Here is a 57,671-nt window from a genome sequence, read left to right as displayed (position 1 = left end):
TGAGTAAGGTGGCGAGGTTAGTGAGGCTTTGATAAGCCTGTTCTTCTCTTTCTTGTAATTGCTCTAGGTTATCGCCATTGCCATTTAGTTTGTCCAATTCAAACTTGATATCGGCGGCTAATTGCAGCAATTGCTCAGGTAGTACTTTGTGCTTCCTTGCTGTGTCATAAATCAGCGTTAAACGTGATTCTACTTCCATTAAGCGGCTAGGGTCTTGCTCTAGGGTGTCTTGGTAAGATTGCAAACTGTCGCTGGCTTCTTCCACCTGAATAATGGCTTCGTTCATCAGCTCTATAGAAGTGGCTAATGTTTCAGGTGTCGGTTGTATCTTGGTGGCGCTTTGTAGGGCTTGATGCAACATGCTGCGTACATTGCTTGTGTCATGCTCGCTGAGAATTTGCAGGGCAAGGTAAGACTCTTGCTGAGCTTCAGCTATGTTGGATAAGAATGCTTGTTCTTCTTCTAGTGCTTCAATCTCTTTCTCTTTTAGTGCTAGTTGATCCATTTCTTGCTGCTGATAAGACAATAATTGAATACGAGATTCTTGATCGCTAGAGCGGTTTTGACGCTCGGCTAGCTCTTCTTTTAATGCGCGCCAGTCTTGATAAGCCTGTTTTACTTTTTGGGTAAGTCCTGTGAGTTTGCCAAACTCATCCACTTGTAAGCGTTGGGCAGATTTCTTGAGTAGGGATTGGTGTTCATGCTGACCATGAATATTAATAAGCTGAGAACTGACAAACTTTAGGTCAGTCAAGGAGCAAGGGCGACCATTAATATAAGACTTTGATCGGCCTTCTTTGGTAACAACTCGGCGTAAAATGCAGTGTTGATCGTGATCTGATGCGCCGGTTTCTAAGTCGTGCTCTTCTAACCAGTGGATCACTTCTGGATAGGCTTGAATATCAAATGTGGCGCTGATGTCGGCTTTGTTTTCACCATGTCTAACCACGCGGCTATCTGTGCGAGCACCTAAACAAAGAGAGAGCGCATCCACCATGATGGATTTTCCCGCGCCTGTTTCACCTGAAATAACTGTCATTCCCTGCTTTAGCTCCACCTCTAGAGACTCAACAATGGCAAAATTCTTAATCGCAATACTGGTTAACATGGGTCTCTCCTTGTCTAAAGCGGGTCAGTTAGGTGGCTTTTAGCCTTAAATTTCAAATTTCTGCATTAAATTTGTACAAAGCATGTGTATTTATACAGTAGTTTTTGTTTTTTTGCCAAGAGAAGTAAAAAATTAAAATAAGTTCATTTCTCCCTAAAATTTATACGGTTTTACTATTGAAAGCTTTTTGAACGACCCCATATAGCTTTCAGATTGAAAAAACTTCTGTTATTTGGAAGTGAAGTTAGAGCATTTATTTTAAGTAATTCATCTTTATATACGGAGCAGAACGTGAGCGGTGAAGCAGATAACAAAGCCCAAGAAGGCGTGCTAGAAACAGCAGCAGAATTAGACGAAGTCTTACAAGAAGACCAAGTAGAAAATGTTCAAGAAGAGAATGCTGAACTAGTCGCAGCGTTAGCAAAAGTTGAAGAATATAAAGAAGCAGCATTACGCTCGCATGCAGACGCACAAAATGTTCGCCGTCGTGCTGAGCAAGATGTGCAGAAAGCCCATAAGTTTGGTCTAGAGAAATTTGCAAAAGACATCATTACTGTTGCAGATAACCTAGAGCGTGCTTTGACATCTGCGGATAGCGAAAAAGATGCAATGCGTGAAGGTGTTGAGCTAACACTTAAGTCTCTTCAAGAAACATTGACACGTTTTGAAGTGATCGCGCTTGATCCTCATGGCGAACCTTTCAACCCAGAATTCCACCAAGCAATGACTATGGTGCCGAATCCTGAGATGGAACCAAACACTGTAATGGACGTAATCCAGAAGGGTTATACCTTACATGGGCGCTTAATTCGTCCGGCTATGGTAGTGGTTTCTAGCGCTGCATAAAAAAACCGTCAAAAAAATGACAGTATTTGCTTGAAATGCTCTAAAGCGTACCCAAATACAGAATTAACGACGAACAACTGAATTTTAAAAATTTTACTGGAGAAGACAAACCATGGGCAAAATCATTGGTATCGACTTAGGAACAACAAACTCTTGTGTATCTGTTTTAGATAACGGCACAGCACGTGTAATCGAAAACGCTGAAGGCGATCGTACTACCCCATCAATTGTGGCTTACGCTGAAGACGGCGAAGTATTAGTGGGTCAGTCTGCAAAACGTCAAGCAGTAACAAACCCTACAAACACACTTTTCGCTGTTAAGCGTTTGATCGGTCGTCGTTTTAAAGATGACGTCGTTCAAAAAGACATCTCTATGGTGCCTTACAAAATCCTAGCAGCTGAAAACGGCGATGCTTGGGTTGAAGCGAAAGGCGAAGCGAAAGCGCCACCACAAATCTCTGCTGAAGTTTTGAAAAAAATGAAGAAAACAGCAGAAGACTTCCTAGGTGAAGGCGTATCTGAAGCAGTAATTACTGTTCCTGCTTACTTCAATGACTCTCAGCGTCAAGCAACGAAAGATGCGGGTAAAATCGCTGGTCTAGAAGTTAAACGTATTATCAACGAACCAACTGCTGCAGCTTTGGCTTACGGCCTAGATAAGAGCACAGGTGATTCTACTATCGCTGTATACGACTTAGGTGGTGGTACTTTCGATATCTCTATCATCGAAATCGCTGACGTTGATGGTGAGAAGCAATTCGAAGTATTGGCAACAAATGGTGATACTTTCCTAGGTGGTGAAGATTTCGATATGCGTGTTATCGAGTTCTTGGCAGACGAGTTCAAAAAACAGTCTGGCATCGATCTACACAATGATCCACTAGCGTTACAACGTTTGAAAGAAGCGGGTGAAAAAGCGAAAGTTGAGCTTTCTTCTGCAACTCAAACAGAAGTTAACCTTCCTTACATCACTGCTGATGCAACAGGTCCTAAGCACTTAAACGTTAAGCTAACGCGTTCTAAGCTTGAGTCTCTAGTTGAAGAGCTAGTTGTTAACTCTCTTGCGCCAGTTCGCCAAGCGCTTAAAGATGCTGATCTAGAAGCGTCTGAAATCGACGAAGTTATCTTGGTTGGTGGTCAAACACGTATGCCAATGGTACAAACTCAAGTAACTGAATTCTTCGGTAAAGAGCCACGTAAAGACGTGAACCCTGACGAAGCGGTTGCAATGGGTGCTTCTATCCAAGGTGCGGTACTAGCGGGTGACGTGAAAGACGTTCTACTACTAGACGTAACACCACTATCTTTGGGTATCGAGACTATGGGTGGCGTAATGACTGCTCTAATCGAGAAGAACACCACCATCCCAACGAAAAAATCTCAAGTTTTCTCTACAGCAGAAGACAACCAGAACGCGGTAACTATCCACGCGGTACAGGGTGAGCGTAAACAAGCAGCGCAAAACAAATCTCTAGGTCGTTTTGACTTGGCTGAGATTCCACCAGCACCACGCGGTGTACCTCAAATCGAAGTTAGCTTCGATATCGATGCCAACGGTATCTTGAGTGTATCTGCTAAAGACAAAGCAACAGGTAAAGAACAATCTATCGTCATCAAAGCCTCTTCTGGTCTCAGTGATGAAGAAGTAGAACAAATGGTTCAAGACGCTGAAGCAAATGCTGAAGAAGATCGCAAGTTCGAAGAACTTGTACAGGTTCGCAACACAGCTGACGGCATGATCCACGCAACTCGTAAAACTTTGACTGACGCTGGCGACCAAGCGACTGCAGAAGAAAAAGAAGCAATCGAGAAAGCCATTGCTGATCTTGAAGAAGCTTTAACAGCTAACGACAAAGACGAAATCGAAGCGAAAACAACTGCTTTGACTGAAGTGTCTGGTTCTCTAGCTCAAAAAATGTACGAAAGTGCGCAAGCAAATGAAGCAGCAGCTGGTGCAGCCGGCGCTGGTGCAGAAGAAGCTGCACAGCCTCAAGACGATGCTGTAGACGCTGAATTTGAAGAAGTGAAAGACGAGAAAAAATAAGCCTGATATTAGACCTTTAAACGTCTGAATCTCGCTTTTGCAAAACACGGTCCTGCTACCGTGTTTTGCTGTTTTAACTTCTCTCAAATGTTAATGATTGACCTTACTGCCCAGGAAATCCTGTTATGAGCAAAAGAGACTATTATGAGGTGCTTGGCGTCGAGCGTGGCGCGGATAAGAAAGATATTAAGAAAAAATATCGTTCGCTAGCTAACAAGTACCACCCAGATAAAAACCCAGATAACGAAGAAGCACTCGAAAAATTTAAAGAGATTGCTGAAGCTTATGAAATCCTATCTTCGGAAGAAAAACGTGATGCCTACGACCGTTTCGGTCATGAAGGTGTAAGCGGCCAAGGTGGATTCGGTGGCGGTGGTCAAGGTGGCTTCAGTGATATCTTTGGTGATGTCTTTGGCGACATTTTTGGCGGTCAAGGTGGTGGCGGAAGCCGAGCACGTCGTGGATCTGACTTAAGATACACGCTTGAACTTGATCTTGAACAAGCTGTTTGGGGTTGTGAAGAAAAGATTCGCATCCCTACGCTGGTAGATTGTAAGCCATGTGACGGTACTGGTGCTAAGAAAGGCACTAAACCTAAGACATGTCAGACCTGTCAGGGTCAGGGCCAAGTACGTATGTCTCAGGGGTTCTTTTCTGTACAGCAAACTTGTCCAACATGTCATGGTCAAGGTCAGGTGATTTCTGACCCTTGTACTAGCTGTCGTGGTCAAGGCCGTGTACAAGAGTACAAAACATTATCTGTTAAGATTCCTGCTGGTGTGGATACAGGTGATCGTATTCGTCTATCAGGTGAAGGTGAAGCTGGGGATCATGGTGCACCGTCTGGTGACTTGTTCGTACAGGTATCGGTAAGGCAGCATGCTATCTTTGAACGTGATGGTGCTAACCTGCATTGTGACGTGCCAATTAGCTTTGCTACTGCTGCCTTAGGTGGTGAAATTGATGTTCCTACTTTAGATGGCCGTGTACGCCTTAAAGTAACGCCTGAGTGTCAAACTGGTAAGCTTTTCCGTCTACGTAACAAGGGTGTTAAGCCTGTACGTGGTGGAGCTGTTGGTGATTTGATCTGTCGCGTGACAGTGGAAACGCCAGTTAAACTGACTGAACGTCAAAAAGAATTATTAAAAGAGCTAGAAGAGTCTATGTCTGACGGTGAAGAGCATTCGCACTCACCTAAGCAGAAGTCTTGGTTTGATGGCGTGAAAAACTTCTTTGATGATATCAAGAAGTAAGCATTAAGCTCGCAACAAACAAGCTCTAACAAAACCCGCTCTCTTTTTAGATTGCGGGTTTTTTTATGCCTAAATTTAAAGCTTGAAGGCGAACTAGTGTCAGCTGTTGTATGACGCTTGCCTGCTCATTTGATGAATAGAGATGAGTAGAATTGAACTAAGAATAGTAAGTAATGTAGTGAAGACAAGGGCTATGAAGGTCATGAAGGTTAGGAGAATAGAGGGAGTCACCTAGATAATTTTGATCTGGTGTTTTTCAGGCAATAAAAAAGGAGACCTAAGCCTCCTTTTTTAAAGAGTCATTGCTTACTTGTTATTTTCTAACATGTAGTCAATTGCACTTTGAATTTCATCATCGCTACAGTCAGCACATGTACCACGTGCAGGCATTGCATTAATACCGTTTAATGCGTTGCTAAGTAGAGACGCTTCGCCTTTAGCGATACGAGGAGCCCAGTCTGAAGCAGAACCGAATTTAGGCGCGCCAGCAACACCGATAGAGTGACAAGCTACACAGAATGTACCGTAAAGAGTTTCACCATCACGTGGGCCATTAGAACCACCTGCTGCAGCTGCAGAAGCAACTTCACATTCTTCACCAGCGATACAAACCTGGCCAATAGGGGTAATACGCGTTGCAATTTCGTCTGGACTTTGGCCGTAAGCGCTAACAGTTGAGCTTAAAAGAGCAGAGAAGGTCGCAACACTTAGCAAAGCTAAGACCTTGCGGCTAAGAAAATTGGTTAACAAACTCACAATGGTTTCCCTCAATCAGAAATAGTGTACTTAAGAAATAATGTATTTATAGGTACATAAACGGAGGCAAGTATAGCGATAAATTGATCTGCTTGGAATAAAGCCTGTATTAGATTTGTGCAAAAGAGGTCATATATCAAAGAAAAGTAACTGAATTTTTAGCTATTATTAATGTATAACAGAAATGAGAATCATTCCACCTATTTTATCTTACGTCCTTACCTTTTGTTACAGGTAATTACTTATGAAGAAGCTGGGAGCAGTGTTATAAAAATACTGAACCATGTTTCGTTTTAAGAAGTAGAAAGGCGATATATGTCATCTTTTTTAAATAAATTAAATCAAAAAGTCATATTGGCAGCATTACTCTGTCTTTTACCAAGTTTTTTTATCTCCTTTAATAATGTGTGGAATACCTATAATACACAGTTATCAAAATTAAGAGGCGATACAGACTTTTTTGCTGAACAAATGATGAACCTTCAGCGTCAGCAAATTAATCGCGCTGAAAGTTATTTGAAATCTCTCGCTAATACGCCAGAAATTCTCTCCGGCCATACTCAAACTTGTCAAAATTTTCTAGCACAGCAAGTAGAGCTTAACGATCTATTTTCCAATATAGGATCGCCATTAGTGACAGGCGAATTAACCTGTAATGGTACCCCTTTGAATCGTGTTGTGAACGTTCAAGACAGGCCTTATATTCAAAAAGCGATTCAACAAGCGAGTTTCTCTATCAGTAAATTGATTGAGGACAGAGCAACCCATGCGTTGAGCATTAACCTAGCTCAACCGGTGTTTGATAAAGAGTCAGGTGAGATTATTCGTTTAGTGGTCGGTGTATTACCTTTTGAGTGGTGGCAGACTTTATTAAATGATGCCAACCATGAAAACCTAATAAGTTTTATTACCGACAAAGACGGAAAAGTCATTGCGCGATTTGGTGAGCAGTCACCATTGTTAGGTCGAGCATTTGATCCTGAGTTAGATTTCGATAATAACTTTGTCTTAGTCGAAAAACAGTTTGTACGAGGTAATGCCAATCAGGATTTATCGTTAGCTTTTTGGGTAGCACTACCAAAGCAACAGGCTTTCCAAGAAGCCAAGGCCGAATTTATCAAAAGCTTTTTGATCATAATAATTGGCTTACTCATCTCTGGTCTTATTCTCGTATTGTCAGCCAAGTTTTTGTTTATCCGTCCTGTGACTTCTTTATTAGATGAGTTTGAGACTGGAGCCGACTCTAATTCCTCCGTAATGGGAATAGAAAACCTTGATGAAAGTATTAAAAAAATTGCTTTGAGACAGCAGCAAACTAAACAGAGTTTATCTTCGACAGAGCAAGAGCTTATTCAGGCTTACCACAAGCAAGATATGATTTTAAGAAGTGTCTCTGTAGGGATTGTGGAGCTGAACGAGTCATTAAACATTTTATCTTTTAGCCGACGTTGCCAGTCCTATTATCGGGTTTTGGAAAAAGACTTAAAGAATAGGCACCTAGAAGTGCTAAATGAGTTAACTCACTCTCATCAAGTGAATGACTTCCAATGTATTCATCAAGCGCTCGAAACACAATCGAAAGAGGTTGATGTTATAGAAGTCATCAGTCGTACTGATCGTAAAATGACGCAATACAGTGATGCTCGCACTATGTATTTTAAATGGGCCATTAGTAGAGTGAATTTTGAAGGCTCTGATACTTATTGGGTTGCTGTGGTTGAAGATATGACGGAGCAGCAATTAAAACAGGAAAACTTAACCGAAAGAGCATCGACTGACTGGTTAACCAAACTGCCGAATCGTTATGCCATTATGAAAATGATAGATGACTCTATCAGACGAGATACAGACAATGGCTTTACCCTGGTTTTGTTTGATTTAAATGGATTCAAATTAATAAATGATAGCTTTGGTCATGATGTGGGTGATGCGCTGATCATTGCGTTATCTCAGCGTATGGAAAGCTTATTGCTTGATGATGAGCATATTGGCCGCTTAGGTGGAGACGAGTTTTTACTCTATCTGCCAAGACGACAAGCTATTAATCGAATCCAGCTGTTACAACACTGCTTTTTTGAGCCGATAGAAGTAATGAAACGGACTTTTAATTGTAGCGCGAGTGCAGGTATTTCGGTTTATCCGAAAGATGGAAATGATGCCCTTAGTTTGATTCGCTGTGCCGATTTGGCCATGTACGAAGCGAAACAGAGCTCTAAAAATGACAGTGTTTATTATGATACTGACTTAGAGAATAAAGGCATAAAACGCTATGAGATAGAAAGTGCCATTCGTTATGCCTTATCTCATGATGAATTTGAATTGCACTATCAGCCAGTGGTGAACCCCACTAATAATGAAATATTGAGTGCAGAGGCTTTAATTCGCTGGCACTCATTAAGTCTGGGAACGATTTCCCCCGCTGTTTTTATTCCCATTGCAGAAGAGTCTGGTTATATCAACCTGATTGGACACTTTGTACTAGAGCAAGTTTTGGCAGACCTTGAACGATTGAGAGAGATTTATGGTGAAAAGATCTGCATTAATATGAACCTCTCTCCTCATCAATTAAAAGATGCCATTTTAATTGAAAGATTAACTACTCTAGCTGAGCAAAATGACAAGGTTAGCGCTTTAATTTTAGAAATTACTGAGAGTACCTTGGTAGATGAAGAAGCCGTCCACTGCCTAAAGAAACTAAAATTGTTAGGTTATAAGATTGCTTTAGATGATTTTGGAACGGGCTTTTCAAGTTTGAGTCATATCGCCAAAATGCCGATTCATATTTTAAAAATAGATCAGAGCTTTATTTCTCAATCTAAACACTCTGAACGTGACCTTGTTTTATTAAAAAACATTATTGCCATGGCGCGAGATTTAGAATTAAAAATTATTGCAGAAGGGGTGGAATACAGTGAACAAGCCAATCAACTAATTGAATTTGGCTGTTTTCATATGCAAGGCTACTTATATGCAAGGCCAAAACCGTTGGCAGAGCTTGACTTGGACTGCGTAGAAGAGAAAACAGTTTCTGAGAAAACGGATAAGTTAGGGGAGGTTTGAGGTCAAACAAATAGGCTAAATGCGCTTATATCACCTTTTGGTGATTTATTATTGTTTTAAAGTTGTAGCGACTTTGATAGCTTTGATCATGGTTGAGCCGAGTCGGAACTGGCTTAATTGCATATGGGATATTAATTTTGCTAATGTATTGCTTCTTTAAAGTGGTAGGAGACCCAATAAGTGCAGCTAAACTCTAAGGTAAGTAAAAAAATATTACTCGCATTACTTGTTTGTGTACTACCTGGGGTTATTCTTTCATTCAACAATGTTTGGCGCACTTATCAGTCTCATTTACACAGTCTTAATGGCGATGCCAACTTCTTTGCTGATCAGCTTATCGTGCAGCAAACCGCTAAAATACAGCAAGCTAGGTACTTTTTAACTGAGTTAAGTCAATTTCCCGAAATTCAAAACCCTCATTACTCTGGCTGTAAAGTATTACTCGAAAGACAGCTTCATTTGATCCCTATTTTTACCAGTATTGGTGTGCCTACGCCAACTGGCGAGCTGATATGTAGCGCCAGTTTAGATGGTGATCTTAATTTTTCAGCGAACAAGCCTTATTTTGAAAGTGCTATTCGTTATCGCAATTTAACCATTAGTAATCTGGCTCGTGATACGATTGACCACGAACTGCATATCCATATGGCCTATCCGATTGAAGATAAGAAAAGTAAAGACTTGTTGGGTGTCGCCGTCGGTACTATGTCGTTTTCATGGTGGCAAGCAAGCTTAGCAGAATTTGAAAAAACGAATGGCGAAGTGCTTGCCTTTATAACGGATGAAAACAATAGAGTAATGGCACGTTATGGGGAGATGGCGCCGAGTGAAGGTGATATTTTACCCAAACAGTATCAAGCATCTGAAAAGCAAGATTACGACCTACTTGATAGGACGCTGCAAAGTGTTGATATCGACGATAACCATTATATTTTTGCCCAGCGAAATCTTATTAGAGCAAATGAAAACTCCGAATTATCCCTGACATTTTGGGTCGCCTTACCGAGTGAGAAAGGTTATCAAGCCGCATTGCATGACTTAGTCAGTGATATCACTCTGATCTTGATTGGCCTTATGGTGTCTTGTTTCTTACTTTGGTTATTTGCTCGTTTTATCATAATGAATCCGATGGCGAGCTTATTGGCTGAGTTTTCAAATAAGACCTCAGACAAGGGTAAACAACTTTCAATCCATCAACTTGATGACAGTATTAGGCAGATTCTCAAGCAACAGAAAAATACAGCTAAGCACTTATCTGTCACAGAGCAACAATTGATATTGGCTTATCAAAAGCAAGATCTCATTCTAAATAGTGCTTCAGTGGGCATTATCGAGTTCGATCAAGACATTCAGATTCTGTCTTACTCCCAGCGTTGTCAGGCTTTCTTCCAAGTGACCGAAGAACAAATACAGCATAGTCACTTATCGGCTTTGGCCATGTATGCTGGTAGTCGTCAATGTAATGAGTTTGACCCTCTATTAGAACGCTTTGAAAGCCATGGTGATAAGGACTTCATTTTAGTCACCAAGAGTTTACGGGGCAGGCAGCAAGAACCAGAAGAGCTCTACTTCAAATGGCATTTAACTCGAGTTGAATCCGAGGCGTCACAAACAAAATGGGTGGCAGTGATCGAAGATGCCACAGAGCAAGAGAACGTTAAGCGTTCTTTATCAGAGCGAGCAAGCCATGACTGGCTCACAAAACTCCCTAATCGTTATTCGGCGATGGGCTCAGTGGAAGACTCAATTAAGTCTCCTTATGTAGACCAGTTCTATTTAGTCTTATTTGACCTAAATGGCTTCAAACTCATTAATGATACCTTTGGCCATGATGTGGGTGATGCTCTGTTAATTGGTTTGTCAGAAAGAATGAACTCATTATTAGAACCAACCGAGCGTTTAGCGCGTTTTGGTGGCGATGAGTTCTTGCTATTTATCCCCGGAAATCAATTATTGTCGCGTATTAACTTTTTACATAAAGAGATCTTTGCGTCGATCCGAATTCAAAATCGAGACTTCCATTGTGCGGCCAGCGCCGGTATTGCGGTTTATCCAAAAGATGGCACAGACACAATGACGCTGATTAAGCGTGCTGACCTTGCCATGTATGAAGCTAAGCATAAACAAGCAATTGACTGCGTTTGTTATCGCCCTGAAATGGAAAACCAAGGGGTAGAAAGGTACGAAATGGAAAGCGCATTGCGCTATGCCTATGAACATGATGAATTTAGTCTGAACTATCAGCCCGTAGTGAATCCTGGGCAAAAACGCATTATGAGTGTTGAGGCTTTGATTCGTTGGCAGTCAGCTACCAAAGGCTGGGTCGGTCCTGATAAGTTTATCACTGTGGCTGAAGAGATGGGGTTGATAAACCAAATTGGCTTATGGGTTATCAAGCAAGCGTTATCTGACCTTGAGGAAGTGAAACGTATCTTCGGTGATGAGGTTTGTATTAATGTGAACCTTTCCCCTCACCAGCTTAAAAACTCGGCTCTGACCAATGAACTAGTCGCATTGGCCGAACAAAAACCGAGCCTGATGAATAATCTCATCTTAGAAGTGACAGAGAACGTATTGATTAATGATGCCTCTGTAGATCGTATTTATAAACTTCGAAAAGCGGGTTATCGCATTGCGTTAGATGACTTTGGTACTGGTTTCTCAAGCTTGAGTCACATCGCTCGTATGCCAATAGATATCTTAAAAATTGACCAAAGCTTTATCGCCCGCTTTGATGACAGTGAAAGAGACAGACTGTTGCTTAAAAATATAGTGGCGATGGCGAAGGATTTAGACCTTCACATAGTTGCAGAAGGTATAGAAAGTGAGCATCAAGCTAACCAGTTAGCTGATATGGGTTGCCCGAATATGCAGGGTTACTTCTTCTCGAAACCTAAAGCTTTGCATGACTTTGAAGTGAATTTCACCTTAGGTTATTCACTTGAATCAGCTGAAAACAGTGCATCAGTGACACACGCTAAAAAAGCAGTACAAACGATTGAAGGCGAAGCGGAAGTGGTAGATTAAGGGTGAATAGCTAGTACTTTAATCCAGGCTGGTTTTAGCCTGAGCTTTAAGGTTAAATGGATTCCTTAACCCTTTGTACCTTATTAGACGATAAAATTAATCATGACAGATTCTACACATCTAGTGTGCCAAGCCTGCTTAGCTGTAAACCGTATTCCAAGCACACGTCTTGCTGATTCTCCAAAATGCGGCAAGTGCCAAACTCCTATCTTTAATGCTAAGCCTATTGATTTAACCGCAGCAAACTACCAAAAACACTTACAACGCAATGACCTGCCTGTATTAGTCGATTTCTGGGCGCCTTGGTGTGGCCCTTGTAAAATGATGGGGCCGCAATTTGAACAAGCTGCAGGCCAGTTAGAACCTAAGGTACGCCTTGCTAAAGTCAATACAGAAGCCGAACAACAATTAGGTGCTCAGCTGAATATTCGCAGTATTCCGACCTTGATTATTTTTAAAGGCGGTAAAGAAATCGCTCGCCACTCTGGTGCCATGGGTGCTGCTGACATTATCAAGTGGACTCGAAGTTATACGGGTTAAAAACTGAATGAAATAACAAAATGAAATAACAAAATCAGTCTAAATGAACGGTGCTTTTCATAAGCGGCCACTCATTTGAGAAATGACAGAATAAGTTCTGGTAACTATTAGATATTTCATTAAAATACCCTGCACTTAAGCTCATTCTCATTTAGAGTTTAACTGCACAATGCGCCCGTAGCTCAGCTGGATAGAGCGTCGCCCTCCGGAGGCGAAGGCCGGAGGTTCGAATCCTCTCGGGCGTGCCATCTTTTTTCTGTTACACCTCACCTTATTTATTCTTCTCTTTCAAGGATTCGCTGTAATCTTGGTCGGCTGATTTGTAGTATTTCACACGCCTTTCCCTTGTGGTTATTTACCTGTGAGAGCACCTGTTTTACATGGGTGTATTCTATCTGCTGTAAACTACTATCTTGTGTATCTGGGTGAACTTGATAAGCGTCTTCTTTCGGTTGTTTGACTAACTTATCCTTTAACTCATGTTTGAGCTTTTGCTCTATATCGGTAAATAAATCTTCAGTCAGCAGCTCGCTAGGACACAGGGCAACCGCCTTGATTAGAGTGTTTTCAAGCTCTCTCACATTGCCCGGCCAATGGTAATCTGTGAGTAGATCCATAGCGCTTTTGGTGATCTTACCTATTTTTGTACCTAGCTCTTTATTGGCTCTGTATAGCAGGGCGGGGACAAGCTCTTTTAGGTCTTCTTTGCGCTCTAGAAGCGACGGTAATTCAATTTGAACCACTTGCAAGCGATAGTATAAATCGTCTCTAAAGCGCTTCTCTTTTAAGGCCTGTTCGAAGTTTAAGTTAGTGGCTGAAATGATACGCACATCTGCTTGGTATTCGGTTTTACCACCAAGTGGTGTGTAGGTTTTTTCTTGTAATACTCGCAACAGCTTGGCTTGGATTTGTGCGGAAAGCTCACCCACTTCGTCTAAAAATAAGGTGCCACCTTGGGCAAGCGCAAACTTACCTGCTTGATCAGAGACAGCCCCCGTAAATGCTCCCCGCTTATGGCCGAAGAGCTCAGACTCTAATAAGTTATCCACTAACGCCGCACAATTTAGCGCAACAAACGGAGCGTGCTCTGGCATGCCTGCTTGGTGTATCGCACGGGCGACCATTTCTTTGCCCGTACCAGACTCACCGGTAATTAAAACACTGGCCTTAGTGTGGGCAATTCGACCTATGGTTTTATAGACCTGTTTCATCGCATTAGATGAGCCAACCATGGAGTTGCCAAAATTATCAGGCACGTTCAGAGTTTCAAGGCTGTCTTGATTAAGCTGGGCCAGATGTTGTGCCAAGGCGGTATTAATCGCCTGATCAAACTCATCTAAATCTATGGGCTTATGTAAATACTCATCTGCGCCGTTTTGCATTGCACTAATGGTGCTTTGCATGTCCTGAAAAGCGGTAATCATTATGATGCGACTAGCAGGGCTGACTTGCTTAAAACGAGGGAGAGCCTCAATGCCAGACAAGCCTTGCATGCAAATATCCAAGATGATGACATCCGGTTGATAGTCCTGTGCCAAGCTTATGCCACTGCTGGCATCCGCACGGGTTTCAACCTCATGACCTTGGGATTCTAAATGAAGTTGTAGGGTACGTCGTATGCCCTTGTCGTCATCACATATGAGTAACTTGCTCATCGCTTTCCTGCTTTAAATTTTGTGAATGAAGGGGAGCCATGTGAGTGGGAAGGGTAATAGATACCTCTGTACCTTCTTCGCTCAAATGCTGCTTATTTGAGATAGGGTGTATATTGATCAAGCCTTGGTGTAGGTCAAGAATACCTTTAACAATGGCCAAGCCTAATCCTGTACCACTGGCTTTTGTGGTGAAAAAGGGCTCGAACACTTGATTGATTAAGTCTCCTTCAATGGGCGTACCCGTATTAAAAATGCTCAGCATGAGATAGGCGTGCTTGGCTTGCCCTTGTTGAGTTAAGTCTGAACTCATACTCTTATCAATGACATTCTCATCAAGCTCATACAGAGGTTGGTCCAGTAAAAGTAAGTGGCTCTTAATGCTGACTTGTCTTAACTCTGTGCTGCTTGATGCGGCTTGGATAGCGTTAGTCATTAGATTTTGTATTGCTTGTTTTAACTTAGTGGGATCTGCAAATAGAGTGGGTAGGTTAGAGGTTAATGCTAATTTAATAGCCACCTTATGCTCTCTTGCTAAACGTTCTTGAGTCATGAGCACTTGATTGACTAATTTATTAAAATCTAACCATTGGGCTTGGCGTTTTTCAGGTTTTGAATAAGTTAATAAGTCTGCCAATATGGCTTCCATGTAAGCCACTTGTTGGAGAGATATTTGGCATAACTCATCTTGGTTTTTTCTTTGGTACATTTGCAGCACCATCTTGATAGAACTAAGTGGGTTTCTAAGGTCATGGGCTATCATGCTGACAACCTTACCTATGGCGGCGAGCTTTTCGTGTTGTAGGCGTTGATTTGTTTCATACTCAAGTGCCTGAGAGAGCATCTTTTCTTGGCTAATATCCTGTTTTACGCCCACGTAATAAAGGTTGTGGCCTTGGGCATCTTTGACAGGGGAGATGACTGCTCTTTCCCAAAATAGCGAACCATCCTTTTTCTTATTATGTAACTCCCCACGCCATTCATTACCTGCTAAAAGCGCGTGCCATAGTGCTTCATAGTCAGCTTGATTCATTTCCCCTGACTGTAAAAATTTAGGGCGAATGCCGATGACTTCAGATTCCTGATAGCCTGTTACTTCACAAAAGGTTGGGTTCACATAAATGATCTTGCCGGTTAGGTCTGTGATCATGACGCTATTTTGGCTCTGTTCCACCGCATGGTTGAGCTGCAATAGTTGGGCTTGAGCTTGTTCTTGTTGGGTAATGTCTTCTCCCACTAAGGTGAGAATGCCCAAGGGGGCTTGAGTGAAGGATTGGGAAGACGCCTGTTCTTGCTGTTCTCGTTTCTGTAAAAAGGTTGAGGTCCAAGATAAGAGATGTACTTGCCCATACTTATCTTGAATCACATCTTTAAAACTGGCTTGATGATGACCTGATGCAAGAGTGTTTTGCAGTGAGGTTTGTACCTGCTCCCTTAGTTCTAATGGAATGAAAAGGCGAACCCAATCTTGCCCTATCACCTCTTTTTTCTCATAACCCATACGTTCTAAAAAAAGGTCGTTGCAAAATACTACTCGGCCTTTTTGGTCTAGGCTCACGGCTAACAGTTGGATCTGTTCTAATACTTGGCGAAACTGCTTCTCGTAAGCTCTTTGCTTATCTTGGGCGAGATGGCGGCTTTGGCTAAAGACAATGTAAAGGCAAGCGCAGAAAGCCAAGCTATAAAGTAAGAGATAAAAGACGAGGTATTGCTGGAAAAACTGCATTCTAATTTGCTTAAAATACAGTTTTGAAAATGAAGACACCACATGCCAAGGCTTGTGGTCTGGTGCCACGCTGGTGGCGAAGGTGAGGTAAGCATCCTCATTAACTAAGCGGCCGCTTGTTTGCTTGTTTAAAAGGTTCTGGATGTTTGCGGGTAGATGCTTTGAAGTATTAAAAAGAAACTCATTTTTTGCGCCGTTAATATCGATAAAACTGAGTAAATTTGGATTGAGATCAAGGCTAGTACTAGGTGAAGATTGTTCGCTAAATTCTGCTCGATTAAGGGGCTGTACCATGGCCGTCGCTTCACTATTGATAATATAAAGTTGGTTAAGAAAGTAGGGCGATAAACGAAGGAGCTGCTTGATAAGAGGTAGGGCCCGATAATTCAATACTATGACACCAACTAAGTCCTCATCCTCATAAACAGGGGCACTGACACGAATCGTGGGAGCGCTGGGGTGTTCTAATTTGCCTGCTTCCATATTCTGATCAAGGGGTGAAATATAAACCTCACCTTGCTTAAGTGTCAGGCTTTTCTGAAAGTAATAACGTTGTGATTTATCCTGCAACTCATCGGCTTGTACCACCTCATATTGATTACCAATATGGTTAATGCGGACTTGTTCTTGTCCTGTCTTATCAAGCAACCTTATTTGACTATAGTCACTTTGGTTTTGGCTAAATTGTAGAAAGTACTGGTTTAATAAAAGTTGTCTATTTGGGGTGGTAAGCGTCATCAATGAGCGGCTAATAAAAGCAAAGTTTTTGGCGTCGGCCGCCATATTTCCCAAGTTATCAGCCAAGGTTTGCTGAATAAGCTCAACCGTTATTTTTTCTTTGTGTAGGGCGTATTTTTGCTCGTTACTGACGCTAAGATAATAGTGGCTGAGTAAGGAGAGAGTAATGATGAAACTGGCAATGATAAAATAGAGAGAGAATCGAGCTAGGGCGCTTCTATCCCCCTTAAAAAAGAGAAAGTGGGACGAAATAAGGGATCTCAAAAGGCCTTTTGAACGACCTAGACTTAGCTGAAACATGTTGAAAATATCCCTTATTATTCTCAAGGTTCAAGCTTCACATTATTTTGTGATGGGGCAAAGAAAACCCAGCTAGAATTAGCTGGGCTTATGTTTCAAATCAAGCTTTTGTTAAGTTTAAGAGAGCGAACCCTTAACGAGCCAGTAATTGTCCGGTTAACTGAATCGCCAAATACTGGGCTTGATTCTCAAGTTCTGGTAGCTTTTTAGCCAGTAAACTCAGGCTTTTATCCTTGGCAAAGTCTAGGTTTTGAGCCGCGATACTTTGGCTTTCCTCATCATGAATAGCACATTCAATTAAGCTGGCTACATCTTCTTGCTGCTCTAAGCGAGCCAGTAAAGGCAGGGCTAACTTTCTCACACCACCAGCAGAATCAGCCAAACATCTTTGTAAACTGCGTTGTATTTCAAGTAAAGGTAGAAGGGCGGATGATTTTACATCCATATGAATTTTAAGTGCCTGCAGACTACAAATTCGTACATGTTCATCCTCATCTTCAATGCCTAATAAAATAAGAGTGAGCGACTGACGACTTCTAAGTTGGCCTAACAATCGGGTCGCGGCCTGTTTGCTCAAACTATCTCCTTGATACATAACATGTGCTAAAGCTGCGAAGGTGTTTTTTAATAAGCTGGTACCTTGTTTCTCCCCAAGGCGTGCCATGGAATTAAATAGCTCGATTTGTAATGCCGGTTGAGCCCCAGTTAAGGCTTCAACCAATAAGGTCGCCGCAAATTCATAAGGGCATTTTGCTAGGCTTCGAATAGCGAGAATCTGGTTAGATAGTTGAGTGCGTTTAGCAATTTTGCGACGGTTTAGGTCTAACTTATCTGAGGCTTGAAAGTGTCCAGACACTATCTCCCCATAATCGTTAAAGCCTTCTTCTAGTTCAAGCAGCATATTATTGATATTGCGCTCGTGCTCTAGACTTTGGGGATTAACCTGATTGGTCTGGTTGCTTTGAGCAATCGCGGCTAAAGTGGAGGTTACTTGAATCTTACTTTGTTTCTCTTCAACCTCTTTTTGCTGACACAGACTTTTCTCAATAGTTTCTGGCTTGTCTGTAGCCAAGGGAATACGCTGATTATCAGGGGTTGCACTTAGTACCTGAGATTCTAAAAAGTCTTGATAAGCAGGCTGGTGGGCAAAGTGACTGATAGATTCAAAGCAAGCTTGGCGAATCATCACATCGTGGTGTTTTTCATCTAATAGGGTACGAAACTCAGTTAATAGAGGTTCTGAACTTGCTTGGAATTGGCTCAGTAAGTGGATGAACTCTATTCGTATCGCGATGGGGGTATTCGGGCTTTTGGCTAGTTCTAAACTACGATCAAAAGCTGCTTGATAGGCCTTATCCTTGCTCGCTTTATTGGCTAATATACGGGCTGCTCCCAAGGTTAATGAGTGAGACTTATGCTGCATAAGGCTGGTTAACCAATCTAAAAAACTCGTGCTAGGTTGCTGTGAATGTTGCTCGATTAGTCCTAGCAAACAGGATAAATTACTGGCCTGCTCTCTTTGTGCTAGAGACTCTAAATTGGAAAGGCTGATATCTTCTAACACATCTAACTGTTTGAGTGCTTCTAACGCACAGGTTTGTACTCTATTACTTTCATCACAAAGCTGGTTGGCTAGATCCCATTGGTAATTCTTGTCATTACGCTGAGCTAACGCTTTGATACCAATGATTTTAATTTCCACATCTTGGCTTTGATCCATTTGTTTAAATAACAAAACATTGGCTTTAGGGCTTGGATTAAGGCTAATCGCCTTGGTGATTTTTCTCGCTTGTGACAAGCTAGGTGTCGCCTCCAAGAGGCTCTGGCAATATTCCAAATCTAATTGAGCTAAAGCATTATAAAGCGCCATTTCTAGTTCAGGCTCTGGATCGTTTGCGAGTAGCTCCTTAAACAAAGGAATGGCATTTGTAGTGGCGACTTGTGCAAAGAGTTGTACCGCAAGAAGTTGTAGGTCCCACCATTCGTCCCAATCATTTGTCATCCCCCAAGCATCATCAGGCACACGACCTTTTGCCATAGCTTCGAATAAATCTATGATGCGTTGTTGTTCTGGGTGAGAGGTTTCGTTAAGCAGGCTTTGTTTACTCAAGGTTATAAGAGCTTCGTGTCTTGCATCTCCGTCAGGGTGATTTTTAGCCACATCAATGAGACTAGAAACATCCCCTAAGCCTAAATCTCCTAAGGCTTTGGTTGCATCTATGACAACGTCTGCATCTGGGTGGTAAAGGCATTGGTTAAGTTGTGGCAGGGCTTCATGATATTGAGCCTCAGCGATGGCTTTTGCACTGTAGCAAGATTGGGCTTCGTCTCCCTGTTCAAGCAAGTTCACCAGTGCTTGATAGGCTTCTTGGTGGCTGACAGGGTATTGCTGAGATGACATATATGCTCCTAGCGATGACATATCTTGAATGATTTTATTGTGATTTTAAGTGTCGATCTAAGTCTATCAATAGCGTATTTAGCGTTTCCTTTTCTTGTTTTGAATCAAGGTTAGCCTTTGTAGCAAGCGCTTTTAAAAGCCTCGTTTGAAAATTGAATGATTCGTTAAAGCCATAAAAAAGAAATTGTACAAAGCGTTAAATCTGTCTTGTATGAGATAGGTAGCGCTTTGATTAAAACCAGATAAATAAAGGGCTAGGTGGTTTTTAAACTCTTGGTATAGAAAATGCCTTAGGGATATCACAGCCAAGTTTTTCTCATAAAAATGAGTGAAAACTTATTTGATGTCCCTGTTAAAGGAGCTAACCATGAAGATGCGACTGCTAGTACCGACTTTGCTCGGAGTCTCTCTGTCCTCATTGCCCTTGATGGCCCAAGATAAAATGGATTTTGGCCCCCTGCCTGAGGTGAAAATTGATACAGCGAAAGCTGAGTTAGGTAAAAGATTATTTTTTGATAAACGTTTATCTGGTGACGGTTTATTAGCGTGTTCAACTTGTCACCAACCAGAATCAGGTTTTAGTTACCCCGCGCCATTGGCCCCTGCTTACACCGGCAGTAAGGGCTTTCGTAATGTGCCTTCTCTGATTAATACCAGCTTAAAAGAAGTGTGGTTTCATGATGGACGCTTAGGCACCAACCTTAATGATGTGACACGGGAGATGATCACAGAAGATTGGTTGATGAATATGGATATGAGGCTCATGCAGGAGCGAATCAAGCAAGATCCTATCTATGTGGCCATGTTTAAAAAAGCAGGGTATGGAGAGCCTTCCAATGGCTCTGTTCGTAAAGCCATTCCTGAATATCTTAAAACCCTAATCTCCTATGACAGTCCTTATGATCAAGGCCAGTTATCTGCTCAAGCTGAGCAAGGGCTTAACCTCTTCAAAGGGAAAGCGGGTTGTACGGCTTGTCATAATGGGCCGCTTCTTAGTGACGGTAAGGCCTATAACACAGGGGTAAAAGAGAACCTAGAGATCTTCTTGGACCCAGAGCGTCACGAAACCTTTATCGCCTTCAATATGTTTATGGGTAATGAGAACTACATGAACCTCAAGCGTGATGTGGGCGCACATGTACAAAGCCACAAAATAGACGGTTCAGATATGGGCAAGTTTGTTACCCCAAGTCTACGTGAACTCGCCCAAACAGCGCCTTATATGCATAACGGGGTGATGGACTCGCTAGCGGATGTCGTCGCCTTTTATAACCAAGGTGGCGGGCAAGATTCCAATAAGGACAGCCGACTTAAGCCCCTTAATTTGACGAGCCAAGAAGAGCAATCCTTGGTTGCCTTCTTAGAGTCTTTATCTTCCAAACCACTGACCAGTGAACAGCATGTTTGGACTAAGAAGGATTACCAATATCAGCCGACTAAAAACTGGTTAAAGGCCAAAAACTAAGGAGGGACTTATGAAAGCTAAACCGAAATTATTTATCCGAGTGAGCCTGAGTTTGTTGGCAACCACAGCCAGTTTTACCTCATCTCTTGTGCTGGCGGATACGCCTATGCCGAGTTTTGATGCTCAAGCAGAAATGAAAAGGGCGGCAAAAGCGGATGCTGTGGCAGCCAAATTATCGCCTGTGGTTTTAGGTGATAAAAGTTATTTGCCTTTAGCGCCTTTAGGGGCAGTACCAACGCCTCTTGATAATCCAACCACAGCAGAAAAAGTTGAATTAGGTAAGTTGTTATTTTTCGATGGTCGCTTAGGGGGAGATGAGTCCACTCCTTGTGTTGCTTGTCACTTGCCTGATACAGGTTGGGACTTTCCAACAGACTTATCGTTAGGTTATCCAAACACAGTGCATTGGCGTAATAGCCAGACTCTAATCAATTCAGCCTATTACTCTAAACTCTTTTGGGCGGGCTCTAGTAACTCATTAGAAGCTCAAGCCAAAAGTGCTGCCAAAGGTTCCGTCGCGGGTAATGGCGAAGATGATTTGATGGAAGCAAGGCTCGCACTGGTGCCTGAATATGTTGAGGGCTTTAAACAAATTTTTGGTGATAACTATCCAAAAATCAGTAATGCCTGGAAAGCCATTGGCGCTTTTGAACGCACCTTAATTCAAACCGATACACCGCTAGATAATTACTTGCTAGGGGATAAGTCCGCTTTAACGGCACAGCAGTTGAAAGGTAAAAAACTGTTTGAAGGTAGGGCAAATTGTATTGCCTGTCATAACGGTGCCCTTGCCAGTGATGAGAAGTATTACAACATAGGTGTACCAACCAATAAGCGCTGGGAGCAGGAAGCCATAGCGCAAATCACTTTCCGTTATGAGCTTTATGCGAAAGGTTCCACAGAGAAACAATACCGCACAGGGAAGGCTGACCCAGGTGTTTATTTCAGGGGTAAACGTGCGGATATGAAAGGTAAGTTTCGAACACCTAGTCTGCGTTATACCAAGTACACAGCCCCATACATGCACAATGGGGTGATCACTAGCTTGGCAGATGTGATCGACTTTTATAACAAGGGAGGCATTAGCAAAGATGGGCGCACGACTGGCTTCCCTCAAACTAAATCTAAGCTAATCAAACCGCTTAATTTGAGTAAGACTGAAAAAGCCGATTTGCTGGCTTTCCTAGACAGTTTTAGTGGTGACAAGCTGGTAATGGATTACCCAGCTATTCCTGAGTCAAAACCTCTCTTTACTAAACAAGCTTTGCTGGAGGCAATAAAATGAAAGATGACCTGACTAATCTTGATCAAACAAGTCTTGACCAAACAAGAGACTCAAGCCAGCTTGATAAAGCCAAGCAAAGCCCTGCTGAACATACCCAATGTATGATGAGCAGACGTAAATTCTTAATGACCTCTGGTGTAGCTGTTGGTGGTGCGAGTTTAGTTTCTCTCACCTTGTATCCAGGTACCGCACAAGCTCAGCAAGTACAGGCAAAAGTGACCTCTTACCCTAGGCAGTTAGTGGGCAAGTTGAGCCAGCTAAAAGTCAATCAGCCATTGTATTTCAACTACCCAGATGAAGGCCCAAACTCTCGTGCCATGTTAGTACGCATGGGTGTTGAAGGCGGTGGCGGCATAGGTCAAAACAAAGATGTAGTGGCCTTTTCTATGATGTGTACCCATCAAGGAGGCCCTCTAGATAATCAATACAAAGTCAGGGATGAACATAGGGTTATTGGCCAGTGTCCATTCCATCTTTCGACGTTTGATCTGCGCCGTCACGGCATTATCGTTTCAGGCCAAGCTTATGAGAGCTTGCCTCAAGTCTTACTAGAGCAAGAAGGCGACCTTTTATACGCCGTCGGTATCATGGGTCTGTTATTTGGCCGATCTGACAACCTAATTGCAGTCGCAGGAGCTTAATCATGACAACTAATTTTTATATTCCAGAAGATCATGCCCCTCTGCCACCTAAGCAAGCTGAGGTGATTACCACCGCCTGTGATTATTGCATTGTTGCCTGTAGCTATAAGGTCTATCGCTGGCCGCTAGAGATGGCGGATGGCGGTATGAAAGCCAGTGAAAATGCCTTTGGACTCGACTTTCCTACCGCACCTTTACAGGCTTGGGTAGCGCCTACACAGCATAATGTGGTGATGCATAAGGGCAAGCCTCACAACATCATCGTGGTGCCAGATAAAGATGCGACTGTGGTGAATAAAATGGGTGACTCTTCTATGAGAGGTGGCTTGTTAGCGAAAAAAGTCTATAACCCATCCACAGGAACCAGAGACAGGTTAACCCAACCCTTGGTACGTATTGGTGGCAGCTTACAGCCTGTGACGTGGGAGTTTGCTTTAGAGATAGCTGCGGCTGTCGGTCAACATGTGATTGATACCCATGGCAGTAATGCCTATGGGGTGAAAACCTATTCTTATCAATACATTGAAAACACCTATGCTATTACCAAGTACGCCTTGCGTCATGTTAATACGGCGAACTTTAGTTTCCATGACACACCTTCAGATGTGACCTCAACCCCGGGCTTTAGAGATGCGGGTTTTGATAATTTTGGACCCAGTTATGACGATTGGGGCGCGGCAGATACCTTGATGATATGTGGTACCGACCCTTACGAAACCAAAACTATTATCTTTACCCAGTACATAATGCCAGCCATTCAAAGGGGCATGAAAACCGTTATTCTGAATCCTAGAGAAACGGCGGGTATTGCCTATATGAAAAAACATGGTGGCTTACACCTAGATGTCAATCCGGGTTCTGACACCTTGGTCGTTGGCGCTATTGCTCGCATCATAATGCAGAACGATTGGCAGGATAAAGATTGGATTGAAAACTGGGTGAACAGTAAATGGGAATCTAACTCGGGCTCTGGGCAAGGTACCCGTAATACGCCTTGGCAATGGCGTACGACTTGGGGCAAGTTTCAAACCAATGGTTATGAAGACTATAAAAAATGGAATCTAGCCCAAGCTGAATATGATCCAGACTACGCAGCGAATATGGCGGGCATAGAGGTTAAAAAGCTTTATCAAGCTGCCGAGATGCTGGCTAAACCTATTAACGGCAAACGCCCTAAAACCTCAATCGGCATCGAAAAAGGCTTTTATTGGTCTAACAATACAGGCAATACCAATGCTATTTCGACATTAGCAACCTTAGTGGGTGCTGGTGGACGAGAAGGGCAAGTGGTGGGTCGCTTTGGTGGGCATCAACGCGGTGGACAATCTGGCGGTAAATTACCCCGTAATAAGTCGCCAGAAAAAGTGCCGGGACGTCGTCGTAGAGCCTTGGATACGGATCGATATTTATTTTCAGGCCATACTCGTTTTACCCATGTGATAGGCACCACTTGGATTCAAGCCATGTGTGGTTCTCAAGGTTTACAAAAGAAATTTTGGGAGCTGACAGTCGCCAATCCTCATCAGGTTTATAGCTATGACAAACAAGAGATTATCGACACCTTAAAAGCCCGTGCTGACTCTGGCGGTATGGTGGTTGTGAATCAGGATATTTATTTGCGAGATCCGATTGGCGCTAAGTTTGCTGATATTGTTTTCCCTGCGGCAACTTGGGGAGAAGAAGACTTTATGCGTGCCAATGGTGAGCGCCGTTTGCGTCTTTATCAAAAGTTTAATGATGCACCGGGCCATGCGAAACCTGACTGGTGGATTATTGCTCAGCTTTCTAAACGTATGGGTTTTGATGGCTTTGATTGGCAGAACTCAAATGAGGTGGCAGAAGAGGCATCACGTTTTAGCCGTGGTAGCCGTAAAGACTTTAATATGATTAAAGTGGCCGCCCATGCAGAAGGTAAAACCCTGCACCAAAAGCTCAAAGAGTATGGAACAGAAGGCCTACAAGGCCCTGTATTCTATAACTATGATACTAAAAAGCTGGTGGGCACTAAGCGTTTGCATGACACCCAAATGAGCGCAGAAACCTTGGCTGAAAAGGGCCTCACTGATGGGCCTCAAGGAGCTAATGTTTTGAAGAAACAGCTTACAGGTTTCAACTCTCAAACGGGCAAAATTAATATGCAGAAACACCCGTGGGGCCTCTTTAGTGACTTCTATGCTTGGATCAAACCCAAAGGGGACGAGCTTTGGTTCTCTAATGGCCGCGTGAATGAGATTTGGCAATCAGGCTTTGATGATGTGGAGCGCCGTGCTTATACGGCTCAACGTTGGCCTGAAAATTGGGTCGAAATACACCCTGATGACGCCAAGAAACGGGGGATTGAATCGGGTGATCAGGTGATGATGTATTCAGATCGAGTACCGAGTTTTAAAGATACTATCTTGGGGGTTGAAGGGGATGATTTTCAATTTAACCAGCTGTTAGATGCAGGGCATATTCAGCTTGATAAGGCGGCAGTGACAGCGGTAGCTATCGTCACCCCCTGTACCAAAAAAGGCGTGCTCTATGCCAATATGATAGATATGAAACAACCATCTAACTCACTAACAGCCAGAGTTGTAGACCAAATTAGTGGTAACTATAACTACAAAATGGGGGTGGCTAATATCAGAAAGATTGGCGATTCTGTGTATAAAAAGGAATTTAGAAGCTTCTCTTTTGCACCGAGAAATATTGTTTAGTCTTTAAAAAATGAAATAAAAAAACGGGCTTTTTAAGGCCCTTTTTTTTATGGGTTGCGATAAAGTGATTGTTCATAGTTATGTATGATCTGCACTTTGATACTGAATAAATATGGATCTAGCATAATCAGAAAGTGGCTGAGACTTTCTTGTTGTTTCATTCATTTGAACAATCACAGTTTCAGCTGAAGCCACGCAGCGATCGTCTTGAAACAAACGTTGAAAAAGGCAAACAGAGCTATTACCAACCTTGATGACCTGAGTGCCAATATCAACATTACCTGGCCAGTTGATTTCACCCAATAAATTCAGATTCGAATTGGCAATAACAAACTCACAGTTATCAGCCAACATGCCTTTTTTTGTATCAGACATAAACTCAACTCTACCTGTTTCTAAAAAAGTTGAGAACATGGCGTTATTAACATGACCTTGACGGTCTGTGTCAGCGTAGCGAATTTTATCGTAAGTCTGTAGTGGAAAACTGTCTAATAGATTGAGTCGTGAGTCTTTATCCGCCATCTTGTTCTCCTCCCATCGTTTTGCTTTAAACTCTGATTTTTAGGCGATCACTGTTAGGTTCTAGGCACTTGGTTCATACGGTCTAGAATATCGAGACCTTGTTGATTCCAAAAATGAAGGAGATCAATAAAAATCCAATTCTCAGCTAACTTGTCACCCTTACGGCGATAAATATCTATTACTCGTAAGTCTCCCGGTTTCCCTGTCGCAGGCATTCCCATAAAGCCACCAGTTGGTTCTAAAGTAAGGTTTGGCCATCCAAAAAATCCACCAAACTCTCCTTCTGCTATGCGGCATAAATGGCCTTTGAAAATACGATCTTTAAAGCCTGCTCTAAAAGGACCAGAATGCTGCTTTGCGTAGCGCTCAATGGTATAAGATGCACCAATTCCAGTAGGCCCCCACCAAATCATATCTTCGCACCAATGTTGGCGTAACTCATCTTCTAAAGACATTTCTTGCTGCCAAGTCGAGATGTTATCGACCATAGAATCGATGAGCGCAATGGTTTTATTTCCTTCAACTGGATCTACTTCGTCATACAAAAGGCCAGTGTGTGTCATTGGTCCAGGTTGTACGAGTTGTGCGCCAGTCATTGGTGGGAAAGGGTTTAAGCCCGCTTGCATCATGACATGGGGAATATCGAAATACATTGCCGTTTCGACAATTTTATTTCCTTCAACTTTATGAAACTCACAATAACGCAAGAAAGTCATTTTGCCTGTTGCTGCAATGCCCAGCCAAGAGTCATCTAATAGGCCCATTAAATGCCCCATAGAAACGACCCAAGCACCTTTACCCTCTTTGCCTCCAGGTAATCGGTTTACGCCTGCCATAAAAATATCTTCACGGCGTTGTAGATGTTTAAACGCTTGGCGTAGAGGTTGCCAAAATAAAGAGACGACGTCAGTGTAGCTTTGTTGCTCATTAAAAGGGTGGTAACCACGCCATAAATATTGATCAGCTATAAAGTCTTTGGTGTTAGTTTCTATATCGTTTAACTCGGCATTGTCTAAGCATTCATAATAATGACGAACGAGTTGTTTTGCTTGTTGTAGCATAATGACCTCTTAAGTACGGCTCTTTTCAAAAGCAGCCCAAGCTGCTTCGAATTTTTCGAAATTAAACCCCTTTTCTGAGGCAGGACCTAAGACTAATTTTTCCGTCGTAAGTAACTTATCAATCGCACTTTCCAATACGGGAATAACATCAAGGGGAATAACTAATGCACCATGGCGGTCAGCATGTATTAAATCGCCATCATTGACTGTCATACCAAAAATTTCGACTGTTTCGGCAATACTTTTTACATGTACGAAAGCATGGCTAGGGCCAATGGAGCCTGCAATAACAGGGAAACCATCGGGAAGATCACCTAGATCTCGCATGACCCCATTTGTCAGCGCACCACTCATACCAAAGCCCTTATGGATTGAGGTATTTATCTCTCCCCAATAGGCGCCAACTGCATTTGGGTAATCCGTATCTTCGACAACGGCTAAGGCGGGTCGAGGGCCTTCAAACATATGCTTATAGTAAGCCATTCGTCTGCTTTTAATGATGTCTGCTGCCTCGCTTGCTGGCTCATTCGCTGCAATTTTTGCTGTACGAGCAAAACCAACAATAGCGCCCGCGTCTGGGGCAGAACTTAACATGGTGCCACGGGTAAACTGGTTAAATCCGCGTTTACCTTGGGCAACTTCAATGGCATTACACACAGTGGGTGTATCGACTTGCTGTAATTTTGTTAACAAAGTTTGATTAATCATTGTTGTAACCATTTCTCTAATGCGTGGTTAGTGATCTTTGGTTGCTCTAAAGTGGGAAGGTGCCCTGCTTTTGGGACTATGACAAACTCAGCATGAGGAATAATGGCATGCAGTAGTTCATGTCGATCTAAAGGGCAGAGTTGATCCTCTTGCCCCATTAGAATTAAGGACGGTACCTTCACTTGCTTAAGACTTAACTGTTGATCTGGACGACTTTGAAGCGCTTTTGATTGCCTTATAAAGGCTTCGCTACCTAAATCTAGTGCCATATTTAAACAAATATCAGCTAACGGCTGCTTATGCGTTTGTTCGGCAAAGTATCGACTAATCATTTGCTCTTGCATTAATCTCGCTAGCCCGCCATTTTGTACCGCAATGATCTGTGGCTCTCTGGCTTGCTGTACCTCTTTCAATTCGGCTCTAGGATTGGTATCTAATAGCGCCAATTTTTTGACACGCTCAGGAGCTAGACGAATCACTTCCATAGCGACAATACCGCCCATAGACAAACCCGCAAGCGCAAACTGATCTGGTGCTTGCTGTAATACTTCTTGTGCCATAGCGTTTACTGTCATTGCCATGCCGTAATGAGGAACAATTACCTCTGAAAATGCTTGCAGGTGATTAATTTGAGGGCTAAATAAGCGCTCATCACACATCATTCCAGGTAATAAAACGAGATTATTAAATGTCATTTAAATTAGTCTTCTTTAAGTTTCTAGGACTGCATACGGTTTAATTATCCGTCCAAGTTAAACCGGCTAAATCATCCGTTTTGCTGATGCGAAATAGGCTAGCTTCTCCAGTAACACAAACTTCAACGGCATGGGCTAAACCTGGAGGAATCCAACATGTGTCTCCTGGATTGAGTACTTCCTCATGACCTTCCCATGTTAGTTTCCAGTGGCCTCGCATAGGCATTAGTACTTCATGCTGCGGGTTGGTATAGGTATCAGATGAAATTGAACCACGGCTTAGTAGTTCCACTTGAAAGCCTGGTTTATCTTTTATTAAACCGGTTTTACTAATCACATTACATGGCGCATCTTTTGCCAATGCCATCATGTCCCAATAACGACGTACATAATTTGGTACAACCACACTGGCTGGTACTTCTGGAATAAGAGCAACGTCTTCTGGACTCATTTTCGGCATAGCGTTAACCCCTTCAGGTAACTGCTCGCCTTTTTTTGTGTCGTATAGCACGCCAGTTTCAGCGAGTATCAGGCCATGTTTTTCTGCTGCTTCTAAAACATGAGGAGCCCAGATAACACCACCACCTGAATCATCTCCTCCAAGCATGGACATGATCATGCCATAATCTGTACCGACGTTTTCAAACCCACGAAAGACACGAGTAGGAATATTGAAGATATCACCCTCTTCCAGAATGACTTCGCCTGCATCGCCGTGCTCACCCCAAAAAAAGCGCCAGCGGCCTTTAAGTACAAAAAATACTTCGGCCGTATTGTGGTAATGCATTGAATTAAAGCACTTAGGGGGTTGTCCAGCTGCACCGATATTGAAACCGGGCGTTGCTTTAATATGAACATGTTGGTCAGGGCTTTCTGCTACACCTGCACCTATGATGGTAAAGTTTTCTTTTTTATCTGAGCCTGGTGTATGTGCATCAATAAAGGCAGTGCGGCATGGCTTTAATTCGCCATAGCGTACGATTTGTGGCTGTTCCATTTTTAACCTCGCTTGTAATGATCATTTGCTTGTTTTTAGGCGTAGAAATCCGCTAGATCTAGCAAAGGTAAATAGAGCCCTTACCTAGAGAGTCTAGGGAGTGTAATAAAAATCAGTTTAAAACTTGCAGCCTTGATTAGCCTGTTTGTAAGGCGATTTGCTTCCAAATAGCGGTTTCGTCAAACAGAACATATTCACGACGTATGCCCCAAGGTCCGAACTCAACATGGGCGGCCCCCATAATGTAAACATCTTTACCGGTCGGCTGGCCAAAGGTGCCCCAGCCATCATGTTTACCTTGTAGACTAAAACGAATTGCAGCGCGTGGCGGCATCATTGGATCATCGCGACCGATTTGGTGCTCTATGGTAAATTTAGCGTTAGGGAAGCTGGCACGAAGACCGATCCAAAAATTATCGATAGCGGCGAAAGAAATACCTTCAATTCCACCAGGGTAGGCAACATGACAAGCTCTATCGTATTCACGTGGTATGGTTGCCATATCGGCATTCATCAAGCGTTGCAAAATATCTGCATATTTTTGGCCCCAAGCATTATCGTTACCTTTGCCTTTGTAAGGGCCGGGTTGATCGATTGCAGGGGTGAAAGGCATGTTACTTTTTTCAGGACCACCTTCGCGTTCAATTTGATCGACAGCAAAGGCTTTTGGGTCCCAGCCCATTTGTCTGACAATTGCGCCTTGATCACGGATTAACCATTCATCTGTAATGGTATTGTTGATGGCGTAACAGTCTGCAATGATGCGGTACTTAAGCTTTTTACCTGTGGCTTTACCGAAGATGCCATCACCTAAATGGGTGGCAGTAGAATAAATACGATGAGAAGACAGCATGCCTTCTTCCTCGTTGCCGCTCCAAATTACATCTTCTCCCAATAGGGTTCTGTCGGGAAACTCTGCTAGGGTTGCCATGGTGGCGCCTATTACACCTTGGTTACCAATAGCAATCGTAGACGGAGAGCGTACAACAATGTCTTCACCATAATATTCGTGCAAGGTGGCAATGCCGCGATCTTCCCAAATCTCTTTTGTAATACTAATAATGTAATCAGGAAAATCTTTGAACTTAGGGTTAAAGCCTTTCATTAGTTAAAAATCCTTTTGGCACAATGGCACTTTTACGAATGATTAATGGGCCATCTATTTCTATATGGATGGGCTGGTCTGACGTACTACTTTCACTAAATAATAAACGTATGGTTTCGGCGACCATGTGCTTTGCTGGTTGGCGTACCGTCGTTAGGTTAAAGATGGGCCATCCAGCTAAAGGAACGTCATCAAACCCGACAACAGATATATCTTCTGGAATGCGTAACCCCAGCTCTTTTTCAAGCACGCCGATGGCAGCAAAGGCCATATGGTCATTGGCAAAGAATACAGCGTCAGGCCGTAGCTCTTTATCAAACATTGTACGTGTGACTTTAAGGGTTTCCTCATAGTTGTAATTGCCTACACCTCTTGAGAAAAGCTCGATTCCAGCTTTTTGTAAGGTGTCTACAAAGCCTTTTTCACGGTCTCTCTGTGTCGAAGCATCTTCCCAGCCAGCAATATAGGAAATACGCTGATGACCTGCTGCAATAAAAAGCTCGGCTACCTTACAACCACCTTGGTAGTTATTAGTAGTGACAGCATGAAAGCGGTCTTTCTCCAAGTAGCGGTTAAATAAAACAACCGAGATACCTGCGGCTTTGCAGCGGTCAGCCAAAGCAGAAGACATGCTTGCTGAAGCGAGCACAACGCCATCAACTTGATAATCAAGAATCTCTGCCATTACCTCATCCATATCATCGGATTCGGAAGCCATAAACATGAGAGGGTGGTAACCACGCTTTCTCAGCTCTGCAGACAGAATTTCCAAGATTTCCGGATAGAATTGGTTGTTCAAATAAGAGACTACGACGCCAATAATACGACTGTTTCCTGTAATCAATGAACGGGCCAAAACATTAGGTCGATAACCTAACTCATTCGCTGCTTGGTTAACCTTATCCGCCATTTTTTTAGAAACAGAGGCTCCAGGAGTAAATACTCTAGAAACAGCTGATTGGCTTACGCCAGCCAGTTTTGCGACGTCTTGTGAAGTCACTTTTGACATAAATAACGCTCCTAATCTGCCGTCCAGCCACCATCAACAAGTAAACTGGTGCCAGTTACCATTGAACTTGCATCTGAGGCTAAATACATCACGGCAGCCATAATGTCTTGCACTTCGGCAATACGGCCTAATTTGATTTTTTCTTCCACCCAAGCTTTACGTTCTGGGTTGCTAAATGTTTGCTTTGCCAGTTCAGTATTAACAAAGGTAGGACAAACGGTATTTACCCGAATACCTTGGCTTCCCCATTCTATCGCCATGGCTTTGGTAAAGCCTTCAACAGCAAATTTACTGGCACAATATACTGCTCGATCAATACCACCCACATGAGCCATCTGTGAACTGATATTAATCAGTGATCCAGGTTTTCCTTTCTCTATCAGTCCTTTAGCAACCTCACGAGTTAAAAAATATGCCCCTCGAACATTGATATCCATGACCTGATCATAATCTACCACTTGGGTTTCTAACGCTGGACTATGTTTTGCTGTCCCTGCGCTATTGACTAGAATGTCAAAGCAGCCTGCCTGTGCTATTTGATCTCGGGTAGTCTCAAGATCACTAATATCCAGCGACATTGCGCTGGCTTTTAAGCCTTCTTCTTGTAGACTTGCGACTAGATCTGTTAAGCGATCAAGTCGTCTTGCTGCAACCACAACATCAGCTCCTGCACGGGCTAATGCCACAGCACTTGCCAAGCCAATACCGGAAGACGCTCCTGTGATGAGGGCACGTTTACCGACAAGGGAAAAACTAGGGGATTCGGGTAATTGCATTAACAATCTCCAATGGGGAAAGAAATACTGCTTTGAAGCCGTACTTTATTAAATTCACGCATGCGAGCCAAGACATCGACGCCAAGCTGACGGTGGATATCAAGTAGGTCAAAAAGCACCCAATTCTCTCTGATTTTATCACCTTCCATACGCCAAAAGTCTAAGCTACACAGGGTGATTTCTTGACCTGACGGTGCGATACCTAACCAACCATCATATTGAATGGTTTGTTTCATATTTGGCCAACCAGTGACTGCGGCATAGTCGCCATCAGCAAAGAAATTGAAGATTAGACTCTCATCTGCCTGACCTCGGTCTGGCATGGCAGCCAAAAAGGGTATTTGATGCCAATGACGAAAGCCAGAAATACCTCGACAAGTGCCAACGCCAGCCGGTCCATACCAGTTCATTTTAGGGTGCCAAAAGTGTTCTAACTGCATTACTTCTGGGCCGCCTTGGCTGGGATGTTTAACTAAGTTTTGAAGCATGTCTAACACGACTTGCTTACTTTGCTGAGCGCGCGCCGAATCTGTTTTAATGCTTAGACCATTTTGGCTAGCGGGTGCAGGAATACAAAACATTTTTCCTAAAGCAGGTGCCATTGGCCAAGCATTAGCTTGCATCATCACTTCTGGGATATCCCAAATAGCTTGAACCTCAACTATTTGCTGATTTTCGAAACGGTAAAATTCGTGATAACGCATGTAGGTCAAATGACCTATTGGTGGTATATCTAACCAAGGTTTAACAAAAGTACCCATAAAATTGCCACTGCAACCAACCCACTCATGACCATGGTCACAAGTACCTGACATCAAGATAAAATCACGCCTTTCAAGATCAGGTAAACTCTCTTGTAAAGGGAGATAGCAGTTTTCAAAAAACGCCTTAGGACCTTTCATCTCTCCCCAAGGATGACACATTTTTACGTGACATTCGGGGGTGAAAAGCGTTTGCATTTGTTGCCAAACTTGCTCTTTAGAAAAATCGGCTAAAGCATCTAAAAAAGGCTTTATGAGTACTTTATTTTGCATAAGTTAAACCTAACTATTCAGCACCAGTGCCATAAGGTACATCTTTGTTACCAAAGCGACGTACACGAATATTGCATTGCTCAGCATGGCCAACGAAGCCTTCTAGCATGCATAAACGAGATCCGTACTCACCAATTTTAACGGCAGCTTCATCTGTGGTGATTTTTTGATAACTATGGGTTTTTAGATATTTACCTACCCAAAGACCACCGGTATAACGGCCTGCTTTTTTTGTGGGCAAAGTATGGTTTGTGCCTATTACTTTATCGCCGTTCGAAACATTGGTTCTCTCACCTAAGAATAAACCGCCATAACAGGTCATATTATCAAGGAACCAGTCATCACGATCTGTCATGACTTGTACATGTTCATAGGCTTTGTCCTCAGAGACGGCTAACATCTCTTCATAGGTATCACATAGGATTATCTCACCATAATCGCGCCAGCTAGGTGCAGCAGTATCCGCTGTGGGTAAAATCTTAAGAAGGCGCTCTATTTCATTCATTGTATCTTGGGCTAACTTACGGCTGTTTGTGACTAAACAAGCAGGAGAGTTATAACCATGCTCGGCTTGGCCTAATAAATCAGTCGCGCAAAGTTCACCATCAACCGTATTATCGGCGATCACCATGGTTTCTGTTGGACCAGCGAATAAATCAATACCAACACGGCCAAAGAGTTGTCGTTTAGCTTCAGCAACAAAAGCATTACCTGGGCCAACGAGTAGGTGAACAGGATCAATTGATTCAGTACCAATTGCCATAGCACCGATGGCTTGAATCCCACCCAATACATATATTTCGTGGGCTCCACCTAGGTACATTGCAGCGATTACTGCTGGGTTAGGCTCACCATTAAAAGGCGGTGTACAGGCAATGATACGAGGCACGCCTGCAACACTGGCTGTGGCAACTGACATGTGAGCAGACGCTACCATAGGGAATTTGCCACCGGGAACATAACAACCCACTGATTGTACTGGAATGTTTTTATGGCCCAAAATCACTCCAGGCAAGGTTTCTACTTCCACATCTAGCATAGAATCTCGTTGTGCCTGAGCAAAGTTTCGTACTTGTTCTTGCGCAAACTTAATATCGGCTAGGTCACGGTCAGACACTTTCGCCATGATATCTTGAATTTCTTGATCACTAAGACGAAATGATTCGGGTGTGTAATTATCAAATTTAGCCGCAAGTTCGCGTACAGCAATGTCCCCTTCGACCTCAATTTTAGCGAGAGTTTGTTCGACGACTTTACGTGTTTGAGCATCATCTGCTGCTTTATCCGCTTCTGCTTTGGCGGTTTTTAACCATTCAATTGCCATTATGTATATTCCTCTATCTATTGTTCTGGTTGTGGTGCTTGTTTTTCACCGCGATCGAATGCTTCCCAGCCTTCACCATTAAAAACATCAACACCTAACTGTGCTAAGACAAATGGGAAATCAACCATTACCCAGTTATCTACAATTTTGCCGTCGACAACTTTCCAGAAGTCCATATATCGAATTTCGACTTTTTTACCGCTTGCTTCTATCCCCATAAAAGCACCTGAATGTATGGCTTCTTGACGTCCAAAAGCGGCGGCCCACTCACCCATGTATAGGCGCGCTTCATCAATGCAAATTTTGTCAGAGAAAGCGGCTTGAAAAGGCTTCTGCCAATTATTTTGGAACTCTTTAAGACCTGTCTTTGAACCACAACCTTGGTTTCCCATCCAACGAAAACCTTGGCTAAAAAATTCGCCTATATCCGCAATACGGTGATCGTTCAAACCATCAACCATACTTTCAATCACTCTTTGTGTTTCAGCAGTTTTACTCATATCCGTATCTTGGCTGAGTGCTGCTTGTACTGGTCTGTTACCGGACATATAAATCTCCTCAATAAACATTAAAACTGAACTAGGTGATGACCAGATATCTGCTGGCATCTACCGATAAAGTATTATTTCAACCACCATAAAAGGTGCCTGAACATTGTGGTGCGAGAACCTGTTTAGCCTTTCACTGCTCCTGCGGTTAGTCCGCTTACAATTTGGCGCTGGAAGAACATGACTAAGACAAATAATGGCGCGGTTGCTGACACGACTGCTGCGACGGCAAACATGACGTTACCTTCAACCTGAGTGGTGCCCATAAAGCTTGCGATTGCAGGAATCATGGTTTCATTCTCTTGGCTTAACAGCATGGAAGTGACGGCAAAGTCGTTGTAGGCCAGCAAAAAGCTAAATAGCCCAGTGGTAATAACGCCTGGCCACATTACTGGGATGATGACATAGCGAAATGCTTGAAAACGGGTGCAACCATCTACCATGGCGCTTTCATCCAAGTCCTTCGGAATGTTCTGAAAGAAGCTGTGCAGCATCCATAAGGTAAACGGCTGATTAATCGCCACCAGTACAATAATTGTGGTGGGTAATAGCCCCCAGATATTCCATTCAAAGAAGGGCAACATATAACCTGATACAAGCGTGATATGAGGCATAGCACGAAAAATTAAGGCGGTTATCAGGATCCAAAAAACATATTTCTTACCCGAACGAGCCAGAGCATATCCACCTAAAGTACCAAAGGTTATTGAGATTACGACCGTGAAGAAGACGACAATGGATGAATTGAGCACCGCTTGCCAAAAACCTGATTCTACCCAGGCGCCGTAATAGCCATCACCAGTAAACGCAGAACCTGTTTCAGCAATGGTGTTAGCACCAGAAAGAGCATTGCTCCAATCAGCTTTAGAAAAAAAGTCCCCTTGAACTTTGAAACTTCCCCAAAGAGTCCATAAGAACGGAAAGGCGGCTATAAGTAACCAAGCCAGTACTAATATGCCTGAAACAGTAACCAATAATGGGCTGCGAGCTTGTGATTTCATCATGATTAAGACCCTTATTAGTGAGCTGCTTTGTTATATTGACGCCAAGTTCTAATCAGGACTGGCATTAATAGGATGACGACACCCAAGATAGTGAGCATGGACGTGGCACCAGCGGAACCATATAAAGGCGAACCACTTTCACGTAAGTCATTAAAGATTATCCAGGACAATGAGGTCGCATGGGCTTCAGCAGAGAAGCCAACAATCGGCTCAAATACACGAAAGTTATCCATCAATTGAATTAAGAGTAGGAACACAACTAAGGGCATCAAATGGGGTACGACGACATACCTCATACGTTGCCAGCGGCTAGCGCCATCAATCATAGCGGCTTCCATGGTGTCTTCGGGAACAGACTGTAGCCCTGCATAAAAAACAATAAAGCTGAAAGGTAGGCTATGCCACACGCCATATACCATGATCATGATCCAAGTGAGCAGTGGTGATGCTTTTAGACTTAAGCTATCGTCATCAAATATGTGCTGTATCGTGGCGCCAATAATGCCGTCTGCATCTACCATCCAAAATAGGATCATAGAGCCGATTAATGGCGTGACAATCATGGGTAAAAGGGACACAAAGATGGTCGGCCCTTTAACAAATTTGGGTAGGTTATTGACACCTACAGCAACAGCAAGCCCCAAGACGATTACAAAGGGGGTAACAATTGCTGTATAGGCAATGGTAAAGAATAAAGCCCGATAGAGAGGTAGGTCTAAAGCCTCATTAATGAAACCTGAGAGGCTATCACTGTTGTTCCAAGCTTGGCTTATTTCTGATGTGGCTAAATGAGCACGGTTAGTATAAGTGTCGAAACCATTAAAACGGCCTAAAGGCTGTTCCTCATTGAGCTTTTTGGCTGCCGCCGTATCTATGCTTGTGACTTCAGTACACCCAAATGGGCCACAGTTCTCAGATACAATTAATACCTGTTCATGCTCAATATGTAGCGACTGTATAAATACAGATACTATGGGCAAGGCAATAAATAGAATCATGGCCGACAGCGTCGGCAAGATAAACCAAAAAAAGGTACGATTCGCCATTATTTGATCTCTATAAGGTTTTAGTTTGATTTGGTGTGCCCTCATAAAGAGGGCCCTGATTTAGCTTTTTTACAAAAAGCCTTTCTCTTTAGCCGCAATGTTGTAAGCCGCTTCTACATCTGCCAGTGCTTGTTCAGCACTTTCATCACCCTTTAAGAAGTCAGAAAGTTCATTACCGACAGCACTATGTAAAATGCCCATTTGAGGAAACATAGGATAAGATTTAGCACCACCTCTCACTGTTGCAGATATACCGGTAGCATTAGGTCCTGGTTTAAAACCATCAATAAGCCAGACCGCATCATCGTTATGCGCAGCTACCATGTCAGGAGTCATAGCAGAAGCTAAGGCGGCGAAAGTTGCTTCGGCATCAGCGTCAGGAATGTTTTTCGCAATAGTTACGCCATCCCACCATAAGGTCGCAGCTGGGGTTGAGCCACCAGCGACAGTTGGTGCACCTGATAAAACAGTGTTTGATGTGACTTCTATTGTCGAGCCTTGATCATCCAAGATAGGTTCACCTCGAGAGCCCCACATGATTCCTAGAGCAGCTTTGCCCGCTTCCCATAAACCTTGAGTTTCATTCGATGCTTGAGTAAGAAAATCTGGGTTTGCATATTGAGTTAATGCCTTCATTAATTTTAATGCAGCAATGCCTTGCTCATTATTAATGCTGACTTCAGCTGTTCCTGACTTAAAGAACTGACCGCCATGAGCTAAATACAAAGTATTGAACACTTCACCTTGGTTCCAACCTTTTTTAAGGTTCATTACAAGAGGGTGTTCCATGATACCTGCCGTACGGATTGCTTCAGCGGCGTCTAAAACTTCTTCATAAGTTGATGGGATCGACTTGATACCTGCTTGTTTTAAAATATCTGAGCGGGAGAATAAGTGTTGGGAATTGGCCATAAAAGCAATGGCCATGACTTTGCCATTAATAGTGATTAACTGGTGCTTCTTCAGGTTTTGACCATATTTTTCAACATACTCATCGAGAGGCCTAACTAAACCATCGTTCATCAATTGTACTAAGGTCGCGTTAGCTACAATAACTGAGGTATATTCCGCTGGTGTTGGTGTCAAAGCTGCGTTCATAATCTGACGAGCTTCAGCGGTATGGTTGATAGTGAATTTAGTTGCGTAATTTTTGCAATTATTCTTTGCTGTACTTACTAAGGCATGTATAGCCGGGAAGTCATTTGCTAAAACGCGGATTGAAGCATCAGTTGGACCGCAGTTATTGGCTAAAACTGAGCTGCTCATTAATGTGGCAACGGCACTGGTTAAAACTACTTTTTTAGAAATCATATCGAACTCCTATAGCTCCTGTTATTTTTATTTTCAGCAATCTATCTACAAGTCATTAAGCCTACTGAGGCGAGTCGTTGTGCTTTTAATGATTTGTTTTAGTCGTTTATTCTTTGTCCAGTATTGCCATCGAAAAGGTGGCAGTTTTCTGTCGGAATTTTGATTGAAACTAGGTCACCAATTTCAGCATGGAAATATTTGTCAGTACGAACACTCACTAAGGTGTTATTAATTAATACAGTGACCATGTTGGCATCGCCCAATAGCTCCAAGGTATAAAGGGGTGCATTAATTTGCCCTTCTCCTTGTTCACATAGCTCGCCATCCTCAGCACGAAAGCCTAAAGTGTATTTGCCATCAGGTAAGTTGAACCCTTTGAAATTGACTTTTTCTTGACTAAATTCCCCTGCTTTTAGGTTGCCATCAATCAAGTTCATCGCAGGTGAACCAATAAAGCTTGCTACAAATGTATTAACAGGGTTGTCATAAATCTCAGTTGGTGTACCAACTTGCTGCACGACGCCGCCATTCATAACCACAACACGATCTGCCAAGGTCATGGCTTCTATTTGGTCGTGGGTGACATAAATGGTGGTTACTTTTAATTCATGAGAAAGATTTTTAATCTGAGCCCGAGTAGAGACTCTTAATTTGGCATCCAGATTTGAGAGAGGCTCATCCATTAAGAAGACTTGAGGATGTCGAACAACGGCGCGGGCCAAAGCAACACGTTGACGCTGGCCACCAGATAGGGCGGCAGGTTTACGTTCTAGAAAACCATTTAGCTCAACCATGTCAGCTGCTTTCATGACTTTTTCGTGTTGTTCTTCCTTCGGCACATTACGAACCTTTAATGGAAAACGAATGTTGTCATACACAGTCATATTCGGGTACAGAGCATATGATTGGAAAACCATGGCAACATCACGGTCTTTGGGCTCCAGATCATTAACTCGTTTATCGTTAATCAATATATCGCCAGATGTGGACTCTTCTAAGCCTGCAATCATGCGCATTGTTGTTGTTTTACCGCAGCCAGAAGGCCCTAGTAATACTAAAAACTCTTGGTCTTTAATCGTTAAATTGAAGTTGTCAACACCGTTAAAATCTCCCCATTTCTTGGTGAGATTAACCAATTTGATTTCTGCCATTGATAGAACTCTAGTTGTCTGTTGATCGATTTATTTGCTGTTGCATACGTTTGCAAGATAACGTTTTACAACCCCTTTGAATACGAATGCAAATTACATTATCAGCAATTGAATACGTTTGCAAAATCTTTTTTTAGATTATTTTTTGTACAAGCGGGCAGGTTTTAATGCTTAATTATTATGGGTTTTAGTATTGAGTAATTAAGGTTTTTATTGAATGTTTTTTAGTGTTTTTTATAACATTGTTTTTCTTATTTAAATTATATTTTTCAATGCTTTAAATGATTTTTCATGTGTTGAAAAATTATCTTTTTGAATATTTTTAAACGATGGAAAAGATAAATTTTTAATGGTTTGATCAGGTTAAAAAGCTTGATGATAAAAGGTGAGCTTATCGTTTTGCTAATTTGGCAATAAGTCATTGTAATTTTGAGCATTTAAATTTTTTTAAGTTTGTTTTTATAGGCGTAAAACGAAAGTTTATAAAATGGCATTTTTTGTTGGTCAAAGCGTTTTAATATTTATTTTGGGAGTATTCATTTTTGCGAAATAACATTTAATTTTCGCACATCGTTGACTTACTTTTCCGAGTAGCAATAACCCAATTAACAAATGATCATATCTGTGTGAGGTGTGAGGTGTGAGGTGTGAGGTGTGAGGGAAGTACTGCTATATCTGTTGTTAAAAATACGTATGCCTAGGACTGGGTTACCTTTGGCATACGCAAAAACATCATCTGGAGGAGTGGTACTAGCTATTGCTTGTTTCTTTCAAACTACGAGCATGGAAGATGTAGCCTAGTAGGTTCAAAAGAACTTGTGCCGCTAGGATGCTGGTGGTACCAGTCTGGTCATAATCTGGTGCCACTTCACAGAGGTCGATACCCACAACATCACCTTGCATAGCAACCTGTTGCAGTACTTCCATCACTTCATAGTACTGGAAACCACCATGACTTGGTGTACCTGTGCCTGGGGCAATGGAAGGGTCAAAACCATCAATATCAATGGTGATATAGTAGCTTACATCTTTGGGGATAAGCTTCATCACACCTTCTAAACCAAGGCGGCGAACATCTCTCACCGAAAGGATGGTAGAGCCTGCTTCTTCAGCGAGTTTGTGGTCTTTTTTATTCGAAGAGGACACATTACGTATGCCTAATTGAGTCATGCCACTAATATAGCTTTGCTCTGAAGCACGACGCATAGGATTACCATGGCCGTATCTGACACCGTGGCGTTCATCGACAAAATCTAAGTGAGCATCTATCTGGATAATATGGATAGGCCCTTTATCTGCAAATTTCTCAAAGGCTTTGATGCAAGGGGCGTTGACCGAATGATCACCGCCAACTGTCACAGGCAGAACACCTGCTTCAAGCATCTTTTTGACGCCGTATTCAATATTGGCATGGCTCTTTACTGTGTCTGTATGCACCATGTCAGCATCGCCAATATCAACAATTTTGACGCCTTCAAGGTACATGATGTCTTCTTCATAAGAATAAGCGCCGCCATGACCAAAAGAGAAGAGGGTTGACGCTTCACGAATAGATCTTGGGCCCATTCTTGCGCCAGAGCGCCATTGGGTGCCGCAGTCAAAAGGGGCACCCATAAAGGCTACATCGGCTTGTATTTTGTCCCAGTCTTCACAGGTTGGGCTTTTAGCAAAAGTACAAAAGCCAACAAACGGCAGGTTTAAACGGCCACTTTCGTATGTGTTATCACTCATTTTCGTATTCTCCTATTCAGCAAAGGCTGTCTATCGAACCTCGTTATTTATTTTCTGTGTGAGGTTGTCGAAATCAGTATTGCAAAGAAGTTTTCATTAAAAAATACGAAAGTTATTATGCTTATATCAAAAAAAATTATGTTTATTTGATGTCTTCTTTTAATACATCTTGAATGTCTTGAACTAACACTTTTACGATATTCTGTACCGAAGAAGAGGCTCTCATTGCCAAATAGAAGGGCGACTCATGCTCTAAGTTAAGATGATCAATAGCACGCATCTCACCTTTTTCGACCCAAGTTTTAGCATAGTGATCGGGTAGGTAACCCATAAACTGGCCACTGGTAATTAGGATGGCTTGGGCTTCCATATTCGAAACATAGGCTTTGTTTTGAATACCGGGTAAGTCAGTTTTTTGTAGGTAGGCACGAGTAGAAACTGGGTACTGTTGTAATGTCTCCCAACTCATTTCATTGCTAGGTAGGGCAAATAAAGGGTGGTCCTTACCACAGTAAAAACCATGGTCCTCTTTATCTAATAATTGATAGCTTAAGGTGTTGTCACGACGTTGAAAGGGGCCTATGCCCACGTGAATATGACCATTTAATAAATCCCTTTCCAAGTCTTCTGGTGTGAGGATTTCAAGCTTGATGGAAACATCATTATCCCGTTCAAAAAAACGTTGGATCGCTTTATTGATAGGAAAGCTTGGATTACTGATAGTGCTATCTATCAAACCAAGGCGTAATGTGCCCGTCAGTTTATTTCTTAACTCGCCAAGATCTGCCTCAAAGTCAGACACATTATTGAGCATGGTACGACAGCGAGCGTAAACCAACTCACCTTTTTCAGTGAGATTAAAGCCGCTTCTGCCTCTTAAACAAAGCTGAAAACCCAGACGAATTTCAAAGTCTCGAATATGGGTGCTGATGGCAGGTTGGCTCATACCTAACGCTGCTTGCGCACTGACAAAGCCACCGCACTCTACGACGGTACAGAAGGTGTGCATATGTTTCATTGAATACTGTGTCATCTGCTTTCTCCAAGTTTATTGAAGCGGGAATCTAGCGTTAAGATACTTTAGTTTTTGTGATGTAAACATAATATCTTTTATATTTTTTAATATAACTTCCTTTGCAATACTAATTTGGAATCGAATGATTTGTAACCTTTTCCAACACTTTTTTAGGTGTGGTTTTTCAGAACAATAATAAGTACGAATAACGAGGTTTTATAAAATGCTTAAATTAAACAAAACTTTGAAAAAATTAGTATTAGCAGCAAGTGTGATGAGTATGTCTAGTTTGTTGCAGGCAGAAGAATGGAAGTTTGCGATTGAGGAAATCCCCGGCTCAATCATGGATGCCTATGCGCAAGAATTTAAACGAAAAATTGAATTAAAAACCGATGGGGAAATAACGGTTAATGTCTTTCCACTCGGGTCCTTAGGGACACCGACTCAACTGATTGAGCAAACCTCTTATGGTGTGGTGCACTTTTCCAACGTTTCCGTTGGTAACTTAGGCACTATCGTACCTGAGTCTCAACTCTTCTTATTACCTTATGCACTGCCTTCTGAGTCCAGCGCTATCTCATCTATGTTGAGTTCAAGTAAGGTGATTTATAGCGAGCTAGGTAACGACTTTATCAATAGAGGCCTTAAGTTACACACCATGTATTCAGAAGGGCCGCAGGTTTGGACAACCAATAAAGAAGTGCGCAAACCGGATGATCTAGATAACTTCAAGATGCGAGTCATGGTGTCGCCTATCTTGTTAAAAGCCTATGAAGATCTAGGTGCTAGCCCGACGCCTCTACCATTTGGTGAAGTCTATGGTGCCTTGCAGCTTAAAATTGTTGATGGTCAGATCAACCCAGTACCGACAATCGAAGAAATGAAGTTCTATGAAGTGACGGATTATATGATTTGGGCTGGCGAGCAAGAGCTAGTAACCAGCATCATTTCTGGCAGTGATTGGTACGACACCCTTTCGCCAGCAAAGAAAACCCTAATTAGTGAAACTATGGCTGAAATGCGTGGCTTTATTGATGATGTGGTGCTGCGCTTCAATCAGGAAAAACTGGCCAAAATTAAAGCCGCTAAACCTGAAATTGAGTTCGTTAAGTTAACCCCAGAAGAGCAGGCGGTATTTCGTCAAAGAAGTAGTGCTACTCACTCTGCCTTTAGCGACATAGTTGGCGCACGAGGCCAAGAACTGCTGACTAACCTTTTAAATGAAAGCAAAAATCTTTAACTAAATTAACAGGTGTCTGGACCCAAACTGGACGCCTGTTTTCAATTTCCTGCTTTTTGTAAATTGTCACTTGTTAGTGCTTTAACAAAGTCAGGCCTTTTCTCTTTTTCCCAAATGTCATTTGGGTATCAGAGTCTGTTGATTTAAGGAGGTGCATTATGCCTCAAGCAAATTCCTATTTTGGGCGAGTATTAACTGGCTTAGACAACTTTATTGGTAAGGTTGAAAGCCTGATTTTAACCTTATCCATCGTTGCCATGGCCACTAACTCTATCGCCAACGTCTTTGGACGTTATCTCTTTAACCAGAGTTTATATTTCTCCGACGAGTTAAATCAGTTTCTGATCGTCATCATTACTTTTATGGGGCTTGGCTATATTACTCGACAAGGTAAACATATCCGTATGTCTGCTTTCTACGATATTTTGCCCGCGGCCAAACGAAAACTCTTAATGGTATTGATCGCCTTTGTGACAGCCATTGTTATGTTACTTCTGGCTTGGTCTGCCCTTGAATATGTTCTTAAAATTGCACAACGAGGTTGGGTTACCCCAGCGCTGCAAGTTCCCCTTTATCTTACCTATATGTGGGTTGCGCTTGGTTTGTTATTAGCCTCAATCCAATACTTTTTAACGGCGATTAAAAACCTAGATCATAAGGATCCTAAGGTATTTATTTCATTTAGTGTGGTGGATGAATATGAGGATGCAGATATCAAGGAGATGATAGGAAATGCGCAATTAGCGTCTGAAGATAAAGCCGATAATATTACCCTTAATCCGGTTTCACCACAGGAGCCAAGACGATGACTTTAGTAATGTTGAGTGTCATGCTGGTGTTATTACTTGCTGGCTTTCCTATGATGATGCCACTGTTGTGCGCGGCTATTATTGCTTTCTTCATCTATTACCCTGACCTGAGTTTACAGCTCTTGATTCAGCAGATGATAGGCGGAGTAAAACCTTCATCCTTGATTGCTGTTCCCATGTTTATTCTCGCAGCAGAAATCATTACCCGAGGCCATTCGGCCGATCGCTTGATTGATGTGGTTATGCGCTTTATGGGGCATTTTCGTGGTGGCCTTGCCGTTTCTGTCACCGCCGCCTGCGCTATGTTTGGTGCGGTATGTGGCTCGACTCAAGCAACCGTGGTTGCTGTGGGTGGTGCTATGCGACCTAGGATGTTGAAAGCAGGTTATAACGACTCTTTCTCCATTGGTTTAATTATCAATGCGGCGGATTTGGCTTATCTGATTCCACCTTCTATTGGCATGATCATTTATGGGGTGATTTCAGGTACCTCCATCTCTGAATTGTTTATTGCAGGTCTTGGGCCTGGATTACTCATCATTGTCCTCTTCTCCATTTATTGTATCTGGTACGCCAAACGACACAATATTCCAGTCGAAGCCAAAGCGAGTTGGTCTGAGCGCCTTTACTCCTTGCGTCGTGCTATCTGGCCAGCGGGCTTCCCTGTGATAGTGGTCGGTGGTATTTATGGTGGGATTTTCAGTCCAACCGAAGCGGCTTCTGTCTGCGTACTTTATGCTTTGATTTTAGAGCTATGCGTATTCCGTTCGATTAATGTGAGAGATGCGAGAGACATTGCGCTTTCGACCAGTGCCGTGACGTCTGTTGTCTTTATCTTGATTGCCGCAGGTGCCGCTTTCTCTTGGGTGCTGTCTTATGCGCAAATTCCGCAGCAGGTTATTGCCTCTTTGGGCTTAGAAGGGGCGGGAGTCGTAACCACCTTGATCGCTATCAATGTTGCCTTCTTTGTGGGCTGCATGTTTGTCGATTCGATCGTGGTGATTCTTATCCTAGTGCCTATCTTTGCGCCTTTGGTAAAAGCAACCGGCTTAGACCCTGTACTAATCGGTGTCATGATTACCTTGCAGGTTGCCATCGGGGCCGCAACACCCCCCTTTGGTTGTAACATATTTACTGCCGTGGCTGTGTTTAGGCGTCCTTTTATCGATGTGATTCGAGGGATTCATCCTTTCCTATTCATCTTATTTGCTGTCACAGTGCTATTAGTAAACTTCCCTGAAATTGCTCTTTGGCCAAGGGACCTTGCGTTTCGTTAACTAAATACAGAGCTAACAAAAAGGGCGCTTGTTAGCGCCCTTTTTAGTGTATTACAGCTTATTAAGAGTACTTTCGCTCTTACTTCAATTAATGCTGAATCCTTTCATTACTGGGCGAAATGCCAAAAAAGTCACGGTAACTCTTACTAAAATGCGGCGTGGTGGAGAAGCCACAGGAAATACCCACATCGGTAATCGACATGCTGGTTTGAGTCAGTAATCTATGGGCTTTATTGAGGCGAATTTTTAGATAATAGCGAGACGGAGTGTCCTTCAAATGCTTGTTAAAAAGGCGTTCTAATTGGCGGCGAGAAACATTGATATAGTCGGAGATAGAATCTAAATCTATCACTTCTTCCGTATTAGCTTCCATCAAGCTCACGGCGTTAATAAGTGATTCATGACTACTGCCAAGAGAGGCCTGCAGCGGGATCTTTTGTCGCTCATTTTCGCTACGGATACGATCTGCTAAAAATATTTCTCCAATTTGTGTGCTCACATCTCGGCCAAAATCGTGGCGAATAATATTGAGCATCATATCCAGCGCCGCCGTACCGCCAGCGCAGGTGATGCGCTTGTCATCAATCACAAACAGAGAACTTTCGATATTTAGTGATGGATATGCTTCACAGAACATCTCCATATGGTCCCATTGTATGGTGCAACGAGACTGTTTTATCAGGTCAGCATGGGCGAGCAAATAGGTACCTGTACAAAGAGAGCCTAAGGTAAGTTTTTGATGCTTTTGCTCAATGCGAGTGAGAAATTGCACTAGCTTGGGGTTGGCTTGTTTGACGACATTAATACCCGCACATACAAAAATGGTATCAAACTGATTGAAGCTGGAACTAAAGTCAAAATCAGCGGAGATGCTAATGCTATCACTGGCTTTTACTGGTGCGCCATTGTGGGTAATTGTGTACCAAGAATAGGCTTTAAAGCCTAGTACTTGATTGGCCATACGCATGGCTTCTATGGCCGAGGTCATAGGCAAAAGGGAGAAGTCTTCGACTAATACAAAGCCATAGGTAAAGGTCTTTGGCGGCGTTTGTGATTGCATTTGCATCGTTAATTTCTCCTTAGCAAATAAGTATTAGGCAAGGTGATCGAATATTCAATGGCGCAATATTGTAGGATCAATAAAAGTATAAAACCCCGGTTCAATACTTGAAGGTATTGAAACGAGGTACAAGATCAGCCCCTATCACCCTAAAAAAGACAGGGGCTGGTTTTTGTTTGTATAAGAAAACGCTAATTAAGCTGGGTTTTCTATTTTATTGCTAGTGCTTTGTTGTGCTTGGGTATCTGTCTCACTTTCTTCTGCTTCGGCGGTTTTACAGAACCAGCCCGTTTGCGCATAGAGAATGCCAATGGCAGGTGATAACCAGCAGGCAAAAGCTAAAGGAATATAGAGTAGGGCAGAATAATCGCCTCCCGCCACACTTAAGCCTAGAGCACCCATTACAAATGCACCGCCAGCGTTCCAAGGAATCAAAGGTGAAACAAGTGTGCCACCTTCTTCAATAGCACGTGATAAGTTAAGACGGCTGTAACCTAGCTTGTTGTATTCAGGTCCATACATGCGGCCCGGTAATGCGATAGAAAGGTAAACATCACCTGATACCACGTTAGTCGCAACTGAGGTCAAAATAGCGTTAGTTTGTAGGCCTTTGAAACTCTTAGTTGTGCGCATGATGGCACCAACGACAGATTCAAGACAGCCAGTACGCTCTAGTGCGCCACCAAAAGCGAGGGCAAACATCATCAAGGTGATTACCCAAGTCATGGATGTCACACCACCACGATTCAATAGGCTATTTAATGAATCTGTGCCTGTGTCTATTTTAAAGCCGCTATGAGCATAGGTAAGTACTTCATTGAAGTTGTAACCATAGTTAGCCGCAGCGATAACACCACCTAGAATGAAACCAGCAAAAAGTGCTGGAATTGGCGAGACTTTGAAAAAGGCTAAGGTCATCACAACAATAAGAGGCAATAGCGGTAGAAAGCCGATATCAAAATTGTCTGCTAAGCCTTGCTTGAAGCTATTGATCTGCTCTAATTGCGACAGGTCCGTCACACTTGAACCACCCACAAAAAGATAAATCACAAAGGCGATAATCATGGATGGGATAGTGGTTGGCATCATGTTTTTAATGTGATCAAACACATTCGTTTCAGTTACCGCTGCTGCCAAGTTAGTGGTATCTGAAAGAGGGGAGATCTTATCCCCAAAAAACGCACCAGATACGACGGCACCTGCGGTCCAGTAAACCGGAATTTCAAAGGCGGAACCTATACCGATCAGTGCCAAGCCGACAGTACCGACTGTGGTCCAACTGGTACCGATAGAGACAGAAACCACGGCGCATAACATCATGCTGGCGGCTAAGAACCATTGTGGATCAATCAGCTCAAGGCCGTAATAAATCAAGGTAGGTACAGTACCGCTAGCAATCCAAGTACTGACCAACATACCTACGACGATTAAAGTCGCGATTGAAGGCATGGCAACATGTAATACATGAAAGGCACCTGACTCTATGTCCTTCCAACGGGAACCCTGCGACCAACCAACAATGGCGGTAATGGCAAAACCAATAGCAAGGGCGATATGAGGGGTGAAGTCATCATAATAGAAAAGTTGAATGCCGAGTAAACCTATCGTTAACACAATGGGAATTAGGGCAACACCTAAACTGGGAATTGTGACTGGGGTGGTAGTCTTTTGTTTCATAGGTAGCTTCCTATTTATTATTTTTAGAATACTTCAAGTCACTATTTTCAGCCTGTTCGAATAATGCGTGAGTGGTTTTATCTTACCCACTTAGATATTTGAGGAAGGGGCCATGCCGCCAAAATCTTTCGTTATCACGACAAACTTCAAACTATTTGCGACAAAATTGGTGAGAAAACACTCAGTAAGCGAATGGTTTTAGGTAACTCTCAAGCGTTTAGGTTTGTTGGGTAGAGGCGATGTGAGCTGAAAAGTGAGTCTTTTGATAAGTTTGATATTTGTCGTTTTGTTGCTTTTATGAGCATTAATTTGAGTTCTTCATATTGATTATTGCAAGCGCTTGCATTAATGTATTTATGGTCTTTTAAATTAACTTATTCGTAGGAAGTATAAAAATAATGAAACTTCAATTATCCAACGCGCCTTGTTCATGGGGAATCGAGTTTGCTGATAACCCTGATAATCCTTCTTGGCAAACTGTTTTATCTGAAATTTCTCAGGCAGGTTATAAAGCAACTGAATTAGGCCCACTGGGCTATTTGCCTACGGATAAGGCTGAATTATCAAACAGCCTACAAGAGAATGGATTGGGACTGATTGCAGGTACCATTTTTAAGCATCTGCATGACCCTGCCAAAAGAGCTGAAATTCTTGAATACACCCATGCCACTTGTAAGCTGTTACAGGCTCAAGATGCAAAGTATGTGGTAGTCATCGATCATGTTTCATCACCAAGAACAGATCAGGCAGGCCAAGTAGAAACCGCTTATCGTCTTCCTGATGAACAGTGGAATGAAATGATGACCACTATTCGTGAACTGGCCTTAGTCTGTCGTGAATACAATATTATCCCTGTTTTACACCCACATGCTGGTACCTTCATTGAGTATCGCGATGAAGTGGATAGAGCCATGGCTGAACTCGATAAGGACCTAGTGAGTTTATGCGTGGATACTGGTCACTGTGTTTATGCGGGTATTAACCCATCTGAATTGATTGAAACTTACCAAGATAGAGTTAAGTATCTGCACTTTAAGGATATTAATAAGCCTGTTCTTGAGGTCGTCACTGCCAATAATATTGATTTTTATAAAGCCATTGGTGATGGTGTATTTTGCCCATTAGGCCAAGGTTGTGTGGATTTTTCTGAAGTGAAATCAACGCTAGAAAAAATTGATTACCGAGGTTGGGTAACCGTTGAGCAAGATGTCGATCCAGCAGCGAAAGATAATAGCTCTTTGGAAAATGCAAAAGAGAGTCTGGCGTTTATTAACAAGAATCTGATTGCTTAATCAATCAAAAACAGTAGTTCCTCCTTGTTAGAAAAGTAACCTCGTGTTGCTTTTCTCTTTTTTTGTTAAGCATGATGGTGTGAGGTTATTCGTATGATAGCAAATCCTGTGATTGATGCTTTAGGGCGTAAACTAAGATTGGGTGTGATAGGTGGTGGCCCTGGTTCTTTTATTGGCATAGTGCATCGAGGGGCTGCGACACTTGAAGAATATTATGATGTGGTAGCTGGGGTTTTTTCATCCAACCCTGATAAATCGATTGCCAGTGCTGAACAGCTTGGTATTGATCGAGGTTATGCTAATCCAGAAGAAATGATTCTGGCGGAATCTGCAAGAGAAGATGGTGTCGATGTTATTGCCATTATGACACCCAATAATAGTCATTATGAGATCGCCTGTTTGGCTATTGAACATGGCTTTCATGTCATGTGTGAAAAACCCTTAACCAATGAATTAGATCAAGCCTTGGATTTGGTGCGAAGAGTGCAGGCGTCTGAACTAGAGTGCTGCGTCGCATACGGATACTCAGGTTACCCTATGGTGCGTGAAGCTAAAGCATTAATTGCTGCTGGTGAGTTAGGTGAAATTCGCATGGTGCAGTGTGATTATGTGCAAGGGCATTTGGCTGAGCTGACACCATCAGAAATAGATAAAACTAATTGGCATATGGACCCAGAAATCGCGGGTCCTTCTTTGATATTGGGAGACATTGCTACCCATTGTTATCACCTAGCGTCATTTGTAACGGGTATGGAACCGAGCGAATTAAGTGCCGATGTAACCAGTCTAGTGCCTGGAAGAGAGGCCGATGATTATGCTGGCATACTAACTCGTTACGCGAATAATGCTCGTGGTAATTTTTACATCACCCAAGCTGCAGCAGGGGCTGACCATGGTTTATACATTCGTGTCTTTGGTAGTAAAGGCGGGATTGAATGGCATCAAGAGCAACCCAATCAACTGCTTGTTCGTAGCTTAGATCAAGGTACCAGATTATTGCAGAAAGGCGGTGTCGGCTTACATGAGGCTGCCAATCGCGTGACTCGTATTGCCATCGGTCATCCAGAGGGATATCGCGAAGCTTTCGCTAACCTTTATAGCGATTTAGCGGAGGCGGTTGTGGCTCAAAAAACAGGTAAGGCAGCGCACCCATTGGCTTATTCTTTCCCTGATATTGAAGCCGGTGCACAAGGGGTTAAATTTGTGCAGGCAGCACTGAAATCGAGTAATAACCAAGGTAAATGGACTGAGTTGGAATAAAGCGAAATGAAGGGCGAGAGGGCATCGGTATTAGGATTTTAAGGTGCCTCTTTCGACCAACTTGCAAGGTAGCAAACGTGTCTCAGTTCCCAGCTCTGGGTTTTCAATGCGGGCAATAATAATATCCACGGCAGCCAAGACCATTTGCTGAATGGGTTGTTGCACTGTACTTAGATTGTAAGCGCCCCAAGAAGCCATCAAGATGTCGTTAAAGCCTAAGATGCCAATATCTTCAGGGCACTGCTTACCTAACTCTCTTGCCGTATCTAGAGTGGCAATCGCAAGAATGTCATCCCCACAAAAAATGGCGTCTATGTCTTGGTTTCGAGTTAATAACTCATAAGATTTTTGACGTCCAGCTTCATAAGAATAAGAGCTGCAATGCTCTATAGTAACCAGCTCATGGCCGTTTTCTTTTAAGGTATCAATCACGCTTTGCTTGCGATCTATAGTGGTCGTAGCGTCTTCAGGGCCGCCTAAAAATGCAATTCTTTGATAGCCCTTTTGCAGGAGTAACTCTGCACCTAATTTACCACCACCACTGTTATCAGCGGTTACTATGTTGATTTCACCGCTGGTATTAGCTCGACCAAACATAATGGTCGCTGGTAATTTTGCTTTGGCGCAAACTTCGGCAAAAATCGTGGGTAATACAGAAGAGATAAAGAGCACACCATCAACACGGTATTGGAGTAAACGGTCTAAAATAGCTTCGGGTTCACACTTTTCGGTGAGGTTCTCTAACAAGCAGCGATAGCCTCTTGCATGTAATTCTCGGGTGATTAAATCGAATACTTCAATAAAGGCGGGGTTTTCAAAATTACTTGAAACTATGCCAATGAGTTTAGTGCGATTGGTCATCAAAGATTGAGCCAAAATATTAGGTTTGTAACCTAATGCCTTGGCTGCTTTTTCTATTTTATCTTTGGTTTTAGGTGACACGCTGGCACCATCGGTAAATGCACGTGAAACAGCGGACAATGAAACACCAGCTTTCTCTGCAACTTCTTTTTGCGTTACATGTTTGAATCTGTTTTCTGACATAAGCTAGTTAACCCCATTTAGGCGCATTTCCATGCAAATACTCGTATAAAGTCGGCAATTATACAACAACTACAAAATGAGTGTTATTCAAATCAATCACCTACTGATTAAATAGTATCCTACTAATTTAGGATATTCTTAAACTATTCAGGTATTGATGATTACTTATGGCGTCTTGAAGGCTGGATTGAGCAAGTGGATCGCACTCTTGTTCAACCGTGGCCCAACCACTAAAATTTACCTCTTCCATGGCTTTGAATAAGCGGCCAAAGTCACACTCTCCTTTGCCCAAATTACAGAACAAACCCTGTTTGATTGCGTCATAAAAATTGACTCTGTCACGAATGACTCTTTCTTTTACTAAGGGATCTGTGTCTTTAAAATGCAAGTAAGTGGTACGCGCTTGATGTTTGAGATAAAACGCAATTGGATCAAAGCCTGCGAATAAACAATGGCCTGTGTCTATGCACAAAGATAGGTACTTTTCATCAACGCTTTCTAAGGTGTTTTCTATCTCATCTTGGTATTCGATAAAGCCTGCAGCATGGCCATGTAGGGCAATATCAAGGCCGTATTCTAAGCTTCCTATTTTGGCAATGGTGTCGATTCTATCCATCATGCTAGACCAGTCTTTACCGGTTAAACGCCTTGATTCTTCTGGTCTGCCTGAGGTTAAAGCGCGTTCAGCAGCAATCGAATCTATCAATACACCTGTGCTAGCGCCATGTGAAACCAAGGCTTTAAACGTACGATGAGCGCCGTCTAAAACATCTTCCCATGCGGCTGGATCATGAAACGGGCGATAGACAACACCCGCGGTCAATTGCAACTCACGTGCAGCCAAAGCGTCACCTAAAATACTTGGATCTTCTGGAAAAAAACCAACAGGCCCGAGTTCAATTCCATTAAATCCGGCGGCTTTATTTTCATCTAATACCTTATGCCATTCTGGATTTTCTGGATTATTCGCCTGTTCAACTCCCCAAGAGCAAGGTGCATTGCCTAAGTCTAACTTCATGCTTCTACGTCCTAATTTATTCAATACTTGATCTTACTCATAATAAGTTTTGAATTTATTATTGCAAGCGCTTGCAATAATAAATTCATATTGCTAGTCTGATTAAAGAGTGATCAGGCTGGTGTACTGACTTCATCAGCTTCCACTTGTTGAGACTCAATATAGGATGAAATAAAAATGATAAAAAAAACCTTATTAGCTGCCGCTGTCATTTGCTCTGCATCAAATATCGCACTTGCTGACTCTCTTGTGATTGGTGCTCCCATGCCATCTTTCGCAGATAAATGGATGAGTTATTTGTTTGAAGGTGTGAATGAGTTTGATGACAAACACGCTGATGTTGAAATCAAAATGACAGACGCCAATGAAGATCCAAGTAAGATGCTAAATGACGTGGATAACTTTATTGATGCGGGTGTTAACTCCTTACTCGTAGTACCAACCGATGTTGCCATTGTTAAGCCTATCTCTAAAAAAGCCAATCGTGCTGGCATCCCTCTTGTCATAGTTAACCGCTTACCAAGCGAAAAAACCATGCGTAAAGTTGACGCTTATGTAGGTTCTGAATCTATTCAAGCGGGCATTATTCAGGGTGAAAGTGTGGCCGGTATGCTAGATGGCAAGCAAGGTAATGTTGCTATCCTGTTAGGTGCTTTGGGTCATGAAGCACAGATCCAACGTACTGCAGGTAATAAAAAAGTTTTCGAAAAATATTCCAATATCAAGGTTGTTGCTGAGCAAGAAGGTCGTTGGGATAGAGCTAAAGCTTTGCAAATTGTAGAAGATTTATTGCAAGCGCACCCTGAAATTAATGTCATCGTTGCCAACAATGATGAAATGGCGATTGGTGCGTTACTGGCTGCTCGTAAAGCCGGTAAAACCGATGCTGACATGATTATCTCTGGTGTCGATGCTACTCCTGATGCGCTTGAGTACCTAGGTTCAGGTTTGGATTCAACTGTTTTCCAAAGTGCACGTGGCCAAGGTTACGGTGGTGCTGAGATCGCGTACAAGCTAGCTATGGGTCAGAAGGTTCAGAAAATGAACTGGATCGATTTTGAGTTAGTTGCCGAAGACAGAAAAATGGAATACCTAATGAAATACGCTGCTAAGCAGTAATAGGTAAGCGTGTGCTTCCCTAAGTAAGAGATGTACCAAAGAGTAGAGGGCGGTTGCAGAGGTCGCCCTCTATTTAAAATGACTGACACATATAAAAATAATATTGCTTATGACTAACTCCGACAGCATTTTAGAAATGATCAATGTGAGTAAGACTTTTCCAGGAGTCAAAGCGCTTGATCAAGTCAACCTGACAATCCGTAAAGGCAGCATCCATGCACTCATGGGTGAAAACGGAGCAGGCAAATCAACCTTAATGAAAATTTTGTACGGCCTTTATACTCCAGATGAAGGCGGCGAAATTTTATTTGATGGCCAACCTTTTACCCCTAAGGTGCCGATCGATGCAATTCGTACCGGATTGGCCATGGTGCCTCAAGAAATCAGCCCATCCGGTAACTTATCTGTCGCCGCTAATTTCTTTCTCGGTCGCGAATTAAGAAAAGGTTTCTTAATGGATCATCAGGCCATGAATAAGGAAACCGCTAAGGTCCTAGAGGAATTAGGTATTCCCATGGAAGTGGAAACCTTGATGCAAGACGTCTCGGTGGCTAAAGCGCAACTATTAGCTATAGCAACCGCAGTGTCCTACGACGCCAAACTTATCATCATGGATGAGCCAACCACCGCCTTAACCGAATCAGAAGTACAACAGCTATATAAGATAGTGCGTAAGGTGCAAGAAAGAGGTATCTCGATTATCTATATCTCCCACAAATTGGGCGAGGTGTTTGAGCTAGCAGATGAAGTGTCTGTCATTCGAGATGGTGAGTACATAGGCACCAAAAAAACGTCAGATATCACCAAAGAAGCGCTGATCAATATGATGGTTGGTCGTGAAATGGATGAAATGTTTGAGCGTGAAAGAGTTGAAATAGGAGAAACCCTATTAGAGGTGAATAACCTGTCTTTACCGGGCAAGTTTGAAGATATCAGTTTCGATGTCAAAAAAGGCGAAGTCTTTGGTATTGCTGGACTCGTTGGCGCAGGTCGAAGCGAAGTGGTCGAGGCCATCTTTGGTTATAAAGCGGCGCAATCTGGTGATATTTATTTACACGGCAAACGCGTCGAAATTTATAAGCCGATGGATGCCATTAAGCGACGCATTGGCTTTGTGACTGAGGATAGAAAACTCACAGGCCTGATGCTCAATATGAGCGTTACCGACAACATGATCATGCCTGAGCTAAGTCCTTACGTTAAATCTGGTTTGATTTCAGATGAGCTTGCCTCCCATGTGGCTGAAGACATGAAGAAGCAATTACGCATCAAAACGCCCACGGTCGATACCATTATCGATAACCTCTCGGGCGGTAACCAACAGAAGGTTTTGATTGCTCGCTGGCTATTACTTGAACCTGAAGTGCTGATCCTAGATGAGCCAACCAAAGGGATAGATGTTGGCGCCAAAGCCGAAATTTATAAACTCATTGTTGAGCTCGCCAAACTGGGTAAAGCCATCATCATCGTCTCTTCCGAAATGTTAGAACTCTTGTCACTGAGTGATCGAATTATGGTCATGGCTGAAGGGCGTGAGATAGGCATAGTGGACAGAGAACAGGCCACACAAGAAGTTATTTTAGAAATGGCTGCAGGTGGTGACGTACCAAGCGAACAAACAATCGACACATCAGACTTGCGCATAGAAGGGGTTGCCTAATGGATTCTTTAGCAAATAAGAGTTTAACAAAAACGAATTACACAGAATTTCTCAACAAGTACGGCATGCTCATTATCTTGGTGCTTTTGTTTGTTGCTTTGTCTTTAAAAATAGATGGCTTTGCCTCTATTCGTAACGTGCTCAGTATTTTAGAACAGGTGTCCATGTTCGGCATTATTGCCATCGGGGTTACCTTTGCCATAGTCACTGGTGGTATTGATTTATCGGGTGGTTCTATTGTGGCGTTAGCGTCGGTTGTCGGAGCAAGCATAGTCACAGGATCAGAAGGTTATGGCATGACCATATTTGCCTTTGGTGCTGCTTTATTTGTTGGCAGTGTCTGTGGACTGATCAATGGCTCGATTACCGCTTATGGGCGTATCCCTCCTTTTATTGCCACCTTAGGCATGATGACAATGGCCCGTGGTATGGCGCAATTATTCAGTGATGGTCGTCCTGTTGATGCGAGCTCTGATGCGTTTACCTCAATTGGTGATGGCACAGTATTTGGCATTCCAGGCTTGGTAATCATCTATGTGCTAGTGGCGGTTGTTTGTCACGTCATGATGAGCCGTATGACCTTTGGTCGTCATGTTTTCGCCATCGGTGGTAATGTTAAAACCGCCAGAATTTGTGGTGTAAACGTCGAAATTACCTTAGTCAAAGTCTATGTTTTAGCAGGTGCTTTAGCGGGTTTGGCGGGTGCTATGTTGGCCTCACGTGCTTATGCAGGTAATCCAACGTTCGGCAACATGTGGGAGCTAGATGCCATCGCTGCAGCCGTTATCGGTGGTACATCCTTAGCAGGCGGTGTGGGTTCTGTTGGTATGTGTATTGTCGGCGCTTTGATTATCGGTGTGATGAACAAGGGCCTAAATATGTTGGGCGTAGACCCTTACTGGCAGCAGATTATCAAGGGCATGATCATCATCAGTGCCGTGTTATTGGATGCACAAAAACGTAAAAAAGCCTAATAACTGGGATTAGCACATCCCCTATAACTACTGAAAAGAGACATGATATGAAAACGGTTCGCCTTACACTCGCCGAAGCATTAGTGAAGTATTTAGTTGCACAGAAAATTGAAATCAATGGACAAGTTGAGCCTTTATTTGGCTGTTCTTTTGCCATCTTTGGACACGGTAATGTGACCTGTTTAGGCCAGCAGTTAAAGAATGCTGAAGACGAGTTGCCGACTTGGCGTGGTCAGAACGAGCAATCTATGGCGATGGCTGCTGTCGCTTATGCCAAAGCGAATAAGCGTCAAAAAATTGGTATTGCTTCAGCATCCATTGGTCCAGGTGCGACCAATATGATTACCGCAGCAGGTATTGCTCACACCAACAGATTACCTTTGTTGATGTTTGCAGGGGATGCTTATGTGAGCCGTTTGCCTGACCCAGTGTTGCAGCAAACTGAGCATTTTCATAATCCATCGACCACAGCGAATGATGCTTTCAAAGCAGTGACTCGCTATTGGGACAGGATTATCCACCCAGCTCAAATTTTGCAAACCTTGCCACAAGCGATTGATACCTTGTTGGATCCAGCAGATTGCGGCCCTGTGTTTATCGGTTTACCGCAAGATATTCAAGGTGTGGCGTATGACTACCCGGAGCAATTCTTCGCAGAGAAAG

At 42.8% G+C, this 57,671-nt stretch carries 45 protein-coding genes and 1 tRNA gene (2 of these 46 only partly in view); 20 read left to right on the top strand and 26 right to left on the bottom strand.

Annotation, left to right across the window (positions count from 1 at the left end):
• Window positions 1-1,108, bottom strand: the 5' portion of a protein-coding gene (recN, locus tag Q0A08_RS14290; protein ID WP_438462191.1) for a DNA repair protein RecN. Its footprint begins 578 nt before the window's first position; only the first 1,108 of its 1,686 coding nucleotides appear in the window; its start codon is at window positions 1,106-1,108; its stop codon lies beyond the left edge, outside the window.
• 291 nt (window positions 1,109-1,399) lie between these two features.
• Between recN and grpE the strand changes: the two genes are divergently transcribed.
• The 3 genes from grpE (at window position 1,400) to dnaJ (ending at window position 5,251) form a co-directional block, all read left to right on the top strand.
• A complete protein-coding gene (gene grpE / locus Q0A08_RS14285) occupies window positions 1,400-1,954 on the top strand; it encodes a nucleotide exchange factor GrpE (protein WP_438462190.1) in 555 nt (184 codons plus the stop codon).
• Window positions 1,955-2,066: 112 nt separating this feature from the next.
• Entirely contained in the window at window positions 2,067-3,998 is a 1,932-nt protein-coding gene (gene dnaK, locus Q0A08_RS14280; protein ID WP_438462189.1) for a molecular chaperone DnaK, read from the top strand.
• A gap of 125 nt (window positions 3,999-4,123) precedes the next feature.
• Complete coding sequence (gene dnaJ, locus Q0A08_RS14275; RefSeq protein WP_438462188.1) at window positions 4,124-5,251, top strand: molecular chaperone DnaJ; 1,128 nt, start codon at window positions 4,124-4,126, stop codon at window positions 5,249-5,251.
• A 306-nt stretch (window positions 5,252-5,557) separates the two neighbouring features.
• On the opposite strand, the gene Q0A08_RS14270 is transcribed toward dnaJ, so the two are convergent.
• Window positions 5,558-6,007: a c-type cytochrome gene (locus Q0A08_RS14270; RefSeq protein ID WP_438462187.1), complete on the bottom strand. Its 450-nt coding sequence runs from the start codon at window positions 6,005-6,007 to the stop codon at window positions 5,558-5,560.
• A 315-nt stretch (window positions 6,008-6,322) separates the two neighbouring features.
• Here Q0A08_RS14270 and Q0A08_RS14265 point away from each other — a divergent pair, with 315 nt between their 5' ends.
• The 4 genes from Q0A08_RS14265 to Q0A08_RS14250 all read left to right on the top strand — a co-directional run bounded on the left by Q0A08_RS14265 (window position 6,323) and on the right by Q0A08_RS14250 (window position 12,882).
• Window positions 6,323-9,067, top strand: coding sequence for an EAL domain-containing protein (locus Q0A08_RS14265; protein ID WP_438462186.1), 2,745 nt, complete (start codon window positions 6,323-6,325; stop codon window positions 9,065-9,067).
• Window positions 9,068-9,247: 180 nt separating this feature from the next.
• Entirely contained in the window at window positions 9,248-12,094 is a 2,847-nt protein-coding gene (locus tag Q0A08_RS14260; protein WP_438462185.1) for a bifunctional diguanylate cyclase/phosphodiesterase, read from the top strand.
• Between the two features lie 102 nt (window positions 12,095-12,196).
• Window positions 12,197-12,634 carry a thioredoxin TrxC gene (gene trxC, locus Q0A08_RS14255; RefSeq protein WP_438462184.1) on the top strand — a complete coding sequence of 146 codons (438 nt, stop codon included), beginning with the start codon at window positions 12,197-12,199 and terminating at the stop codon, window positions 12,632-12,634.
• Window positions 12,635-12,805: 171 nt separating this feature from the next.
• Window positions 12,806-12,882, top strand: a tRNA-Arg gene (locus Q0A08_RS14250).
• A 27-nt stretch (window positions 12,883-12,909) separates the two neighbouring features.
• Here Q0A08_RS14250 and Q0A08_RS14245 read toward each other — a convergent pair.
• The 3 genes from Q0A08_RS14245 to Q0A08_RS14235 all read right to left on the bottom strand — a co-directional run bounded on the left by Q0A08_RS14245 (window position 12,910) and on the right by Q0A08_RS14235 (window position 19,451).
• Window positions 12,910-14,289 (bottom strand): sigma-54-dependent transcriptional regulator, encoded by a 1,380-nt coding sequence (locus Q0A08_RS14245; RefSeq protein WP_438462183.1) that lies wholly within the window; start codon window positions 14,287-14,289, stop codon window positions 12,910-12,912.
• Window positions 14,267-17,050, bottom strand: a complete 2,784-nt coding sequence (locus tag Q0A08_RS14240) for a PAS domain S-box protein (RefSeq protein ID WP_438462182.1) — start codon at window positions 17,048-17,050, stop codon at window positions 14,267-14,269. The genes Q0A08_RS14245 and Q0A08_RS14240 overlap by 23 nt, the downstream gene beginning before the upstream one ends.
• A 133-nt stretch (window positions 17,051-17,183) precedes the next feature.
• Window positions 17,184-19,451, bottom strand: a complete 2,268-nt coding sequence (locus Q0A08_RS14235) for a HEAT repeat domain-containing protein (RefSeq protein WP_438462181.1) — start codon at window positions 19,449-19,451, stop codon at window positions 17,184-17,186.
• A gap of 367 nt (window positions 19,452-19,818) precedes the next feature.
• Here Q0A08_RS14235 and Q0A08_RS14230 point away from each other — a divergent pair, with 367 nt between their 5' ends.
• From Q0A08_RS14230 to Q0A08_RS14215, 4 genes are read left to right on the top strand one after another with little or no spacing between them, the layout of a single operon-like run.
• Window positions 19,819-20,916, top strand: coding sequence for a cytochrome-c peroxidase (locus Q0A08_RS14230; RefSeq protein WP_438462180.1), 1,098 nt, complete (start codon window positions 19,819-19,821; stop codon window positions 20,914-20,916).
• A 10-nt stretch (window positions 20,917-20,926) separates the two neighbouring features.
• On the top strand, window positions 20,927-22,201 hold the full coding sequence (locus Q0A08_RS14225; RefSeq protein WP_438462179.1) for a cytochrome-c peroxidase: 1,275 nt from the start codon (window positions 20,927-20,929) through the stop codon (window positions 22,199-22,201).
• Window positions 22,198-22,842: an arsenate reductase (azurin) small subunit gene (locus Q0A08_RS14220; RefSeq protein WP_063337999.1), complete on the top strand. Its 645-nt coding sequence runs from the start codon at window positions 22,198-22,200 to the stop codon at window positions 22,840-22,842. The genes Q0A08_RS14225 and Q0A08_RS14220 overlap by 4 nt, the downstream gene beginning before the upstream one ends.
• Window positions 22,843-22,844: 2 nt before the next feature.
• Window positions 22,845-25,541 (top strand): arsenate reductase (azurin) large subunit, encoded by a 2,697-nt coding sequence (locus tag Q0A08_RS14215; protein WP_438462178.1) that lies wholly within the window; start codon window positions 22,845-22,847, stop codon window positions 25,539-25,541.
• A gap of 78 nt (window positions 25,542-25,619) precedes the next feature.
• Here Q0A08_RS14215 and Q0A08_RS14210 read toward each other — a convergent pair whose 3' ends face one another.
• The 17 genes from Q0A08_RS14210 to Q0A08_RS14130 form a co-directional block, all read right to left on the bottom strand.
• On the bottom strand, window positions 25,620-26,063 hold the full coding sequence (locus Q0A08_RS14210) for an acyl-CoA thioesterase (protein WP_438462177.1): 444 nt from the start codon (window positions 26,061-26,063) through the stop codon (window positions 25,620-25,622).
• 53 nt (window positions 26,064-26,116) lie between these two features.
• On the bottom strand, window positions 26,117-27,124 hold the full coding sequence (locus Q0A08_RS14205; RefSeq protein WP_438462176.1) for an ester cyclase: 1,008 nt from the start codon (window positions 27,122-27,124) through the stop codon (window positions 26,117-26,119).
• 9 nt (window positions 27,125-27,133) lie between these two features.
• Window positions 27,134-27,832 carry an RraA family protein gene (locus Q0A08_RS14200; RefSeq protein WP_438462175.1) on the bottom strand — a complete coding sequence of 233 codons (699 nt, stop codon included), beginning with the start codon at window positions 27,830-27,832 and terminating at the stop codon, window positions 27,134-27,136.
• The gene (locus tag Q0A08_RS14195) at window positions 27,829-28,527 is read right to left on the bottom strand and encodes an alpha/beta fold hydrolase (protein WP_438462174.1); all 699 of its coding nucleotides are present in this window, start codon (window positions 28,525-28,527) and stop codon (window positions 27,829-27,831) included. The genes Q0A08_RS14200 and Q0A08_RS14195 overlap by 4 nt, the downstream gene beginning before the upstream one ends.
• Before the next feature lie 40 nt (window positions 28,528-28,567).
• Window positions 28,568-29,524: a cupin domain-containing protein gene (locus Q0A08_RS14190; RefSeq protein ID WP_438462173.1), complete on the bottom strand. Its 957-nt coding sequence runs from the start codon at window positions 29,522-29,524 to the stop codon at window positions 28,568-28,570.
• Between the two features lie 136 nt (window positions 29,525-29,660).
• A complete protein-coding gene (locus tag Q0A08_RS14185; RefSeq protein WP_438462172.1) occupies window positions 29,661-30,629 on the bottom strand; it encodes a hypothetical protein in 969 nt (322 codons plus the stop codon).
• The gene (locus Q0A08_RS14180; RefSeq protein ID WP_438462171.1) at window positions 30,616-31,638 is read right to left on the bottom strand and encodes a LacI family DNA-binding transcriptional regulator; all 1,023 of its coding nucleotides are present in this window, start codon (window positions 31,636-31,638) and stop codon (window positions 30,616-30,618) included. Before Q0A08_RS14180 ends, Q0A08_RS14185 begins: the two co-directional genes overlap by 14 nt.
• A gap of 11 nt (window positions 31,639-31,649) precedes the next feature.
• Window positions 31,650-32,414, bottom strand: coding sequence for an SDR family NAD(P)-dependent oxidoreductase (locus tag Q0A08_RS14175; protein WP_438462170.1), 765 nt, complete (start codon window positions 32,412-32,414; stop codon window positions 31,650-31,652).
• Window positions 32,414-33,448, bottom strand: coding sequence for an ester cyclase (locus tag Q0A08_RS14170; RefSeq protein WP_438462169.1), 1,035 nt, complete (start codon window positions 33,446-33,448; stop codon window positions 32,414-32,416). The genes Q0A08_RS14175 and Q0A08_RS14170 overlap by 1 nt, the downstream gene beginning before the upstream one ends.
• 13 nt (window positions 33,449-33,461) lie before the next feature.
• On the bottom strand, window positions 33,462-34,772 hold the full coding sequence (gene hisD, locus Q0A08_RS14165) for a histidinol dehydrogenase (protein WP_438462168.1): 1,311 nt from the start codon (window positions 34,770-34,772) through the stop codon (window positions 33,462-33,464).
• Between the two features lie 17 nt (window positions 34,773-34,789).
• Window positions 34,790-35,320 (bottom strand): ester cyclase, encoded by a 531-nt coding sequence (locus Q0A08_RS14160; protein WP_046015774.1) that lies wholly within the window; start codon window positions 35,318-35,320, stop codon window positions 34,790-34,792.
• A 125-nt stretch (window positions 35,321-35,445) separates the two neighbouring features.
• Window positions 35,446-36,324, bottom strand: a complete 879-nt coding sequence (locus Q0A08_RS14155) for a carbohydrate ABC transporter permease (protein ID WP_046015775.1) — start codon at window positions 36,322-36,324, stop codon at window positions 35,446-35,448.
• A gap of 14 nt (window positions 36,325-36,338) precedes the next feature.
• Complete coding sequence (locus Q0A08_RS14150; protein ID WP_438462167.1) at window positions 36,339-37,370, bottom strand: carbohydrate ABC transporter permease; 1,032 nt, start codon at window positions 37,368-37,370, stop codon at window positions 36,339-36,341.
• Between the two features lie 69 nt (window positions 37,371-37,439).
• Window positions 37,440-38,681: an ABC transporter substrate-binding protein gene (locus Q0A08_RS14145; RefSeq protein WP_438462166.1), complete on the bottom strand. Its 1,242-nt coding sequence runs from the start codon at window positions 38,679-38,681 to the stop codon at window positions 37,440-37,442.
• 98 nt (window positions 38,682-38,779) lie between these two features.
• A complete protein-coding gene (locus Q0A08_RS14140; protein ID WP_438462165.1) occupies window positions 38,780-39,832 on the bottom strand; it encodes an ABC transporter ATP-binding protein in 1,053 nt (350 codons plus the stop codon).
• 750 nt (window positions 39,833-40,582) lie between these two features.
• The gene (gene speB, locus Q0A08_RS14135) at window positions 40,583-41,563 is read right to left on the bottom strand and encodes an agmatinase (RefSeq protein WP_438462164.1); all 981 of its coding nucleotides are present in this window, start codon (window positions 41,561-41,563) and stop codon (window positions 40,583-40,585) included.
• A 142-nt stretch (window positions 41,564-41,705) separates the two neighbouring features.
• Entirely contained in the window at window positions 41,706-42,596 is an 891-nt protein-coding gene (locus tag Q0A08_RS14130) for a LysR family transcriptional regulator (RefSeq protein ID WP_438462163.1), read from the bottom strand.
• A 205-nt stretch (window positions 42,597-42,801) separates the two neighbouring features.
• Here Q0A08_RS14130 and dctP point away from each other — a divergent pair, with 205 nt between their 5' ends.
• From dctP to Q0A08_RS14115, 3 genes are all read left to right on the top strand, one after another.
• Window positions 42,802-43,818: a TRAP transporter substrate-binding protein DctP gene (dctP, locus tag Q0A08_RS14125; RefSeq protein WP_438462162.1), complete on the top strand. Its 1,017-nt coding sequence runs from the start codon at window positions 42,802-42,804 to the stop codon at window positions 43,816-43,818.
• A 158-nt stretch (window positions 43,819-43,976) separates the two neighbouring features.
• A complete protein-coding gene (locus tag Q0A08_RS14120) occupies window positions 43,977-44,627 on the top strand; it encodes a TRAP transporter small permease (protein ID WP_438462161.1) in 651 nt (216 codons plus the stop codon).
• A complete protein-coding gene (locus Q0A08_RS14115) occupies window positions 44,624-45,904 on the top strand; it encodes a TRAP transporter large permease (protein WP_438462160.1) in 1,281 nt (426 codons plus the stop codon). The genes Q0A08_RS14120 and Q0A08_RS14115 overlap by 4 nt, the downstream gene beginning before the upstream one ends.
• A gap of 88 nt (window positions 45,905-45,992) precedes the next feature.
• Here Q0A08_RS14115 and Q0A08_RS14110 read toward each other — a convergent pair whose 3' ends face one another.
• Entirely contained in the window at window positions 45,993-46,970 is a 978-nt protein-coding gene (locus tag Q0A08_RS14110) for a GlxA family transcriptional regulator (RefSeq protein ID WP_438462159.1), read from the bottom strand.
• Between the two features lie 189 nt (window positions 46,971-47,159).
• Window positions 47,160-48,641, bottom strand: coding sequence for a Na+/H+ antiporter NhaC (gene nhaC, locus Q0A08_RS14105; protein ID WP_438462158.1), 1,482 nt, complete (start codon window positions 48,639-48,641; stop codon window positions 47,160-47,162).
• Window positions 48,642-49,039: 398 nt separating this feature from the next.
• On the opposite strand from nhaC, the gene Q0A08_RS14100 reads away from it, so the two are divergent.
• Both Q0A08_RS14100 and Q0A08_RS14095 read left to right on the top strand, forming a co-directional pair.
• Complete coding sequence (locus Q0A08_RS14100) at window positions 49,040-49,933, top strand: TIM barrel protein (RefSeq protein WP_438462157.1); 894 nt, start codon at window positions 49,040-49,042, stop codon at window positions 49,931-49,933.
• Window positions 49,934-50,026: 93 nt separating this feature from the next.
• Complete coding sequence (locus Q0A08_RS14095; protein WP_438462156.1) at window positions 50,027-51,193, top strand: Gfo/Idh/MocA family protein; 1,167 nt, start codon at window positions 50,027-50,029, stop codon at window positions 51,191-51,193.
• Window positions 51,194-51,223: 30 nt separating this feature from the next.
• Here Q0A08_RS14095 and Q0A08_RS14090 read toward each other — a convergent pair whose 3' ends face one another.
• Together Q0A08_RS14090 and Q0A08_RS14085 are read right to left on the bottom strand one after the other, a co-directional pair.
• Window positions 51,224-52,237 carry a LacI family DNA-binding transcriptional regulator gene (locus Q0A08_RS14090; RefSeq protein WP_438462155.1) on the bottom strand — a complete coding sequence of 338 codons (1,014 nt, stop codon included), beginning with the start codon at window positions 52,235-52,237 and terminating at the stop codon, window positions 51,224-51,226.
• Between the two features lie 127 nt (window positions 52,238-52,364).
• On the bottom strand, window positions 52,365-53,255 hold the full coding sequence (locus tag Q0A08_RS14085; RefSeq protein WP_438462154.1) for a TIM barrel protein: 891 nt from the start codon (window positions 53,253-53,255) through the stop codon (window positions 52,365-52,367).
• A 177-nt stretch (window positions 53,256-53,432) separates the two neighbouring features.
• Between Q0A08_RS14085 and Q0A08_RS14080 the strand changes: the two genes are divergently transcribed.
• From Q0A08_RS14080 to iolD, 4 genes are all read left to right on the top strand, one after another.
• On the top strand, window positions 53,433-54,374 hold the full coding sequence (locus tag Q0A08_RS14080; protein ID WP_438462153.1) for a substrate-binding domain-containing protein: 942 nt from the start codon (window positions 53,433-53,435) through the stop codon (window positions 54,372-54,374).
• Window positions 54,375-54,483: 109 nt separating this feature from the next.
• Window positions 54,484-56,034, top strand: a complete 1,551-nt coding sequence (locus Q0A08_RS14075) for a sugar ABC transporter ATP-binding protein (protein ID WP_438462152.1) — start codon at window positions 54,484-54,486, stop codon at window positions 56,032-56,034.
• Entirely contained in the window at window positions 56,034-57,008 is a 975-nt protein-coding gene (locus Q0A08_RS14070) for an ABC transporter permease (RefSeq protein WP_046015788.1), read from the top strand. Before Q0A08_RS14075 ends, Q0A08_RS14070 begins: the two co-directional genes overlap by 1 nt.
• A gap of 47 nt (window positions 57,009-57,055) precedes the next feature.
• Window positions 57,056-57,671, top strand: the 5' end (the start) of a protein-coding gene (gene iolD, locus Q0A08_RS14065) for a 3D-(3,5/4)-trihydroxycyclohexane-1,2-dione acylhydrolase (decyclizing) (RefSeq protein WP_438462151.1). Its footprint extends 1,241 nt past the window's final position; only the first 616 of its 1,857 coding nucleotides appear in the window; its start codon is at window positions 57,056-57,058; its stop codon lies beyond the right edge, outside the window.

Source organism: Marinomonas sp. PE14-40, from assembly GCF_051623805.1.
In the GTDB taxonomy this organism is placed as follows: domain Bacteria; phylum Pseudomonadota; class Gammaproteobacteria; order Pseudomonadales; family Marinomonadaceae; genus Marinomonas.
This window is presented reverse-complemented; position numbering and strand designations above follow the sequence as displayed.

Coding starts and splice junctions, on each gene's coding strand:
- Q0A08_RS14200 (WP_438462175.1), bottom strand. CDS start 27,832: ATGATTAATCAAACTTTGTTAACAAAATTACAGCAAGTCGATACACCC.
- nhaC (WP_438462158.1), bottom strand. CDS start 48,641: ATGAAACAAAAGACTACCACCCCAGTCACAATTCCCAGTTTAGGTGTT.
- Q0A08_RS14075 (WP_438462152.1), top strand. CDS start 54,484: ATGACTAACTCCGACAGCATTTTAGAAATGATCAATGTGAGTAAGACT.
- Q0A08_RS14095 (WP_438462156.1), top strand. CDS start 50,027: ATGATAGCAAATCCTGTGATTGATGCTTTAGGGCGTAAACTAAGATTG.
- Q0A08_RS14210 (WP_438462177.1), bottom strand. CDS start 26,063: ATGGCGGATAAAGACTCACGACTCAATCTATTAGACAGTTTTCCACTA.
- Q0A08_RS14190 (WP_438462173.1), bottom strand. CDS start 29,524: ATGGAACAGCCACAAATCGTACGCTATGGCGAATTAAAGCCATGCCGC.
- Q0A08_RS14230 (WP_438462180.1), top strand. CDS start 19,819: ATGAAGATGCGACTGCTAGTACCGACTTTGCTCGGAGTCTCTCTGTCC.
- Q0A08_RS14175 (WP_438462170.1), bottom strand. CDS start 32,414: ATGCAATTACCCGAATCCCCTAGTTTTTCCCTTGTCGGTAAACGTGCC.
- Q0A08_RS14145 (WP_438462166.1), bottom strand. CDS start 38,681: ATGATTTCTAAAAAAGTAGTTTTAACCAGTGCCGTTGCCACATTAATG.
- Q0A08_RS14180 (WP_438462171.1), bottom strand. CDS start 31,638: ATGTCAAAAGTGACTTCACAAGACGTCGCAAAACTGGCTGGCGTAAGC.
- Q0A08_RS14140 (WP_438462165.1), bottom strand. CDS start 39,832: ATGGCAGAAATCAAATTGGTTAATCTCACCAAGAAATGGGGAGATTTT.
- dnaK (WP_438462189.1), top strand. CDS start 2,067: ATGGGCAAAATCATTGGTATCGACTTAGGAACAACAAACTCTTGTGTA.
- Q0A08_RS14085 (WP_438462154.1), bottom strand. CDS start 53,255: ATGAAGTTAGACTTAGGCAATGCACCTTGCTCTTGGGGAGTTGAACAG.
- Q0A08_RS14185 (WP_438462172.1), bottom strand. CDS start 30,629: ATGAAAGGCTTTAACCCTAAGTTCAAAGATTTTCCTGATTACATTATT.
- Q0A08_RS14205 (WP_438462176.1), bottom strand. CDS start 27,124: ATGCTACAACAAGCAAAACAACTCGTTCGTCATTATTATGAATGCTTA.
- Q0A08_RS14090 (WP_438462155.1), bottom strand. CDS start 52,237: ATGTCAGAAAACAGATTCAAACATGTAACGCAAAAAGAAGTTGCAGAG.
- Q0A08_RS14235 (WP_438462181.1), bottom strand. CDS start 19,451: ATGTCATCTCAGCAATACCCTGTCAGCCACCAAGAAGCCTATCAAGCA.
- Q0A08_RS14215 (WP_438462178.1), top strand. CDS start 22,845: ATGACAACTAATTTTTATATTCCAGAAGATCATGCCCCTCTGCCACCT.
- hisD (WP_438462168.1), bottom strand. CDS start 34,772: ATGGCAATTGAATGGTTAAAAACCGCCAAAGCAGAAGCGGATAAAGCA.
- dnaJ (WP_438462188.1), top strand. CDS start 4,124: ATGAGCAAAAGAGACTATTATGAGGTGCTTGGCGTCGAGCGTGGCGCG.
- Q0A08_RS14195 (WP_438462174.1), bottom strand. CDS start 28,527: ATGACATTTAATAATCTCGTTTTATTACCTGGAATGATGTGTGATGAG.
- Q0A08_RS14225 (WP_438462179.1), top strand. CDS start 20,927: ATGAAAGCTAAACCGAAATTATTTATCCGAGTGAGCCTGAGTTTGTTG.
- Q0A08_RS14170 (WP_438462169.1), bottom strand. CDS start 33,448: ATGCAAAATAAAGTACTCATAAAGCCTTTTTTAGATGCTTTAGCCGAT.
- Q0A08_RS14155 (WP_046015775.1), bottom strand. CDS start 36,324: ATGATGAAATCACAAGCTCGCAGCCCATTATTGGTTACTGTTTCAGGC.
- Q0A08_RS14115 (WP_438462160.1), top strand. CDS start 44,624: ATGACTTTAGTAATGTTGAGTGTCATGCTGGTGTTATTACTTGCTGGC.
- Q0A08_RS14245 (WP_438462183.1), bottom strand. CDS start 14,289: ATGAGCAAGTTACTCATATGTGATGACGACAAGGGCATACGACGTACC.
- Q0A08_RS14220 (WP_063337999.1), top strand. CDS start 22,198: ATGAAAGATGACCTGACTAATCTTGATCAAACAAGTCTTGACCAAACA.
- speB (WP_438462164.1), bottom strand. CDS start 41,563: ATGAGTGATAACACATACGAAAGTGGCCGTTTAAACCTGCCGTTTGTT.
- Q0A08_RS14100 (WP_438462157.1), top strand. CDS start 49,040: ATGAAACTTCAATTATCCAACGCGCCTTGTTCATGGGGAATCGAGTTT.
- Q0A08_RS14150 (WP_438462167.1), bottom strand. CDS start 37,370: ATGGCGAATCGTACCTTTTTTTGGTTTATCTTGCCGACGCTGTCGGCC.
- Q0A08_RS14070 (WP_046015788.1), top strand. CDS start 56,034: ATGGATTCTTTAGCAAATAAGAGTTTAACAAAAACGAATTACACAGAA.
- Q0A08_RS14110 (WP_438462159.1), bottom strand. CDS start 46,970: ATGCAAATGCAATCACAAACGCCGCCAAAGACCTTTACCTATGGCTTT.
- Q0A08_RS14240 (WP_438462182.1), bottom strand. CDS start 17,050: ATGTTTCAGCTAAGTCTAGGTCGTTCAAAAGGCCTTTTGAGATCCCTT.
- Q0A08_RS14160 (WP_046015774.1), bottom strand. CDS start 35,320: ATGTCCGGTAACAGACCAGTACAAGCAGCACTCAGCCAAGATACGGAT.
- Q0A08_RS14265 (WP_438462186.1), top strand. CDS start 6,323: ATGTCATCTTTTTTAAATAAATTAAATCAAAAAGTCATATTGGCAGCA.
- Q0A08_RS14080 (WP_438462153.1), top strand. CDS start 53,433: ATGATAAAAAAAACCTTATTAGCTGCCGCTGTCATTTGCTCTGCATCA.
- trxC (WP_438462184.1), top strand. CDS start 12,197: ATGACAGATTCTACACATCTAGTGTGCCAAGCCTGCTTAGCTGTAAAC.
- dctP (WP_438462162.1), top strand. CDS start 42,802: ATGCTTAAATTAAACAAAACTTTGAAAAAATTAGTATTAGCAGCAAGT.
- Q0A08_RS14130 (WP_438462163.1), bottom strand. CDS start 42,596: ATGACACAGTATTCAATGAAACATATGCACACCTTCTGTACCGTCGTA.
- Q0A08_RS14120 (WP_438462161.1), top strand. CDS start 43,977: ATGCCTCAAGCAAATTCCTATTTTGGGCGAGTATTAACTGGCTTAGAC.